General features: G+C 58.4%; 50 protein-coding genes and 13 pseudogenes (2 of these 63 only partly in view). 30 read left to right on the top strand and 33 right to left on the bottom strand.

Features of this window, described 5'->3' with window-relative positions; all coding sequences use genetic code 11:
- On the top strand, positions 1 to 563 hold the 3' portion of the coding sequence (locus tag G5S42_RS38770; RefSeq protein ID WP_176112071.1) for an electron transfer flavoprotein subunit alpha/FixB family protein. Its footprint begins 367 nt before the window's first position; 563 of the gene's 930 nt are visible here — the last part of the coding sequence; its start codon lies off the left edge, out of view; the stop codon is at positions 561 to 563.
- 640 nt (positions 564 to 1203) lie between these two features.
- Here the strand turns inward: G5S42_RS38770 and G5S42_RS38775 are convergent.
- From G5S42_RS38775 to G5S42_RS38805, 7 genes are read right to left on the bottom strand one after another with little or no spacing between them, the layout of a single operon-like run.
- Entirely contained in the window at positions 1204 to 2049 is an 846-nt protein-coding gene (locus G5S42_RS38775; protein WP_176112072.1) for an ABC transporter permease, read from the bottom strand.
- A 2-nt stretch (positions 2050 to 2051) separates the two neighbouring features.
- Positions 2052 to 3320 carry an ABC transporter permease gene (locus G5S42_RS38780; protein WP_176112073.1) on the bottom strand — a complete coding sequence of 423 codons (1269 nt, stop codon included), beginning with the start codon at positions 3318 to 3320 and terminating at the stop codon, positions 2052 to 2054.
- Positions 3317 to 4468: an ABC transporter ATP-binding protein gene (locus G5S42_RS38785; protein ID WP_176112074.1), complete on the bottom strand. Its 1152-nt coding sequence runs from the start codon at positions 4466 to 4468 to the stop codon at positions 3317 to 3319. The genes G5S42_RS38780 and G5S42_RS38785 overlap by 4 nt, the downstream gene beginning before the upstream one ends.
- 17 nt (positions 4469 to 4485) lie before the next feature.
- On the bottom strand, positions 4486 to 5568 hold the full coding sequence (locus G5S42_RS38790; RefSeq protein WP_176112075.1) for an ABC transporter substrate-binding protein: 1083 nt from the start codon (positions 5566 to 5568) through the stop codon (positions 4486 to 4488).
- A 53-nt stretch (positions 5569 to 5621) separates the two neighbouring features.
- Positions 5622 to 6932, bottom strand: coding sequence for an amidase (locus tag G5S42_RS38795; protein ID WP_246392568.1), 1311 nt, complete (start codon positions 6930 to 6932; stop codon positions 5622 to 5624).
- 29 nt (positions 6933 to 6961) lie between these two features.
- Positions 6962 to 7171 (bottom strand): hypothetical protein, encoded by a 210-nt coding sequence (locus G5S42_RS38800; RefSeq protein WP_176112077.1) that lies wholly within the window; start codon positions 7169 to 7171, stop codon positions 6962 to 6964.
- Between the two features lie 5 nt (positions 7172 to 7176).
- The gene (locus tag G5S42_RS38805) at positions 7177 to 8319 is read right to left on the bottom strand and encodes a M24 family metallopeptidase (RefSeq protein ID WP_176112078.1); all 1143 of its coding nucleotides are present in this window, start codon (positions 8317 to 8319) and stop codon (positions 7177 to 7179) included.
- Positions 8320 to 8690: 371 nt separating this feature from the next.
- Between G5S42_RS38805 and G5S42_RS38810 the strand changes: the two genes are divergently transcribed.
- The 5 genes and pseudogenes from G5S42_RS38810 to G5S42_RS44690 form a co-directional block, all read left to right on the top strand.
- Positions 8691 to 9395, top strand: a complete 705-nt coding sequence (locus G5S42_RS38810) for a GntR family transcriptional regulator (RefSeq protein WP_176112079.1) — start codon at positions 8691 to 8693, stop codon at positions 9393 to 9395.
- 72 nt (positions 9396 to 9467) lie between these two features.
- Positions 9468 to 10220 carry a maleate cis-trans isomerase family protein gene (locus G5S42_RS38815; protein WP_176112080.1) on the top strand — a complete coding sequence of 251 codons (753 nt, stop codon included), beginning with the start codon at positions 9468 to 9470 and terminating at the stop codon, positions 10218 to 10220.
- Between the two features lie 136 nt (positions 10221 to 10356).
- Positions 10357 to 11367 (top strand): LysR family transcriptional regulator, encoded by a 1011-nt coding sequence (locus tag G5S42_RS38820; protein ID WP_176112081.1) that lies wholly within the window; start codon positions 10357 to 10359, stop codon positions 11365 to 11367.
- A complete protein-coding gene (gene hutG, locus G5S42_RS38825) occupies positions 11351 to 12145 on the top strand; it encodes an N-formylglutamate deformylase (RefSeq protein WP_176112082.1) in 795 nt (264 codons plus the stop codon). The genes G5S42_RS38820 and hutG overlap by 17 nt, the downstream gene beginning before the upstream one ends.
- 64 nt (positions 12146 to 12209) lie before the next feature.
- Positions 12210 to 12354, top strand: a pseudogene (locus G5S42_RS44690) (IS6 family transposase); the annotation flags it as partial.
- Positions 12355 to 12405: 51 nt separating this feature from the next.
- On the opposite strand, the pseudogene G5S42_RS38830 reads toward G5S42_RS44690, so the two are convergent.
- Together G5S42_RS38830 and G5S42_RS38835 are read right to left on the bottom strand one after the other, a co-directional pair.
- A pseudogene (locus G5S42_RS38830) lies at positions 12406 to 13297 on the bottom strand (Tn3 family transposase); the annotation flags it as partial.
- Positions 13298 to 13304: 7 nt separating this feature from the next.
- Positions 13305 to 14705, bottom strand: a pseudogene (locus G5S42_RS38835) (site-specific integrase); the annotation flags it as partial.
- Between the two features lie 108 nt (positions 14706 to 14813).
- Between G5S42_RS38835 and G5S42_RS38840 the strand changes: the two are divergent.
- Positions 14814 to 15434, top strand: a pseudogene (locus G5S42_RS38840) (IS6 family transposase); the annotation flags it as partial.
- A 279-nt stretch (positions 15435 to 15713) separates the two neighbouring features.
- Here G5S42_RS38840 and G5S42_RS38845 read toward each other — a convergent pair.
- Positions 15714 to 16811, bottom strand: a complete 1098-nt coding sequence (locus G5S42_RS38845) for an IS5 family transposase (protein ID WP_176112083.1) — start codon at positions 16809 to 16811, stop codon at positions 15714 to 15716.
- A 287-nt stretch (positions 16812 to 17098) separates the two neighbouring features.
- Here G5S42_RS38845 and G5S42_RS38850 point away from each other — a divergent pair, with 287 nt between their 5' ends.
- On the top strand, positions 17099 to 18088 hold the full coding sequence (locus tag G5S42_RS38850) for a ribosome-inactivating family protein (RefSeq protein WP_246392453.1): 990 nt from the start codon (positions 17099 to 17101) through the stop codon (positions 18086 to 18088).
- A 546-nt stretch (positions 18089 to 18634) separates the two neighbouring features.
- On the opposite strand, the gene G5S42_RS38855 is transcribed toward G5S42_RS38850, so the two are convergent.
- From G5S42_RS38855 to istA, 7 genes and pseudogenes are all read right to left on the bottom strand, one after another.
- Positions 18635 to 19411 carry an IS630 family transposase gene (locus G5S42_RS38855; RefSeq protein WP_281375184.1) on the bottom strand — a complete coding sequence of 259 codons (777 nt, stop codon included), beginning with the start codon at positions 19409 to 19411 and terminating at the stop codon, positions 18635 to 18637.
- Positions 19371 to 19640, bottom strand: a complete 270-nt coding sequence (locus G5S42_RS45320; protein ID WP_281375185.1) for a helix-turn-helix domain-containing protein — start codon at positions 19638 to 19640, stop codon at positions 19371 to 19373. Before G5S42_RS45320 ends, G5S42_RS38855 begins: the two co-directional genes overlap by 41 nt.
- A gap of 200 nt (positions 19641 to 19840) precedes the next feature.
- Entirely contained in the window at positions 19841 to 20836 is a 996-nt protein-coding gene (locus G5S42_RS38860; RefSeq protein ID WP_176112084.1) for an aldo/keto reductase, read from the bottom strand.
- A 52-nt stretch (positions 20837 to 20888) separates the two neighbouring features.
- A complete protein-coding gene (locus G5S42_RS38865; protein WP_176112085.1) occupies positions 20889 to 22061 on the bottom strand; it encodes a pyridoxal phosphate-dependent aminotransferase in 1173 nt (390 codons plus the stop codon).
- Between the two features lie 304 nt (positions 22062 to 22365).
- Complete coding sequence (locus G5S42_RS38870) at positions 22366 to 23622, bottom strand: ATP-grasp domain-containing protein (RefSeq protein ID WP_176112086.1); 1257 nt, start codon at positions 23620 to 23622, stop codon at positions 22366 to 22368.
- Positions 23612 to 24760, bottom strand: coding sequence for a saccharopine dehydrogenase (locus G5S42_RS38875; RefSeq protein WP_312883707.1), 1149 nt, complete (start codon positions 24758 to 24760; stop codon positions 23612 to 23614). The genes G5S42_RS38870 and G5S42_RS38875 overlap by 11 nt, the downstream gene beginning before the upstream one ends.
- Positions 24761 to 25514: 754 nt before the next feature.
- Positions 25515 to 26119: pseudogene (gene istA / locus G5S42_RS38880) on the bottom strand (IS21 family transposase); the annotation flags it as partial.
- A 2-nt stretch (positions 26120 to 26121) separates the two neighbouring features.
- Between istA and G5S42_RS38885 the strand changes: the two are divergent.
- The 6 genes and pseudogenes from G5S42_RS38885 to G5S42_RS38910 all read left to right on the top strand — a co-directional run.
- Positions 26122 to 27029, top strand: a pseudogene (locus G5S42_RS38885) (IS110 family RNA-guided transposase); the annotation flags it as partial.
- A 540-nt stretch (positions 27030 to 27569) separates the two neighbouring features.
- A complete protein-coding gene (locus tag G5S42_RS38890; RefSeq protein WP_176112039.1) occupies positions 27570 to 28595 on the top strand; it encodes an IS110 family RNA-guided transposase in 1026 nt (341 codons plus the stop codon).
- Positions 28596 to 28965: 370 nt separating this feature from the next.
- The gene (locus G5S42_RS38895) at positions 28966 to 29772 is read left to right on the top strand and encodes an IS5 family transposase (RefSeq protein ID WP_176112088.1); all 807 of its coding nucleotides are present in this window, start codon (positions 28966 to 28968) and stop codon (positions 29770 to 29772) included.
- Positions 29773 to 29877: 105 nt separating this feature from the next.
- Positions 29878 to 30099, top strand: a complete 222-nt coding sequence (locus tag G5S42_RS45325) for a tyrosine-type recombinase/integrase (protein ID WP_312883708.1) — start codon at positions 29878 to 29880, stop codon at positions 30097 to 30099.
- Positions 30096 to 31040, top strand: coding sequence for a tyrosine-type recombinase/integrase (locus G5S42_RS38905; RefSeq protein WP_176112090.1), 945 nt, complete (start codon positions 30096 to 30098; stop codon positions 31038 to 31040). The genes G5S42_RS45325 and G5S42_RS38905 overlap by 4 nt, the downstream gene beginning before the upstream one ends.
- Positions 31037 to 32035: pseudogene (locus G5S42_RS38910) on the top strand (site-specific integrase). Before G5S42_RS38905 ends, G5S42_RS38910 begins: the two are co-directional and overlap by 4 nt.
- A gap of 472 nt (positions 32036 to 32507) precedes the next feature.
- On the opposite strand, the pseudogene G5S42_RS38915 reads toward G5S42_RS38910, so the two are convergent.
- Positions 32508 to 33715, bottom strand: a pseudogene (locus G5S42_RS38915) (IS91 family transposase).
- Positions 33716 to 33875: 160 nt separating this feature from the next.
- Positions 33876 to 34601 (bottom strand): annotated as a pseudogene (locus G5S42_RS38920) (tyrosine-type recombinase/integrase); the annotation flags it as partial.
- A gap of 662 nt (positions 34602 to 35263) precedes the next feature.
- Here G5S42_RS38920 and G5S42_RS38925 point away from each other — a divergent pair.
- The 8 genes from G5S42_RS38925 (at position 35264) to G5S42_RS38960 (ending at position 40723) form a co-directional block, all read left to right on the top strand.
- Positions 35264 to 35491 carry a hypothetical protein gene (locus tag G5S42_RS38925; RefSeq protein ID WP_176112091.1) on the top strand — a complete coding sequence of 76 codons (228 nt, stop codon included), beginning with the start codon at positions 35264 to 35266 and terminating at the stop codon, positions 35489 to 35491.
- Positions 35492 to 35536: 45 nt separating this feature from the next.
- Positions 35537 to 36193, top strand: a complete 657-nt coding sequence (locus G5S42_RS38930) for a hypothetical protein (RefSeq protein WP_217710315.1) — start codon at positions 35537 to 35539, stop codon at positions 36191 to 36193.
- A 392-nt stretch (positions 36194 to 36585) separates the two neighbouring features.
- Positions 36586 to 36972, top strand: coding sequence for a hypothetical protein (locus G5S42_RS38935; protein ID WP_176112092.1), 387 nt, complete (start codon positions 36586 to 36588; stop codon positions 36970 to 36972).
- A 28-nt stretch (positions 36973 to 37000) separates the two neighbouring features.
- Positions 37001 to 38302: a S8 family serine peptidase gene (locus tag G5S42_RS38940; protein WP_176112093.1), complete on the top strand. Its 1302-nt coding sequence runs from the start codon at positions 37001 to 37003 to the stop codon at positions 38300 to 38302.
- 89 nt (positions 38303 to 38391) lie between these two features.
- Complete coding sequence (locus G5S42_RS38945) at positions 38392 to 38625, top strand: transposase (RefSeq protein WP_176112094.1); 234 nt, start codon at positions 38392 to 38394, stop codon at positions 38623 to 38625.
- A 92-nt stretch (positions 38626 to 38717) separates the two neighbouring features.
- Positions 38718 to 39650, top strand: coding sequence for an IS5 family transposase (locus G5S42_RS38950; RefSeq protein ID WP_217710316.1), 933 nt, complete (start codon positions 38718 to 38720; stop codon positions 39648 to 39650).
- 43 nt (positions 39651 to 39693) lie between these two features.
- A complete protein-coding gene (locus G5S42_RS45530) occupies positions 39694 to 40113 on the top strand; it encodes a VF_A0006 family four-cysteine protein (protein WP_246392458.1) in 420 nt (139 codons plus the stop codon).
- 352 nt (positions 40114 to 40465) lie between these two features.
- Positions 40466 to 40723 (top strand): hypothetical protein, encoded by a 258-nt coding sequence (locus G5S42_RS38960; RefSeq protein WP_176112095.1) that lies wholly within the window; start codon positions 40466 to 40468, stop codon positions 40721 to 40723.
- 159 nt (positions 40724 to 40882) lie between these two features.
- On the opposite strand, the pseudogene G5S42_RS45905 reads toward G5S42_RS38960, so the two are convergent.
- The 3 genes and pseudogenes from G5S42_RS45905 to G5S42_RS38975 form a co-directional block, all read right to left on the bottom strand.
- Positions 40883 to 41400: pseudogene (locus G5S42_RS45905) on the bottom strand (DUF6398 domain-containing protein).
- Positions 41401 to 41421: 21 nt separating this feature from the next.
- Complete coding sequence (locus G5S42_RS38970) at positions 41422 to 41775, bottom strand: hypothetical protein (RefSeq protein WP_176112096.1); 354 nt, start codon at positions 41773 to 41775, stop codon at positions 41422 to 41424.
- Between the two features lie 28 nt (positions 41776 to 41803).
- Positions 41804 to 42151, bottom strand: coding sequence for an SEC-C metal-binding domain-containing protein (locus G5S42_RS38975; RefSeq protein WP_376777238.1), 348 nt, complete (start codon positions 42149 to 42151; stop codon positions 41804 to 41806).
- A 138-nt stretch (positions 42152 to 42289) separates the two neighbouring features.
- Here G5S42_RS38975 and G5S42_RS38980 point away from each other — a divergent pair, with 138 nt between their 5' ends.
- The 7 genes and pseudogenes from G5S42_RS38980 to G5S42_RS44705 all read left to right on the top strand — a co-directional run bounded on the left by G5S42_RS38980 (position 42290) and on the right by G5S42_RS44705 (position 46644).
- The gene (locus G5S42_RS38980) at positions 42290 to 43141 is read left to right on the top strand and encodes an IS5 family transposase (RefSeq protein WP_217710318.1); all 852 of its coding nucleotides are present in this window, start codon (positions 42290 to 42292) and stop codon (positions 43139 to 43141) included.
- Positions 43142 to 43293: 152 nt separating this feature from the next.
- A pseudogene (locus G5S42_RS44700) lies at positions 43294 to 43582 on the top strand (transposase); the annotation flags it as partial.
- Positions 43583 to 43681: 99 nt separating this feature from the next.
- Positions 43682 to 43834, top strand: a pseudogene (locus G5S42_RS45910) (IS5/IS1182 family transposase); the annotation flags it as partial.
- Between the two features lie 143 nt (positions 43835 to 43977).
- Complete coding sequence (locus G5S42_RS38990; protein WP_176112098.1) at positions 43978 to 44319, top strand: hypothetical protein; 342 nt, start codon at positions 43978 to 43980, stop codon at positions 44317 to 44319.
- Between the two features lie 462 nt (positions 44320 to 44781).
- A complete protein-coding gene (locus G5S42_RS38995; RefSeq protein WP_176112099.1) occupies positions 44782 to 45876 on the top strand; it encodes an IS630 family transposase in 1095 nt (364 codons plus the stop codon).
- A pseudogene (locus G5S42_RS39000) lies at positions 45873 to 46093 on the top strand (DUF6429 family protein); the annotation flags it as partial. The gene G5S42_RS38995 and the pseudogene G5S42_RS39000, both read left to right, overlap by 4 nt.
- A 20-nt stretch (positions 46094 to 46113) precedes the next feature.
- Complete coding sequence (locus G5S42_RS44705; protein ID WP_246392610.1) at positions 46114 to 46644, top strand: site-specific integrase; 531 nt, start codon at positions 46114 to 46116, stop codon at positions 46642 to 46644.
- 368 nt (positions 46645 to 47012) lie between these two features.
- Here the strand turns inward: G5S42_RS44705 and G5S42_RS39010 are convergent, their stop codons facing one another.
- On the bottom strand, positions 47013 to 48335 hold the full coding sequence (locus tag G5S42_RS39010; protein ID WP_176112100.1) for an IS5 family transposase: 1323 nt from the start codon (positions 48333 to 48335) through the stop codon (positions 47013 to 47015).
- 255 nt (positions 48336 to 48590) lie between these two features.
- Between G5S42_RS39010 and G5S42_RS39015 the strand changes: the two genes are divergently transcribed.
- Positions 48591 to 49055 carry a hypothetical protein gene (locus tag G5S42_RS39015; RefSeq protein ID WP_176112101.1) on the top strand — a complete coding sequence of 155 codons (465 nt, stop codon included), beginning with the start codon at positions 48591 to 48593 and terminating at the stop codon, positions 49053 to 49055.
- 147 nt (positions 49056 to 49202) lie between these two features.
- Here G5S42_RS39015 and G5S42_RS46070 read toward each other — a convergent pair whose 3' ends face one another.
- From G5S42_RS46070 to G5S42_RS39060, 10 genes are all read right to left on the bottom strand, one after another.
- Complete coding sequence (locus tag G5S42_RS46070; protein ID WP_446686558.1) at positions 49203 to 49616, bottom strand: deazapurine DNA modification protein DpdA family protein; 414 nt, start codon at positions 49614 to 49616, stop codon at positions 49203 to 49205.
- Positions 49617 to 49704: 88 nt separating this feature from the next.
- Positions 49705 to 50181, bottom strand: coding sequence for a hypothetical protein (locus tag G5S42_RS44710; protein WP_246392460.1), 477 nt, complete (start codon positions 50179 to 50181; stop codon positions 49705 to 49707).
- Positions 50182 to 50255: 74 nt separating this feature from the next.
- A complete protein-coding gene (locus tag G5S42_RS39025) occupies positions 50256 to 52037 on the bottom strand; it encodes an adenine nucleotide alpha hydrolase family protein (RefSeq protein ID WP_176112102.1) in 1782 nt (593 codons plus the stop codon).
- A gap of 73 nt (positions 52038 to 52110) precedes the next feature.
- Positions 52111 to 52599: a hypothetical protein gene (locus tag G5S42_RS39030; protein ID WP_176112103.1), complete on the bottom strand. Its 489-nt coding sequence runs from the start codon at positions 52597 to 52599 to the stop codon at positions 52111 to 52113.
- Positions 52600 to 52881: 282 nt separating this feature from the next.
- Positions 52882 to 53901: a hypothetical protein gene (locus tag G5S42_RS39035; protein WP_176112104.1), complete on the bottom strand. Its 1020-nt coding sequence runs from the start codon at positions 53899 to 53901 to the stop codon at positions 52882 to 52884.
- Positions 53902 to 54021: 120 nt separating this feature from the next.
- Entirely contained in the window at positions 54022 to 54180 is a 159-nt protein-coding gene (locus G5S42_RS39040) for a hypothetical protein (RefSeq protein WP_157646285.1), read from the bottom strand.
- Between the two features lie 61 nt (positions 54181 to 54241).
- The gene (locus tag G5S42_RS39045; RefSeq protein ID WP_176112105.1) at positions 54242 to 54448 is read right to left on the bottom strand and encodes a hypothetical protein; all 207 of its coding nucleotides are present in this window, start codon (positions 54446 to 54448) and stop codon (positions 54242 to 54244) included.
- An 86-nt stretch (positions 54449 to 54534) separates the two neighbouring features.
- Positions 54535 to 56856 (bottom strand): AAA family ATPase, encoded by a 2322-nt coding sequence (locus G5S42_RS39050; protein ID WP_176112106.1) that lies wholly within the window; start codon positions 56854 to 56856, stop codon positions 54535 to 54537.
- Positions 56844 to 57434 (bottom strand): hypothetical protein, encoded by a 591-nt coding sequence (locus G5S42_RS39055; RefSeq protein ID WP_176112107.1) that lies wholly within the window; start codon positions 57432 to 57434, stop codon positions 56844 to 56846. The genes G5S42_RS39050 and G5S42_RS39055 overlap by 13 nt, the downstream gene beginning before the upstream one ends.
- A gap of 219 nt (positions 57435 to 57653) precedes the next feature.
- A protein-coding gene (locus G5S42_RS39060) for a metallophosphoesterase family protein (RefSeq protein ID WP_176112108.1) crosses the window boundary here: on the bottom strand, positions 57654 to 57671 show its 3' end. Its footprint extends 1401 nt past the window's final position; only the last 18 of its 1419 coding nucleotides appear in the window; its start codon lies beyond the right edge, outside the window; the stop codon is at positions 57654 to 57656.

Here is a 57671-nt window from a genome sequence, read left to right on the forward strand (position 1 = left end):
TCGACCGTCCGATCTATGCAGACAACGCCATCGCAACCGTGCAGTGCGACGATGCGATCAAGGTAGCGACGATCCGCACTACCGCTTTCGACGCCGCGCCCGCGACTGGCGGCAGCGCATCAATTGTCACGATCGAAGCTGCCGAAGGTACACGGCGGGTACGTTTCGTGCGTCGCGAAGTGGCTGAAAACGAGCGGCCGGAACTAACGTCAGCACGAATCGTCATCTCGGGTGGGCGCGGTATGGGTAGTGCGGAGAACTTTGCGTTACTCGATCCGCTGGCACAGAAGCTCGGTGCGGCGGTAGGTGCGTCACGAGCCGCGGTGGACTCGGGTTTCGCTCCGAACGACTGGCAGGTAGGACAGACCGGCAAGATCGTCGCTCCGCAGTTGTATATCGCCGTGGGCATTTCCGGTGCGATTCAGCATCTGGCCGGCATGAAGGACTCAAAAGTCATCGTCGCTGTGAATAAGGATCCAGAAGCGCCGATCTTTGGAATTGCAGATTATGGGCTGGTCGGCGATCTCTTTTCTGTATTACCGGAGCTAACGAGCCAGATCTGACGCTCGCGATGAGTCCTTCATCATGGGCCGCCGTTCGCTACCGGTGGCACAATCCGTTTTTTTCGTCATTCCCCGCGATAGCTATCCGATCGCAAGCCAGCTAGCGCTACATGGCGGAATCTCCTGCCGCGTCAAGCTTTCGCTTCGCACGCCAACCAAGGCCGGCGGAAGCAGCACGGTCCCCATATTGCCGAATAAGACGCACTTGAGTATGCGCCGAACCTTTGGATAGCATGCGAGCACAGTTGCGGACAGCGAGCCGCGATCTGGCAGCAGCACTATCGGCAGTTTCGTGCTGCCGGACACAATCAAAAAACTACCACTAGGCAGTCTATACACCGGGCGGTTCGATATCGGATCAAGACTTAGCATGGACATCAGGCGGCCCTTTGCGCGGTCGCGCTGCCGGCGGGCTACCTGTATCTGCCGACATATCGGCGATCAATTACGGATGTGAAGGCTTGAACGATCGCGGCGAATTTGAGGATATGCCCCCCCGCACCTTGACTTGCTCAACGCGACGCATGTCAGGCGCGCGCCAACGAATTGAATTCCTGAAGCAGATAGCAGCAACGGCTGCGGCTCAATGCACGTGGGTGCTCTCGTGCGGTAGTCCACCCGCACGCCCTCTTCTGGCGCCTCAGCGAACATGCGCCGCTCTTTTTCTCAGCACGCCCATCAACCACATCAAAACAAGCGAAAGCACAATCCAAAGCGTTGCCGCTGCAAGAATAGCCGGGCTGATCTGCTCCCGAAGTCCAGACCACATCTGTCTTGGCAGCGTGAAATACTGCGGACTTGGAAGAATGAAAAGCGCGAAAACTACCTCGTCAAACGATGTGATAAACGCGAGTACCGCGCCGGCCGTCACGCCTGGCATGATGAGCGGAAGCGTTACCTTTCGAAACACCATCCAGGGCGGCGCCCCCATGATGGCGCCCGCCCGTTCAAAGGACCGATCGAGGCCGCTCACAGAGGCAAGCACCGTAACTACAACGAAGGGGATGCCAAGCGCGGTGTGCGCTGCAATGAGACCCCACAAGTTATCAACGAGCCCTACCTTTGCGAATACGAAGTAAGTTCCCGCTCCGGTGACAATCGTTGGTACAACCATCGGTGCGAGAATGAAGCTCATGAGGAGCGACCTGCTGGGCAGCAAACGCTGCCTCAGGCCCAGCGCTGCTGCTGTGCCAATGGACGCAGAAAGAGCCGTTGTGGCAACGCCCACAATGAGGCTGTTCTTGACCGAAAGCAGCCACCTTGGGTTGTCGAAAAACGATTCATACCACCGAAGCGACCACGCATCAGCTTGCAAATGCAACATCGCTCGAGAGAACGTGAAATAGGGTTCCGCGTTGAACGAAAGAGGGATGATGACAAGAACCGGCGCGACGAGGAAAAGAAAGATTGTCGTGCACATTACGGCAAAAAGTATGCTCCATCCCTTTTCGACGGGAGAACGAAACGGCTGGCTATGGACGTTCATGGTTACCCCATCTTGAGATTTTCAGCGCCAACCATTCGGTTGTACACGAAGTAGAGCGCGAGCACCGCAACAAGTAGTACGATGCTAAGCGCTGCCGCCAGCCCCCAGTTCAACGAAGTCTGTACGTTGAAAGCGATCATGTTCGAAATCATCTGGCCAGACTGTCCGCCGACAAGTGCAGGCGTGATGTAATAACCCAAAGCAAGGATCAGTACCAGCAAACCACCGGCGCCTACTCCTGGCAAAGTAATCGGAAAATAAACTTTCCAGAACGAAATGAACCGCCCTGCTCCAAGAGATTGTGCAGCTCGCATGTAGCTAGGTGGAACCGCAACCATTACGCTGTATAGCGGCAGAATGAAGAACGGCAACAGGATATGTGTCATGGAGATCAGTGTGCCCGTCAGGTTATAGATCAACATGACACGGTTGTGGTCATTGACCACTCCGGCCAGAACGAGAAGATCGTTGAACACTCCTTGAGATTGCAACATCACCATCCATGCAGTGACGCGAACAAGCATTGACGTCCAGAAAGGCACCAGCACCAGAATCATCAATTTGTTCGCAGTGGACTTTGATCGTGTCGCCATGAGGTAAGCAATCGGATACCCCAACACAGCGCACAACGCGGTAACGGCGACGGAAACCAGGAACGTTTTCAGGTAGAGCGAGCGATAGATTCTGCTGTCTTCCGGTTGTGACTCGATACTGCCTTGCTCATCGCGTCGGAAGTCTAGCGCCGCAAGGTAATTATCTAGCGTGAATGGTCGCGTTGCGCGTGCAAGCATCGGTATCACGCCGGGATCAGTCCATACCGGATCCACGTTCGCGAACCACTGAGCAGTCGGTACTTCGTCAGCAGTAGCAGCGCGCCGCGCCGTACGTTCAACGACAGATCGAAGCCCCGAGCGTTCGGTATTCAGTCGCCTCGCGACCAGACCGAGCTTGCCATTTTCTCTTGCAGTAACGAGGTCACGGGCCAGAGCTGTCCACATCTGACCTGCCGCGTCCCTGGAACCGGCGTCGAGGGCTCGAGCGGTCGCCGGAAGAAGGTCGCGCAGCGTTGCATCGTAGACGCTGACCTCAAACATCTTCGCGATCGGCACAACAAAGGTCAGCAGCAGGAACACGATCACCGGCAGGACAAGCAGAAAAGATTTTCGCGTCTCGCGGCGCCTCGCCTTCTGAACCCGGCTCTTTAACGTAGCGCCACATTGTTCGTCATGGGAATCGTCAGGGCCGCTCTCAGCTATTGTCACCGGATTCATGTCGGGCCTCCCGCAGCCAACAGCGCGCGGCTGTCAACTGAGCGCCAGCCGATGGGTAGCGTCTGTCCTGAGCGAAGAGATCCGAGGCTGGACGTGTTCGCGATTTTCACTGAAATTTCGTTGCCGCTCGGAATCTTGCATGTCAGTCTGACGTGATCGCCATAGTAGGTCGACTCAATGATCTCCGAGTTCACACGGTTCTCGAACGCCGTTTCGTGCGAGGCAATCACTACGCGCTCGGGACGCAACACCAGAGACACGCGCGACCCCGACGGCAGCGGCTTTGCAGTGCGTGCCTCAAACTGGCACTCTCCGTGAGTGACTTTTGCGCGGAAGTCGCCGTCCGCCGACGCGTAACATTCGCGTACGACACTGTCCAGCAGATTGTTGTCGCCAACGAACCGCGACACAAACTCGGTGTTTGGGGATTCATAAATCTCGGTCGGCGGACCGATCTGTTCTATGATTCCATTGTTGAAGATTGCGACCCGGTCAGACATGGCCAGCGCTTCATCCTGATCGTGGGTGACATAGACCACCGTCACGCCAAGCATCTTGTGCAGATGCTTGATTTCCGTTTGCATGTGCTCGCGAAGCTGTTTATCCAGAGCACCAAGAGGCTCGTCCATCAGCACCAAGGTGGGCTCGAAGACCAAGGCACGGGCCAGCGCGATCCGCTGCTGCTGGCCGCCAGAGAGCTGAGCCGGCCGACGGGAAGCGAATGCATGCATCTTCACCATTTCCAACGCCGTTGCTACTTTTTTCGCGATCTGGTCTTTGGGAACCTTTCTCGCTGCAAGTGGAAAGGCCACGTTGTCTGCGATCGACATATGAGGAAACAGCGCATAGTTCTGGAAGACCATGCCAATGCCCCGTCTATGCGGCGGCGTCGTTGTCAGATTCACACCGTCGATGCTAATCGTCCCAGCAGTCGGCGCCTCAAAACCCGCCAGCATCATCAAGGTTGTTGTTTTGCCGGATCCCGACGGGCCAAGCAGGGTCAGAAACTCACCCCGCCTGACCGCAAGGGAGAGCGATTTCACCACTTGGGTGCTCCCGTCGTAGCTCTTTTCTACCTGCGAGAATACGACGTGGTTCCCGTCGGCCACTCTCGAACTTCCATTTCGTTGCTGGGAAACGTTTCGCATTTGCGTTACCTTGATCCTTAGCGGGCCATCCAGGCGGCCCAGCGCCGGTTAATTTCGTCCTGCTCATCGTTCCAGAATGCAGTGTCGTTCGCGAGGCCGACCTTCAGATTGGCGGGCGACGTCGGCAGGTTGTCCCGCAAGGACGCGTCAACAAGCTGAAGTGCCGAGCGGCGCGCCGGCGCGTAGCTGATATATTTCGTCTGACTTGCAAGCTGCGGCGACGATGTCGCATACCGGATGAAATCGAGTGCGGCCGCCTTGTTTTTGCTCGCCTTGGAGATCGCAAAGACATCTCCGTTGATGATCTGTCCTTGCCAGACGATGCCGAACGGTTTCTTTTCTTTGGTAATAGCGTCGGTGAATCGTCCATTACCGCCTTCGGTCATCGCGACTTCACCGTCGGCAAGAAGTTGAACCGACTGCGCCTGCGCTCCCCAGAACACCGCACTTGGCTTGATCGTGTCCAGTTTCTTGAAGGCGCGCTCAAGTCCTGCCGGCGTTCGCAGCGTCGCGTAGACCTTGTCGCGAGGCACGCCATCCGCCATCAGGGCCCATTCCAGATTTCCGTTCGGTTTATTGCTAAGTCCCCGTTTCCCCGGGAATTTTTTCAGATCAAAGAAGTCTGCGATCGTCGTCGGTTGGGCTCCGGAGAACTTTCTCTTGTCAAATGCGATTACGTTGGACCAGAGAATGGTTCCGGCACCACAGTCCAGCAATGATCCGTTGACGAAGTCGGCCGATGCAGGCTTGCCATCCGGTGAAGGAGCAAGGGAACTCGCCTTGATGGGGTCGATCAACCCCTCGTCGCAGGCTCGCGCGGCATCCTGAAACTCAAGGTCAATGACGTCCCAAGCCCCAGATCCGGCCTGTACCTGGGAGCGCAGCTCCGCGAGACCGCCGTTGTAATCGGCCGGCAAGATCTTGGTGCCGGTCTTCGCGGTGTAAGGCTCAAAGAAGGCCTTGGACTGGCTGGCGGTATATGCCCCACCGAAAGATGCGATGACCAGCTGTTGAGCCTGAGCCGATGTAGCTGGCAGAACTGCTGCCAGGACGGTGAACAGGCACGCCCGTGCTTGCTTCGATGTGTTTCCGATTTTCATACATACCTCTCTCGACGATACGTTAAGGGTCATTGTCACGAGCTAGCAGGCGTTTAGACCTGCGCCAAGTCCTTCTCCAAACGCCGGGCCAACTGGAGAACCCACTTGTCGGCACCTGCGGCGCCAACAAGTTGCACACTTACTGGGAGCCCTCTGTCATCCTGTCCTGATGGCAGTGCAACTGCGGGCGCTCCGACGAGGTTGAAAAACGAGGTGTAAAGTGTCAGCGCATTCCCGACGGGACACAGTTGCTCGCCGATCGGCACCCTGGTGCTCCCGATCTCAGGGGCGACGATTGGACAGGTAGGTGTGAGAACTACGTCGACATTGTCGAACTGGCGCGAGAAGGAGCGTCGATATTCGGTCAGAAGCCTTTGACATTGCACGTAACTCTCAGCGGACAACTGCTGACCTAATATAAAACCACTCCTGATATCGGCACCATACTTTTCCCCGCACGTCTCGATCAACGGCGAGTGATAGGCGAGCGCCTCGGCGAGCTGGATCGTGAGCGACACTGTTCGAGATTCGGCGGCATCGGGCAACTCGATCTCGTGAAAACGGGCTCCCAGCCCGCGCAGCGCAGCCAGAGCCGACTCATAACCGGCTCTGACCGAGGGTTGAAGAACGAGAGCTGCGTCGGGCAGTACGCCCACCCGGAGCGACCTTGCGCACTTGACGGGACTGAATGTGTCCAGGTCGGTCAGCCATGCCGTAACAATCGACACGTCGTCCGCGCTTGCAGCAATGATCCCCACGTGGTCCAACGTCCAGCAAAACGGGATTACTCCCGTCGAGTCGAGCAGTCCAAAAGACGGCTTGAATCCGGTGACGCCGCACAGCGCGGCAGGAACGCGCACTGAGCCGCCGGTATCGGTGCCCAACGCAAATGGCACGATGCCGGCTGCCACAGCTGCGGCGGATCCCCCGCTGGACCCGCCAGCCAATCGACTCCGGTCCCACGGGTTGACTGTTGTGCCAGTGAACAGGTTTTCGCCGGTCGCGCCATAGGCAAACTCGTGCATATTCGCTTTGCCAATCAGGACAGCGCCAGCATCCGCAAGCTTTCGAACGACTACGGAATCTTCCGTTGGATAGTGCTCCGCATATACCCGGCTCCCGGCCGTTGTCCGGATGCCCGCTGTGTTGAAAGCATCCTTTGCGACGTAGGGAACGCCGTCCAGCAATCCTAGCGAAGCCCCGCGGCGACGCCGATCATCCGCCGCCGCTGCTTGCTCCCGACCGCGTTCACTGGTCACGGTTATCAGGCATTTCAGCCATGAATTGGTCGCCTCCGCAAGCGCCAGACTATGCGCGATAAACTCAGACGACGTAGCGTCGCCATTGGCTAGCACTCGCGACATATCTCTGAGGTTTGTGCCCCGTACCGGTGTCATGATTGCGTACCCTCGGCCCACGGCGGCGCCACGTCGCCGAGATCTTTTGCCCGAATCTCCGCAAGGCGCCCGACGAGACTGGACAGGTCCGATACCACGCCGAAACGCGGGTCCACCAGCTCAGTGAGGTCCTTTTCGGTCCAGCGACTGCCGAAGAACTCCCGGTTGACCGCGATGAGGGTCTTCAGTGCGATTCCATCAGCCATAATCTTCACGCCACCGCCAGCTCGCGAGGATAGTTGGTCAGGTATTCGAAGCCATCCGTCGTAACAACTATCGAATCGCCGACTCGCCCGCCAAACTCGCCTTCGATGGTAATGCCGCCATCGACGGCGAACGTCATGCCTGCCTCAAGCGTGCGCTGTTCGCCGCGCTTGAGCTCTGGCGTTTCGAGGAACGAATATCCGATCGAACGTCCGGTGCGATATCCCGGCGCAAAGCCCGCGTCCTTGTACACCTGCTCAGCAGCCGCATTCACATCTTCGCACCGTACTCCGGGCCTGATCTGCGCCAGTGCCGCCTGTTGCGCCGCTACCGCCGCTTCGTAGACGCGAGCCTGCTCGTCGGTCACCGACCCAACGAAGAACTCGCGGTCGAATCCAAGCTTGTAGTTCTTGAAGTTGGCGATTCCGCAGAAACACAAATACACCGGGTCGCCTCGCTTTAACGTGCGAACCGAGGATCTGCGGTGCACGAGGCAGACGTCGCGCCCCGACTGGAGGATCTGCAGGTTGTAAATGGTCGGGGACACAAATCTGTCCTTGTGCTCATCCAGGAATGACGCTGCTTTACGCGTTCCGGCGGCGACGACAGCCAACGCGATTTCATATTCGGGTACGCCTTCCCGGATCACCTGTTTCGCTGCTTCGACCATTGCCACTGCAACGTGACCTGCCTGCTTCATCGTGGCGATTTCGCTCGAGGTCTTGATCGTCCGAAGATCGAGGATGATCTGACCAACATCGACAATGTGGTCCGCATCGACAAGCAGCGCCGCTGCCACGAGCGGCGGCATCTTTGCGCGCTCGACACCGAGGCGTTTAACCTTTGACGCCGCGAGCACTTCCCGCAGCGGCTTGCGCCACTCGTCGTCAATGCCGTCACACCAGGGACGGATGTCCTTGATCCATGTCATCAGCGAGCACATCTCCGATTCCATCAGAGGAGTAATCAGCACCGGGTCGCGATCTTGCGGAACGACCAGCAAAGTTGGCCTGCCGAAATCCATTCCAAGGTAGTTCCAGAAGCCGCCGAAATAGGCCACTGCATCGGGGTCGCTGATCAGAGCAACGTCAATATTCGCGACGCGGAGTGCATCGCGCAGTTTGCTTACCCGGCCTTTGTATTCGCTCACAGTTCCTCCGTCTCGTTAGCTGTATGCAGCAAGTACACAGCTCCACTCTAGGAACAACAATTTTCACTGTCAAGTACGGGATTCGTCTAGGATAAGCACTGTATTCAACCGACGGAATCGGTTTGATAAACGCAGAAATCTTGTTTTGGTTCCGTCACTTAATGCAGAATCACGTCAAGCGCCCCCTGTAACCCACGGCGCGCGGACCTATAAGTGAAAATTATTTCCCACTATCGCAGATCTCGACTAGTCTGTTGCTGTGTACAGGTTGCGTATAGCTGTGGCTTGTAGTTATCATTGGGCACACGCCGCGCTGGTGCGGCACTGACCGGACGCTCCATCACCGCAACAGCGTCCAGCGAGGAACATCAATGGCACGCGTGGTTAAATTGAAGGGCCAAACGCCGCGACCGGCAGCCAAAGCCACGGCTCCTCGTGGCCAGGCGTCTGACATCTACCTGACAGTTCGCGATCGCATCTGTAGTCTCCACTATCCGCCGGGCACCTTCCTCGGAGAAAACGTGCTGGCTGAAGAATTTCAGGTGAGCCGTACGCCCATTCGTCAGGTGTTGCAGCGACTTGAATATGAAGGCCTAGTCGAAACGAAAAACGGCGTCGGGACGATTGTTAGTGGGGTCGATTTCCGCGAGTACAGGGACACGTACAATTTCCGCCTGCGATTGAGCGAGATGCTGGGAGATTTTTGCTCGCCGCTCGACGCCCCACAGGCGCTTGAGCGCATTGAAAGCCTCATCCCCCGAGCCAACGCGTTACTAAACGGTCCCAGGAATTTCGATGAGTTCTGGTCGGTCTTGCATGAGTTACATTTCGCGATCAATGAGCTGATCAGAAATAAGGAGCTGAGGCAGACGCACGACAGGTGCTATTTTCAGGCATCACGCGTTTGGTACAACTTTGTCAGAGACCTCTGGGAAGAGGAGGTTGAATACCTTAACCGAGAACTCGAAGAGTGCTGCCGCGCGCTGCGCGCCGCCGATATGCGTGCTCTAGGCCTGGTTCAGCGGAACTACATTTCATTTGGACTCGCGCGAATCGCCCGCTTCATTACGGGTTAGGCCACCCCTCCATCGCTGCAGGCGTCAAGAACATCTCCCTCATTTGCAATCCTATATAAAGGAGTACGTATTGTGAGCAACCTTGTTGAATTCAAGGCTGAGTTTGACCAGGGCCGACACAATCGCGCCAAGGCAGGCTTTGTGCTGCTCGCGACCGAGCAAACGATCGAAGATGACATGTTCACCCTTCTCCCGAAAGGCGTCGGAATCCATTTCACGCGAGTCCCCAATCCTGACAGCATCACGCGGCAATCCCTCGACAACATTGCTAGCAGTCTCGCCGAGTCTGCGGCGCGGATTCTTCCGGACGGCAGTCTAGATGTTATTTGCTACGGCTGCACGTCTGGAAGTCTGGTTGTCGGCGAAAAGAAGGTCTTTGCAGAATTGTCGCGAGGCGCCCCGAATGCAAAGACGACAAGCATGGTAACAGCCGTCATTCGCGGTCTGCGGGCGGTCGGCGCGAGGCGTATCGTCATCGGCACGCCGTATCTGGACGAAATCAACGAGATGGAGAAAATCTACCTCGAAAACGAGGGCTTCGAAGTTCTGGCAATCCATGGCCTCCAGCTCGAAAAAGACAGCGACATGGTGCGCGTGACTCCGAATAGCATTGCGCAAATGGCGCTGTATCTCGACCGTCCGGACGCTGATGCAATCTTCATTAGTTGTGGGGCACTCAGATCGATCGAAGTCATCGAAGAGATCGAGCAAATAACCGACAAGCCCGTCATTACAAGTAATCAGGCTGTTGCGTGGGATGTTATGCGACTCGCTGGCATCCAGGACCGCATCAGGGGCTTCGGACGGCTGCTGTCCGAGCACTAGGCAACACTCGAGCGGTAGCCGGAGGTCTGTTTCGCATGGTGGGATTGATGCCGGTGTGACGACGAAATTGCTATCTTTTTCCGACTTTCATCGGCATCACAAACCCATCGCATGATTTTTGACCAGGCAAAATCCGATGACACGACCTCGACCAACCATCGACTTGCGGGCTCTGGAAGCATTCGTCGCCGTCTGCGAAACGGGGTCGATGACCGCAGCCGCCAAGCGGCTGCAGGTCAGTCAAAGTGCCATCAGCCAATCAATCGCATCCCTCGAACGCGAGCAGAGCACGGAGCTTTTGGACCGGGAGAGCCGGCCGCCCCGGCCCAATCTCGCCGGCCGCGCTCTGCTCAAGCTCGCCGAGCCCCTGTTGAAGCAGGCACAAGATGTCAGCAGCAAGCTTAGGGACACGTCGCGAGGCGAGACGCTGCCGGTTCGACTTGGATGCGTTGACTCGTTCGCTGCCACCGTCGGTCCGGAGCTGATTCGCGCCGTGTCCGGATCAACCCGTCAAATTGAAATGTGGTCTGGGCTTACGCCAGCCCTTTCAGCGCAAATTCATCAGCGCGAGGTTGACGTCGTGGTTTGCACTCAGACCACAATTACCGACACACGACTGGTCGAAGTTCCGCTTTTATCAGAGGCTTTTCTCGCGGTCGCTTCTCGCCGCTGGTTCGAGAGGCATAAGGGAGCAAATCCCGAATGGGGAAGCCTGGCTGCCGAACTGCCGCTGATTCGATACACGGCGCGTTCAGTAATTGGGCAGCAGATTGAGCGGTTAGCTCGACATCTGAATATCGGCAGCGCTCGTCATTACGAATTCGATGCGACGGACCCGCTGCTGAGCCTTGTCAGCGCAAACCTCGGTTTTGCCATTTCCACACCGCTCTGCCTTTGGCAAGCGCGCCACTATCTTGACACTTTAGTCGTATTTCCTCTTCCCAGGAGCCATCTCAGTCGGCGGGATTTTTTCATTTTGCACAGGCGTGGCGAGTGGGACGAACTCGTGGACCAGATCTCGGCTCTTACCGGAAACGTCCTCGACGAGCTGATCCGTCCAGCGCTCAAAAAACTGTTACCGCAGATGCCTGCGACCGCGCTACAACAGTCAAACATAATAAAGGCTCATCGTGACAAAAGTATATGATTTGACGCGAGGGAACGCCCCGCTACTTATTTCGATTCCCCATCTCGGGACAAGCATCCCAGACGACCTACGAGAGAAATACACCGACTCCGCGCTAAGGCTTTCCGACACTGACTGGCATCTCGACAAACTCTACGAGTTCGCGCATAAGCTCGGGGCGACGGTCACGAGTGCGCACTTGTCCCGCTATGTCATCGATTTGAACAGACCATCTTCTGACGAGAATCTTTATCCCGGGCAACAGACCACCGGCTTATGTCCGGAACAGACGTTCCGTGGCGAGACTGTCTATCGCGATAGGCAGACTCCGACGGCAGATGAAAAGAATTTGCGAGTAAAGTCATACTGGCAACCGTACCATGATCGCCTTGCAGAAGAACTGCGTCGACTTCGCGAGGAACATCCGCATGTACTTCTGTGGGAAGCGCATTCGATTGCGAGCGTTCTACCGCGGCTGTTCCAGGGCAAACTCCCAGATCTGAACATCGGAACGCAGGACGGCCGCACTGCGGCCGATTCGGTACTTCAAGCTGCAATCAATGCAACAGCGGAAAGCGGGTATTCCTGGATTAGCAACGGCCGATTCAAGGGCGGGTTTATCACCCGTCATTACGGAGTGCCGTCATCCGGTATCCATGCCATCCAGCTTGAGATGTGTCAGAGTACTTACATGGACGAAGATCTTCCGTTTCACCTAATCCCGGATCGCGCGCGGCTGGTTATACCAACATTGGAAACAATGGTCGGTAGGTCACTGGATGCAGTCAGTGCATTGTGAGATCGTCCCGTTGCGATATTCAAAAAAGCGTCCGGCCACTGCAATGTCAAATCGATGTGGGCAAGCAGCGAAGGCCCAATTACCGGAACTCGCTGTCCTAAAGCACCTGTTCGCAAAGACGTCGGCTCAGGTGAACAATCGCGCTGAAAATAGTCACCCGCCCACGCGCCACAATGCGGGGTTTCCGCGAGCGACGTCGCAGGCAGGCAGCGTGCCATGGAACAGAGGCCTAGCCGGGATTCGTAAAAATCCGCCACGGCCTAAGCGGCTGATTTGAATGCGAAATCGATAGTCGAATCGAGCGGTGGGACGGAGCGCAAGAGATCCAGCAGATAGTCCCCGAACCGGTTGATGTGCTCGCGCCGGTACGGCGACAGCACCTTGAGGACCTCGGCATCGACCGGATGCCCCTTTTCCTGCAGTTCCTTCAGCTTGCGCGACATCCACTGCACGTTGTACAGGATCACCATGTTCGCGACGAGGTGGTTGTACTTGATCACTTTGCGCTGCTCGTGTCGGACGTTTTCGGCGATCACGCCTTCACCACCGAACATCAGCCACTGAGCGAAGTCGTTGAACTGCTTGCTCTTGTTGGTCGCCGCGTGAATCGTGCGACGCAGGTCCGGCTCATTGAGATATTTCAGCAGGAACAGCGTCCGGATCACGCGCCCCAGCTCCCGGAATGCGAAGTAGAGCTTGTTTTTTGTGCTCTCCGATCCGAGGCGGCGCAGGATCGTCGACGGCGTCATCCTGCCTGCTTTGATCGACACTGCAACGCATCATGTCGGCATAGTGACGTTCGATTAGTGCCCAGTCAATCGCCTGACGGCACAAGCTGTCGATGTGCTTGTATTTGCGCCGTCGGTCCGCCTTGTACAGCACGAGATCCTTGATGTTGCGCATGCGCGGCATCAGGTTGATGCCCACTACGTACGACAGACCGAAGACCGGACCGCTTTGTGCCTGCGTATCGCCGTGGATCGTATCGGGCTTGACGTCGGCGCCGTTCAGGATCAGCCCATCGAGGATGTAGACGGCTTCGTGGACGCCGCACGGGATGAAGTGACTGAACAGGGCGATGTACATGTCGGATACGTGATAGTAGCCGATCCCGCCGTATCCCCCATAGCGAACGTGATACTCGGACAGCAACCTCCCTCAGACACGGCGTGGTAATGCCGCCGGGTTCGTCGAGATGGCCGATCAGCGGCGTATCCGGTGCCCAGCGTGCGGGGCTCACGGGCAGGCCGCGCTGCATCAGGTACTGGTCCAACGCAAATCGTGCGAGTGGCGGCAGCACCACCTTGCCAGCCTTCGCCCCCTTACCGGTGAGGTGAAGCCACCGCTCACCGCGCGTGCCGGTCATGATACTGCCGAGTGTAACGCTGACCAGTTCGCCCCGGTCGCCCAACCGAAATCGAGCAGAAAGCGCAGACGCTGTGCGGCGGGAACCGCCCAGCCATGCGACCTTTCCAGGCCATCGGCAATCGTGCGGATCAGTTCCCACTCTCCCGCCGTAAAGGCGCGCGAAATGTCCAGCTACCCATTGCGCTGCGCGCCGCGCACCCTGAGGCCGGCAAACGGATTCGCGAGCACGTAGCGCTGCTCGATCAGCCAGCGAAACATTGCACTCGAAACTGACAGCGCATAGGCGATGGAGTCTGGCGACAGCGCGCCCGTGAACGGCCGCCATTCGGACGACGATCGCGGGCGCGCCGGCGCGACCCACCGGGCGCGGGGTGTGGGATGGCGCAGGAAGGCAGGATAAGCGGTCGCATCCTCGCTCATGAGCGAAGACAGCGCCTTGCCGCGCTCAGCAATCGCCCACAGCAGCAGGCGCTCGGCTTCCCGGCGATAGGCACGCTGAGTTTCGGCGGCTTCGTGCCGGTCGAGCCAGGCGCTGATCGCCTGATAGTCATTATCGGCCTTGAGCGAACACATCGGCTTCGGTGCGCGGAAGACACCACACGAGCCGTCGACGTCATGTGGCACGTGGATGTTTTCCCACGGCACCACAGGCTCCGGCGTCGCCACCACGATCAGCGCGCGGGCGCGTTCGGTGAGCGCCGGGTGGGCGGCAAAGAAGGTTTCAATGTGCCGTGCGCTGCGCATGCCGAGTCCGTAAATCGTGCGCCACCCAGCGCCGGCGACGAGGGATGCGTACAGTCAGATCAGCCAGCGTCCGGATGCCATGCTGATGCAGCACGGGGACAACACGGGCTGGCAGCCAGACATCGATCACATCGCTCACCTGTGGTTGTGGGATCTCAAGCGTTGGCAAGATATCCAGCGCCCGGGTCGCGGCCTTACGGTGATGGGACCGTTCGCCCACCGCGCACTGGAACAGCTGGGCCAGATCGGCGCGATGCCGGCTGAGGGCGAAACCGACGAGCTGCCGACGAATCCGTCCGATCACGCCGCGCGCAGACTGGCCGCCTTCGAGCGCCTGCGAGCAATAACGTTCGACCGCCTCGCGAGCGCTGACGCCTGCGTACCACGCGCGCAGCGCGGACAGGGACGCAGGCTCAGGCAAGGACGGGTGCAACGGAACGTTCGGCATCCAGAGATTATAGGCAACGAGATGGCAGGGGAGCGGCGCGTCAGAGGGGTGGCACGTTTCCCGAAACGGGAGTTTCATCGAAAAATGAAATCCTATCGATAACAAGGGTTCGAGCGCGGTGTCGTTGTCAGTTACGAGACGATCCGCCGCTGGTGCGACAAATTCGGCGCGGGCTTCGCACATCGCGTCAAAGCTGCTCGCCGCAAGCCTGGGAGCACATGGCATCTGGATGAAGTCTTCGTTATGTTGCGCGGTGAGCCTTATCTGCTCTGGCGGGCAGTCGACCAGCACGGCGCCGAACTCGACATCCTGCTGCAGAAACATCGCGATAAGGCCGCAGCAAAGCGCTTCTTCAACCGCGTGCTGGCCGCCTGTGCCGACGCGCCACGAAGGATTGTCACCGATCAGCTTCGCAGCTACCCGGCAGCCAAGGCCGACATCCCCGAACTGGCAAACATCAAACATGTGTTCGTCAAGGCTGCGGCCCGGGTGAACAACCGGGCAGAGAACAGTCATCAGCCTACGCGTGAACGTGAGCGGCGCATGCGCGGATTTCGTGACCCGAAGCGCACGCAGGCTTTTCTCTCCAGCTTCGGCCTGATCCGGCAGCACTTCGCGCTCAAGCGACACCTGCTACGGGCTTCACGCTATCGCAAACAACTCGCATCCCGATTCGCTGCGTGGCGCGAATTCACCGGCATCGCTCAAAATCCGTCGACTGTCTCCTGAGCGATTGACTCTTCGCAGTAGTCCGTGCCACTGCCGACAAGTTGACAATGCCGGTTTCGCGGCAAAGATGTGGGTAATTGCAAGGCTCAAGCACGCTTACGTTGCTGTCGGTGCATGGGCACTAACAGGATGCGGAAATACCCCCGCCCGGAATCGGCCTTCCACGATTTGAGCGCCCACCGTCGCTAAATCTTTCGCATTGTGCAATTTCAACGCGCATCAACCTTTTTAAAGCACTGTGAGGCCGGCTTCTGGCCTCATTGCCGCCTTTTCCAGCCACTATGGGCGGATTTGTGCCAGGGATCGCATGCGCACGAGGTTATAGGCCGTCATGTTCAACACGAACATCTGGTCCACCTTCTTCAAGCCGCGCACCATCACCTGGCGCATGCGCCCTACGGTCTTGGCCCAGCCGAAACCTTGTTCGATCAACTTCCGCTTTTGCTGCGAAATGGCGTAGCCCGCGCTCGAGGCAATCGTATCGGGCACTGCCGAACGTCGCCCCGAGGTGTTTTGCGCAACGTGCGGTGTGACCTTCATCTGTTGGCACGCCTCGATGAATTCCTGAGCGTCGTAACCCTTGTCTGCACCCAACGTAATTTCTACGTTCGGATCCTCTGCCGCTTGCCGCACGTCGTGGATCATGATCTTGGCGGCTCCACGCTCTGCATGCCCGTCGGCGCGTGTCACGCCCGCATTGACCACCAGGCCGTGCCGGTTATCGGTCAGCGTATGGCCCCTGTACCGCAATTCGCTGGCCGTTTTGCCTTTGCGATAGAGCTGCGCATCTGGATCGGTCCTCGACTGATGTGTCTCGTTGCTGCGTTTCTCGCCCTTGAAGTCGCCCGCGCCGCTACCATCGTTGTCCTGATCGTCACCGTTCTTGCGTACGAAGCTCTTGTGTCCGGCCCACGCCTGGATCAACGTGCCGTCCACGCTGAAATGCTCCCCCGAGAGCAGGCACTTCTTCTCGGCGATGGCCACTACGGCGTTGAAGAATTCGATCACGGCATCGTGCTTGATCAGACGCTCCCGGTTCTTCGTGAAGACCGTGGGCACCCACACCTCGTCATCCATGGCCAGGCCGATGAACCAGCGAAACAGCAGGTTGTACTGCACCTGCTCCATGAGTTGGCGCTCCGAGCGAATGCTGTAAAGGATCTGGATCAGCATGGCTCGCAGCAACTTCTCTGGCGCGATGCTCGGCCGTCCACCCTTTATGTCAGCTTCGTACATCCCCGCGAACAGTCGATCCATCTTCGCCAGCGCTTCGTTCGCCATCACGCGGATCGAACGCAACGGATGCGACTTGGGCACGAAGTCGTCCAGCTTGCGTACGGAAAACAAACTCTCGGTGAACGTGTCGGCGCCGCGCATGATCTCCAGTGGGCAAGTGGTGGTTCATCTATCAACGCTTCACGAACTCTGCGCGATGACGTGTTTCAGCGGTACTTCAGCAACCTGCTAAGGGCTTTACAGATTCCAGTTGGTATTTGGCATTGGCTTGCCGGCATGGATTTCGCTTATATGGTCCAGGCTAATCTCATGGGAGTGTCGATATGGGTAAATTGCGGAAATTCAGCCTTGTCTGCACAAAAATGGATAGTCGATGCATCTGTGCCTAAAAGGCGATATGGTGTGCGGCGACTCAATGCCACAAATCGATGATCCACATTTATGACATCTCTTGGTTAAAAAACGGGGCGTTTTATATGGATTCGACCAACTTCGCGCTTATGAGTGGGCGCATCAATACTCGCGAATTCCGTCTTTTAATGACGCGATATAGCATTGGACATTTGATGGGAAGATTACCAAAAGCAATTTTAATTTCGTGGTGCTTTTCGACCTGTTCATTTTTGTATGCCGCCGAATTGAGGGTCGATTTTGGCGACCAACGACAATATGTAAACTCCTTGAATGCGGTCAGAGTCGCATTGGGCGATCCTGTGTCGCTCCCGAATATTCCCGTCGGGAGAATATTGTATCAATTGAGGCCAGATGCGTCAAATATCGTCGAGGGAGATGTAGTTGAAATAATTGGAGTTGATCGCGAAGACCAAAATCCGGATCTTCGATTGGTGATGAAGCCATCTGACTTGTACTTAACAGGATTCATCGTTGGGCGCGTGTTTTACCGATTCTCTGATTTTGCAGGCTCGGCCGGCGGAAGAGCGCAGGTGAATGCGCCACGGCGGCTGGTAAATTCTACGGTAAATCTGGCAGTAGAGTCTGGCTACCTCTCGTTGACAAGGATTGCTGGGATAAGGGAGGATAGGACGGATTTGTCAATCGATAGAAATTCACTAAAGGATGGGTACAAGAAACTAATGAAACATGGTTCTTCGACTAAGACGATAAACAAAGCGGAGGCAAAGGCCTTGCTTTCATACGCAACAGTGCTATCAGAGGCGATAAGGTTTCGCAGTATTCAAGGGAAATTTGCTGGGGCTGCATTGGGCCGTTATGCTTACGTTCCCTATCGATTAAGTGCCGAAGATTCACAGAGAACTGTACGGTGGGGGCGACTAAGTGACGAGATACGTAGCGTTAAGGGAGGCGCAACAGAAATCGGTGCGTCTTACGGGGACCCGATTCCAGTAAAAGACGTCAGAGACATTTTTGGAATGATTTCATCCACGATGAGCAAATAATATCGCATCAACAGCTCTATCCCTTCTATTAACGATCGCGTTCAGTAGTTTTTGCAGGGGTCGTTATGTAGGTCACGATCGTTTCAATTCGGCAACTGCGGCACCTACCGGGCCTTCAGTCCGGCATTTCTTAAGTTTCTAGCGGACGTGCGAATTGTGGGTCAAAAAATAAGTTCTTTCCATTTCGATGGCTGGCGTGGTGTTGGCCTCCGGTCTCGCGTTTGGCGGGAAATATGCGCGATTCACAGAATTTTCCGGTAGCAAGGTCAAGTTGACGCTTGCAAGCTATCCGAGCACCGCGCTCGTCACGTTGGACTTGCTGCATACCATATTTGAGACGCCAACGGTGCCGAAGGCGCGCGTGGCGGCCGTGATGGTGGCGAAGTAGCGGAGGCGTCGCAGTGTTACAGACAAACAGGCATCCGCAACGTAGCACGCAGCCGGTCCGACCGAGCGACACATATGCTAAAACCACTTAGTGTTCCGTCCCAGAAATAACTTTACATAGCCGAGCCACTTTCTGAAGGATGGGATAGGCGGTTGCGGTCAAGATGGACGGTTGTGGTGGTTGTAGCGTTCGACATAGCGCTCGATGCTGGTGATCAGTTGGCGCACATTTCTGAAGGATCCGCGTCTGATAGCCTGCTGCGTGATCATGCCAAACCAGCGCTCAACCTGATTGAGCCAGCTCGAATAAGTCGGCGTGAAGTGCATGTAATAACGCTCGTGTTTCGCCAGCCATCCCTTGACCTTCGGGTGTTTATGCGTAGCGTAGTTATCGACGATCAGATGCACGTCAAGATCCTCGGGAACTGCGTGATCAATGTGCTTCAGAAGGGCCAGAAACTCCTGATGCCGGTGACGCGACTTGCATTGTGCGATGACCTCGCCGGTCGCCGCATTGAGCGCAGCAAACAACGTTGTGGTGCCATGCCGGATGTAGTCGTGCGTCACACCTTCGAGATAGCCCAGACCCATCGGCAACACTGGCTGCGTGCGCTCAAGTGCCTGGCATTGGCTCTTCTCGTCGACACACAGCACCAGCGCGTTGGTGGGCGGACTCAGATACAGGCCGACAATGTCGCGCACCTTCTCGACGAAGTACGGATCGGTAGAAAGCTTAAAGCTCTTCGAGCGATGAGGCTGCACACCGAACAGCGACAGATACCGGGCCACCGAGCTCTTCGAAATGCCCGTTTGCGCAGCAGCTGAACGCGCGCTCCAGTGCGTTGCGCCACCCGGTTTCTCGTGCAGCACCTTTGCCAGTAGCTCGGCCACCGTTTCATCGTCGTGCGCGCGCGGCCGCCCCGGACGCTTCGTCATGCAGACCGGCGAGCCCCTGCGCGACGAAGCGCTTCTTCCAATGCGTGATCGCAGGAGAAGTGACTTCACATCGCACCGCGATCTCCCGGCTCGTATGGCCGTTCGCTGCCATCAGGACGATCTTTGCTCGGCGCACCAGAGAATGAGGCAGCGAACACGAACGGCTCATTGACAACAATTGTTCTCGCTCCAGATGGGAAACGACAACCTCGATTCCCTTACGTCCCATGATCGTCTCCCACACACCATGAGTCGATCATAGAACACGCTGGATTTACGTAAAGTTATTTCTGGGACGGAACACTAGCCTGATCCGATCATGATGGTTTGCAATATGTGTCGCTCGATTACGCCGATCCGGGAATGGCTCGAATATGCCGGTCAGTGATAACATTCAGTATGCTTGATTGTGGAGCCCCCCCCCCCAAGTCAAAGTCCTATCACCTTTAAGATTGCTTCGGGCAATCGGTCGCCTCTCACCTCGATCCTCGAGATTCTCTCACTGATCTGGCTCACGTCTTCCTCAGTCAAATCGACGTCGAGGGCGCCAAGATTCTCCTCTAGGCGGTGCAGCTTCGTTGTGCCTGGAATTGGTACGATCCAACTTTTGCGTGCCAGCAGCCACGCCAGCGCGATCTGTGCCAGCGTGGCGTTCTTGTCTACAGCGAAAGTCTCCAGCACCTCGATCAGTGCCTTATTCGCCTTGCGCGCTTGCGGCGAGAACCGTGGGACGGAATTGCGAAAGTCTGTCGGATGGAGTCTGGTATTTTCGTCGATCCTGCCGGTCAGAAAACCGGCGCCTAGAGGACTGAACGCCACGAAACCAATCCCGAATTCTTCCAGAGTCGACAATAGCCCTCCTTCCGGCCCGCGCCAAAATAGCGAATACTCGCTCTGGACGGCTGTCACAGTTTGCACGGCATGGGCGCGGCGGATCGTCTGCACGCCTGCCTCCGACAGCCCAAAGTGCCTGACCTTGCCCTGAGCAATAAGGTCTTTGATCGCACCGGCAACATCCTCAATTGGAACAGTAGGGTCGACGCGATGCTGATAAAAGAGGTCAATACGGTCGGTGCGCAGGCGCTTCAGGCAGGCATCCGCCACGGCCTTGATATGTGTGGGCCGACTGTTCGTACCGCCCCTGCGCTCACCCGTCGCCATGTCGATGTCGAAGCCGAATTTCGTGGCGATAACCACCTGATCGCGGATTGGCTGCAATGCCTCTCCGACAAGCTCTTCATTGATAAACGGCCCATACGATTCGGCTGTGTCAAACAGCGTAACGCCGCGCTCATAAGCTGCTCGGATGAGGCTGATCATTTCCTGTTTGTCGCCCGGCGGCCCGTATAGGGCGCTCATGCTCATACAACCAAGGCCGAGGGCAGAGACTTTCAAGTTGCTCCGTCCAAGTTTGCGTATCTGCATAGATCTTCCGCCCGTTGACCGGATGGCAATTTTCAATAAGTCTAGCCAAATATCAATACTGCTCACGAACGAATTGTTCGATTCGATAGCACGCCTCATTCAGTCTCTGCTCATCCACCACCAGTCCTAGCCTCACGAAGCCATTCGCAGTAGGACCGAAGAGACTGGCATCCAGCAGAGAAACGCCCTTCTCTCGAAAGAGTTTCCAAGTGAAGTCATATGTGCTCAGTCCCGTTTCGCGGATGTCGATCATCATGAACATGCCCGCCTCGGGAAGCAGACATTTCACATTTGGGACGGCATGCAGGCATTGAAAAACCGCATCACGCCGACGGCGATATAGTTCTCGCATCTGGGCAATGACGGATTGACGTTGTTCAAGCGCCGCCACGCCGGCTTGCTGAATAAAACCCGGTAGTCCATACGACATACAAAGTGCCAGTCGACCCAGATGACCGATCGCTGGTTCCGGTGCGATAACCCACCCTAGGCGCCAACCGGTCATTGCATACGACTTCGAAAAGCTTCCCAACGTCATCGTTCGGCTCGCCATGCCTTCCAGAGAGGCGATGCTAGTGTGGTCGCGCTCAAAAGTGAGGTCTGCATACACCTCGTCAGCGACGACCCATAAATCCCGCTCGCGCGCCAGCGCAGCGATGAGTTCAAGTTGCTCACGCGACATCACCGCGCCAGTCGGATTGCAGGGCGTCGCGAAGAAGATTGCGCGTGTGCGCGCACTGAGTGCGAACTTAAGCGCCTTGCAGTCCAGATGGAAGCCATTCGCAGCGTCCACCGCTACGGGCACGAGCGTGGCGCCCGAAGCACGGATTGCCGCTTCGTACGTCAGATACATCGGCTCAGGCACAATCGCTTCGTCGCCCGGCCCGCAAACGCAGAGCGACGACGCGAACAACCCATTCTGAACGCCGGCACAGACAAACACATTCGACTTGGTCACCTGACGGCCCGTGTCGGCCTGATGTTCTGCCGCGATCGCCTCACGCAGATTGTCTCGACCAACGCCGCCGGTGTAATGTGTATCGCCGTCGCGCAGAGCGGAAATGGCACGGTCAACGATGGGAGCGGGAGTTGGCAAGTCGGGATCGCCGACGCTGAGCACGATCACGTCTTCGCCCCGAGCGGCTGCGCGCCGGGCCGCCTTGTGAATGTCCCACGCCGACGTTCGCGCGCCCTGCAAACGGTCGACGAGATTCGCGAATTTCAAGTTAACCTCCTCTAAAAAATCGAGGCGAGTTCCACTCGCTTTTTTTGATCGTGCGTGTGTCTATACCTCTTGGGATGGGTCGATAATGTACGGAGGAAACCGAAGTATCAACCTCGACCGGCCGATGATTTCAAACGTTGGCTCGCAATGCGATAGCCGGATACACAACCTCGCTAACGAATTGGACAATAGTTCCATACCGCTTCGCGGGCCGCTAGGGCAACGACTTGCCGCACACATACGACAACGCAGTTTTCCTAAAAATGGCCATTTCAGCGAGAAGCTGCGTCCAGCAGTCGGTCGACTATGCATCCAATAACCGCTGAAACATCTTTGATTCGAGTTCTCGAAAGCGGACATAATCTCTCTCCAGAGCCTGATTGTCGTTGGATAAGAGAAAGGCATAGCCCGGTCGGCCGGCGCTGTCGTGTGTCTTTGGCAGATAGTCGCCGATCTCTGGAAATACAACCATCCGCTCCAGTGTCGCTAATTCGGCGAAAGGACTAAGATCGGGATTATTCATGACATGTCCAGCCCTATTGGAACACATGTAGACAAACCTCAGGCCTTCTTGTCTTGACGCACGCAATGCGTTCGCTCGCCAACGGAACTGTCCCGGGTTTAATACTGTTTCAACCGTCACAGAAAGTTGACTGTACCCTTGCGCTTCCTCGACGGCCGCGAACAGTTGAGCGCCGCTCAGGCGCGCGCCGCACTCAATGAGTCGCGGTCCATCGACTGTCAACATTACCTCACAGTGTGCCGCGCCGTTCCGAATTCCGAGCGCGTCAAGTGTATCAAGAACATATCTCTCGACCTTTTCGAAAATTTCGGTCCGCCGCATTACGAGTTCGGCATAGTCATCTGTCGAGATTCTGTCTTCCAAGCCACCGACACCGATCCACATATCAGTGACAAAGTGATCGCCCTCGCAGCTGACGCTATTTACCATCAACTCGTCACCTTGAAGACGTTCTTGAATCACGAACTCGGTATTTACTACTCCTGTCACGTTGGTTTTACCATGATTTGCCGCGAACGCGGCTTTTATGTCGTTGTTACTCGAACATAGCACGACACCATCCGACCTGGCTCCCATTGTTGGTTTGAATATGACCGTGCCCAACTCCGACTCACTGTACCAAGTGAGAAGCTCGCTGAGCGACTGTGAAGCAAACTGCCTCATGCTGGGTACACCAGTCTTTCTGAGTGCTTCGATCATATGAAATTTGTTTCTGCGAGCGGACGTTGTTGCAGCGTCATTTCTCGGAACAGTGAAATTATCAGCTAATAAATCCGCGACCACGACACCCGACTCGCAACCGGGCATGATTGCTTTGACTGAATACGCGCGGAGCTTCGCGAGTAGCTCCGACAGGGTATTCCGTTCAAGACTGAAGTTCGCGATATAGTCGAGTGGGTTGTAGCCAAAACGCGACGTTCTTTCGGTGGAGCTAACGTGTATGCACTCATATCCATGACCGACGAAAGCAGGTGCCAAGTATCGTCCAGAATACCATCCGTTAACAATCACTATCACGTTCCTACTTCTAGTTTGCATTTAGCGTCCTCGCAATACTAGACACAAAATTGAGATGTGCAGTGCACCACGCTGGCGAGACCAAATAGTTATTGCATATGACCAGCTCACATAGGAAAGGAAACAACTCGTTGCTTATTGTCGAACTGGAGTCCACAGGTAACAGCGACGCTACATTGTCTATGGCAACGACATCAACGGCGATTTCTCCTGAACCGCATCTTCGTATCGGTCTTGAGAAATCGGTTGGCTCCCGATATATACGTATAGGATTATATGGACTCGCCGCGTCGCAACTTACGTCGCCAACCATCGAAAGTCGATGTGGTTCCACGAGCATTTCTTGATTAAGCAGTACGGGTGTTGTCTCGTCTGACCGTATGCAGTTGAAAAGGATGTCAAAATCTAAAATTTCTCTACGCAAGCCCGAACCAGTCTCCGCTCGCCCCCACCATTCATGGCATAGACCAAGGACATTCATCAGGTGACGTACTCCCGATCCGGTCATTCCTTTTGCACCAGCTATGACAATCCTCGCGCTTCTTACCTTTTCAATCTTCCGCTCCAAAAACTCCACGAGATCTTCAAAGCTGCCATGGAACGGTTTCTCGAGGGATACTTCTGCCATATTATTCATCTTTCTTTCCATAAGTTCCAGGGTCACAGCAGCACCACACACGCCCGCCCAGAAACTTACCCCCCGGCTTACGAGTTCTGCGCCCCTAAAGTCTCGAAGATACTCAAGATCGAGCAGTGTTCCACCGCCTCGAATGAACCTGTCAAGCAGATCACCCGCGCGCATCTGTTGTTTGAAGACATGGCCGAAATAGATGTGGGTGTGCCGGATCTCCTTGACATCTTCACTGAGCTCTTTCAATCCTAAGATGTACGCATCTGGAGGCGCGTATTGCCAAGTCTGCGGCTTTACGATCTCACAACCGACCATTTCATATTGTACGTCAGAGAAGCACCGCATCGGAGATTGCTCTACAGTGACTCTAATCCCTTTCTTGACTAGCATCGCTGCATGAATCGGTATAAGCGGCGTGCGGCGCTCAAAATGTTTGGTTTCGCATCGAAGCCAGAAGTGCATGAAGTCCTCTTGAGCCAGTGGAAAATTACGCCTATCGTGAAGCTCGACTACAGCTATGACAGACACCCAGACACCCTCCGATAACTCCGCCTTGGCGCAAGATTTACGTTCTTCTCGCGAAGCGACACAGTTAATGTGTAATCTTGCCTCGTGTTTGTAAATGAACTCATTGAGCCGCGCCAGTAGTATTGGCATACCGACGTACACTCACCAGACAGAGTAGTTTTCCGGAAGGGCGAACCATAGAAAGTGGAGACACTGCGTACTCCCTTTAAATTGAACGTGAAAGTAGATTGCCAATTTTGCTGGCCAAGCACCGCGCTGCAAAAACGGGCAACATGTGCTCAGCTGTCGGTGTGGTCTGTCTTCTTCTGTCGCGTTATGCCTCGACGGAATTGTGTCCACGCGGACCACTCTTGTGCACATTTTGTGCCAAATTCGCACGAGTCGGCGAATCGCTAGTCGATTCGGCCTTCCGGCGAGTTTTGCGTTCCTGCGGACTGTAGAATTCTGGGTGTCGCCGTTACGACAAACATGCTTAGTTTTGTCGCAGACGCGACGTTTGAGAACGTTGTGAGCGCGGCAATGGCAGAGATCATCAATCCCCGAAGCACCATCGTTGATATGCTCGCCCGCCTCCAAGCTCTGGTGCGCTGGAAATTGTTTTTGTATCCTTCACGTGGCTTCTGCGTGCGCTAACCTTGTTTGCGAAGAACGGAATCAAATAACCTCCGTCGTCGCTGCAGATGGTTGCATCTCTGCGTATATCTCAGAACGCCTTTTCTGATCGAGCATTGACTTCGCCGTCAGAAGAAGCGACTGAAAGACATCGCCCGATATGCGCATGCGCTGCCTCGACATCATCCAAGGTAAGGCCCGATTGCTTCAGGGTCGCCGCCAGCGGCACTACGAAACTCTCCTTCAGATGCCGCTCAAAACGTTCGACTTTGCCCTTGGTCTTGGCCCCCCGTAGGGGCGGCATACTTTCGGTGTGAAGCCGTACGTTGCCGCCAGTGCAAGCAACTGAGCATTCCATCGATGCTGGCTTTCGCCGAAGGGATCGCATTCGACAATTACTGACTTCGCGTTATCAAACAGCACTTGCTCGGGCGTTCCACCAAAGTGGAAAAACGCTTCGTGCAGGCACTCGCACAGGGTCGTCGCATCCTCGCCGGCGGTGAAGCGCACGAAGCTCGGACGGCTGTAGCCACGCGTCGCCACCAACGCCGGCAGTGGCACTGCGGCCCTGCGAATGACCGCAAAGTCGGCGTGCATCTGCTTGCTCGGCGCCGTCTCGAAGCGAACCACCGGCTCCGCTTCGGCGTGCTTATGCGGCGCTAGAAATGCCTTCAGTTGGCTGATGCCGCCTTCATAACCGGCATCGCGCAGTTCTCCAAGCAGCACCGTCGCCGGAATCCAGTGCGGCGAGCCGCAAACAGTTGCACGAATTCTTCGCGACACTTCACGCGTGCATAGTGGTCATGGAATCCTGTGCCGGCGCGCACTACGTCGCTCGCAAGCGGGCTGATATTAGCCATCAGGTTAAGCTGATCTCGCCGCAGTTGTGAAGCCTTTCGTCAACAGTAACAAAAACGACTTTGCGGATGCCGAGCCGATCTGTGAGGCAGCTTCGCGTTCGTCGATGCGCCTCGTGACGCCGAAGACGGAATCCCAACAGACGCTGTCGGTACTGCATCGGGTGCGAGAATCTCTTGTACGCGACCGTACCAAGACCGTGAACGAGATGCATGGCTTTCTGCTCGAGTTCGGCATCGGGCTACCGACTGGCCTGGCAGTTATTTGGCGCGTGCGGGCCATGCTTGCCGAACATATGTTGCCGCCCTATGTGGTCAGCACGCTGCAAGGTCTACACGCCTACTTCAAATACCTCGGCGGGCAGGTCGACGAGATTGAGAAGGAGATCCGGCTGCAACTAGCCGACGGTGATCTCGGCCAGCGTCTGCTGAGCATACCGGGCGTGGGCCCAATTACCACAAGTGTACTTGCAGCGGAGACGGGCGATGGCCAGCAATAAGGATGCAGTCGCGATTTTTCCGCGGCCGTTGGCCTCGTACCGCGGCAGTACAGCACAGGCGGTCGATCCAATCTACTAGACAGCAGCAAGCGCGGGGACAAAAATCTCAGGCGCTTGTTGGTGCAGTGTGCCCGAGCCTACATGCAGCGCCTGGACCGACAGACCGGACGGCTGGCCGCCTGGGTGCGCTCGATGCTCATGCGTCGACATTCCAACGTGGTGGCCTGTGCGCTGGCCAACAAGCTGGCGCGCACCGCCTGGGCACTAGCGATGCACCAAACGACGTTCAATGCAGGATGAGGCGAAATGCGCCCCCGAACGTTTACGCCTGATACGTCAAGAATCAGCGTTGCAAAAAGGGAGGGGACGATAGATTTACATCGGCGCTCACACCAATCGCCACGCGCACCGGTTCATCGTCTCATCGGTTCCGGGAAAGCGTGAGAAACCCAATGCCACTCGCAACGCGACGACAAGCCATATTGATCAGTCGTCACGCTGCAAGGGCGGACAGGATAACCTCTGCTGGGCCTGCCGACCAAGTTGATGCTCGCCAAAAATCGCGCAGCTTAACGCGCACCGAAACCGGACGTCTCACATGGTAGATACCACACTGACGCGTGGTGCACCGGAGGCGCGTCGTCGCTGACGATGCGCGGCCACGCCTATCTGTTTTGCGAATGGCTAACCGTTATTGGCTACATTGTTTCAATTTTATCCACGGCCTAGAGAATGAAAGGGACTTCCCCGTCCCGAGGCTGCGGCGGAAGCCGCGAGTCGGCATCAATGTGCCAGGATGAAGTTGCGAACGTTCATCGACACCAGCGAGAGGGGAAGTCCATGGCTATTATCACTGTCGGAATCGATCTTGCCAAGAATGTATTTGCCGTTCACGGTGTGGACGAGACCGGTAAGGCGATGCTGATCAAGCCGCGTGTTCCGCGCGATCAGCTGGCGACGTTGATCGCACAGTTGCCTGCGTGCCTCATTGGCATGGAAGCGTGCTCCGGCGCGCATCACTGGGCCCGCATGTTCCAGCGGCACGGCCATACGGTCAAGCTCATGGCGCCCAATCTTGTCGCGCCTTATCGCATGTCGGGCAAGCGCGGCAAGAACGACGCGGCGGATGCTGCTGCAATCTGCGAAGCGGTGACGCGCCCGAGCATGCGTTTTGTGCCGCTGAAGGACGAACATCAGCAGGCAACGCTTTGCCTGCATCGGACACGACAAGGTTTCGTCGAAGAGAGGACAGCGACCTACAACCGGTTGCGAGGCCTGCTCTGGGAATTCGGCGTGGTGCTGCCACAGAGCCCGGACAAATTGCGCAGGTACATCACGGAACATCTGGACACATTGCCTGGCTGGGCAAAGCGCAGTATCAGCGATCTGCTTGAGCATGCCGGCCATATCGAGGATCGCCTGCTCGAATACGACCGTGCGATCGCTGAGATCGCGCGTGAGGACGCGCGTAGCAAGAGGCTGATGCAGTTGCGCGGCATCGGCCCAACCACGGCAAGTGCGCTGCTCGCCAGTATTGGTGCCGGGCACGACTTCAGAAACGGCCGACAGGTGGCAGCCTGGATCGGACTTACGCCCGGTCAATATAGCAGCGGCGGTAAGGCGCGGCTGGGCAGCATTACGAAAGCAGGTGACGCCTATCTGCGCGGCCTGCTGGTCAACGGTGCCCGCGCTGTCATTGCTAACCTCGGCGAGAAACAGGATCGCTTCAGCCGATGGGCCCGAACCCTAGTCGAGCGCCGGGGCTACTGGCGGGCAGCCATCGCGATAGCCGCAAAGAACGCGAGATTGGCGTGGGCTGTGCTGAAATATGGTGATGACTTCAAGCTCGAACCAGTGGCAGACTGACTCCGATTCGAGGCTGTCGGCCAACCTGCAACGGGAAACGGGCGCAGACATCATGAGCACATAGAAACGATCACTTTGCACTGCCAGCGGTGATGTGAAGCGGGTTGGACCCGCGCGGAGCGTACCTGAATAACACGGCGGGGATATCCATTCCCGGCTAGAGAATGAGGCCTCTGCGCGCGTCTTTCATCAGGGTCCGGACCATTGGTCCAACATGACCGGTTGTAGAACCGCAGTCCTTCACCTTCTCACACGCACCAGCGCGGCATTGCAGCATGTATCAACAGCGAACCTCGATTGAGCTTGTGCTCAACGGGGAAGCCCTTGTAGGGTGTTATGAACTTTCAGTTGGACCTGGTATCGTGGTGTGATGACACCACGCAAGCCATACCCGACTGATTTGACGGACGAAGAATGGAGCTTCGCCGCTCCTTACTTGACCTTGATGAACGAAGAGGCACCGCAACGCCGATACGAAATTCGCGAAATGTTCAACGCGCTGCGCTGGATGGCGCGAGCCGGTGCCTCGTGGCGTATGCTGCTGACCAACTTCCCGCCGTGGGAACTGGTCTATCAGCAAACACAACGGTGGCTGAACGCGGGTTGTTTCGAGGCGATGGTTAGCGATTTGCGTTCGGTGCTGCGTATCGCCCAGGAGCGCCGGGGGCAACCCAGCGCGGTTATCCTGGATGGACGCACGTTGCAGTCCACGTGCGAAAGCGGCCCGCGTGCGGGCTACGATGGCTATAAGCGCAAGCGTGGCAGCAAGGTACACATGGCGGTCGATACGCTGGGCAATCTGCTGGCTGTGCACATTACGCCGGCCAACGAGCAGGAGCGAGCGCAGGTTGCCGAGCTTGCCCGCCAGGTTCAGCAGGTAACGGGTCAGACAGTGAAGGTGGCATTCGCTGACCAAGGCTATACAGGGGAGGATGCGGCGCAGGCCGCGCGTGATGAAGGCATTGAACTGCAGGTTATCAAGCTGCCGGAGGCGAAAAAAGGCTTTGTCCTCCTGCCGCGTCGCTGGGTGGTCGAGCGCAGCTTTGGCTGGTTGAACCGCTTTCGGCGGCTCACACGAGATTACGAGCGACTTCCGCAGACGCTTGCAGGGCTTCATTTCGTCGTCTTCGCAATGTTGATGCTCGTTCATGCTGCGGCGATTATCCAAGGTTGCTAACACCCTCTAAGTCGTGATCGACCGTCCGGCCCATGTCGGCGGGTATTCTTGCGCTCAAGAGCTCCGTTCACCGGGTTTCGGAGCGCTTGTGCGGTCGGCTCCGTTGTGCGTCATTCGCTCCAGCGCGCCGGCATTGATGCGCCGACTATGGGAGCACACCAGTTTCGCCACGGATTGGCCACCGAGATGCTGTGCCACGGTGCGTCGCTCGGCGAGATCGGCGAACTCCTTGGACACCGGCATCCACAGACCACGAGGATTTACACGAAGGTCGATATCAAGGCGCTGCGTACGCTGGCCGTGCCATGGCCAGGAGGTGTGCGATGAACACGCTTCGGCAAGCAGTCGAGGAGTACGTCACCGTGAGACGTGCCCTGGGATTCAAGCTGAATGAGGCAGACAAGGGATTGCGCGACTTTGTCGGTTTCATCGAACAACGCCGTGCCTCGTACATCACGCAATCGCTCGCTCTCGAATGGGCTCAACAACCATCACACCAGCGACCCGCAAGCTGGGCACAGAGGCTGGGCTTTGTCCGTTTGTTCGCGCGCTATCGCAGTGCAACCGATCCACGCACCCAGATCCCAGCGCAGGGCCTACTTCCGTTTCGGCCGACGCGGGCACGACCATATCTATATTCGGACGGCGAGATCCGGGCGCTGCTGGACGCAGCACTTCATATGCCATGCAGGTTCCAACGGGATGAACTGCAGCCATGGACGTATCATTGCCTGTTCGGGCTCCTCAGCGTAACGGGTATGCGTCTGGGTGAAGTCAGAAACCTTGAGCTTGAAGACGTCGATCGGACGACAGGAATATTGACGATTCGCGGCACCAAGTTCGGCAAGTCGAGACTCGCGCCTTTACATGCTTCGACCTGCAAGGTATTGGCCACCTACATTGCACGCCGGCAATGTCTTTGGACCGGGCGAACCGTGTCATCCTACATGTTCGTTTCCAACAGCGGAAACCGGCTGGACAACAGCGAGATTCATCGCGCCTTTTATCGACTCTCCCGCCAGATTGGGCTGCGCGGCGAATTCGACAGTCACGGGCCACGGCTGCATGACATGAGGCACGTCTTTGCGACGAGAACGCTTTTACATTGGTACCGGTCCGGACAGGACCCCGAGCGTCGTCTGCCCATCCTGTCGGCCTACCTCGGTCATGTCCATGTGGCCGATACGCAGTGGTACCTCAACGCTTTGCCGGAACTCATGCGCGAGTCGATGCGCCGACTCGAGCGGCATTGGGAGAACCGCTCATGAACACGTCTGCCAGCTTTGCTCCCCTTCTGGAACGCTTCTTTATACAGCGCCTGATGCAGCAGCGGCAGGCCAGTCCTCACACCATCATCTCGTATCGAGACACCTTCCGCCAGTTTCTGAGGTTCGCCGAGCAACGCCTGCACAAGCCGCCGTCAGGTATGGACTTCAGGGACATTGACGCCCCGTTGGTCGCGGCGTTTCTGGACGACCTGGAGAAGCACCATGACGTAAGCGTCCGCAGCCGCAATCTCCGCCTCACGGCAATTCACTCGTTCTTCCGGTACGCAACACTCGAAGCCCCGGAGCATTCCGCACAGATTCAGCGCGTGCTTGCCATTCCCAGCAAGCGCTTCACCCGCACGCTCGTCAACTTCCTGACCCGTCCGGAGGTCGACGCACTCCTTGCCGCGCCAGATCAACGTACCTGGTCCGGCCGACGCGATCATGCCTTCCTGCTGGTGGCTGCGCAGACCGGCCTGCGTTTATCCGAGATGACCGGACTCAAACGTGACGACCTCGTTCTGGGTGCCGGCGCTCATGTGCGCGTAGTCGGCAAGGGCCGTAAGGAACGCTGCACGCCGGTCACGAGGTCCACGCGAGCCGTATTGAAATCCTGATTGCATGAGCCGCAGCGCGGTGATGGTGATGTGCTGTTTCCGAACGCCAGGGGAGGACGTCTCAGTGTTCACGGCGTGCAGTATCTGCTAAACAAACATCGAGAAGCGGCCTCAAGAGTGTGTCCCTCCTTGAACAAGAAGCGGATCACAGTCCACTGCTTGAGGCATACGGTGGCTATGGACCTTCTTCAATCGGGCGTTCCTCGCTCAGTGATTGCGTTGTGGCTCGGGCACGAATCGGTAGAAACAACGCAGATCTATCTCGAGGCGACGCTTGCAATGAAGGAGCAGGCCCTTGCGAAGATGTCGCCGCTACGCGGCAAGGCGGGGCGCTTCCGCCCGACAGACCAACTGCTCGCCTTTCTGAATAGCCTGTAGGTTCACGAAACTATGTTGGGCGATCGGGGCGATGCTTCTGTTCTGAGGCGCGCAATCCTTGGGCCAATATGAACTCTCATCGATATCGCCCGACATAGTCCGGCAGGGAAGATAGAGCAGAGATTTTTTTGGTTGGCGATCGCGGCTACTGGCGCGTGAAGAGGCCGGTCGGGGCCAGTCCGCGATCGGTAATCAAAAAAATGTTTGTGCTAAACCGCTCCGCAGGCGCTGGCGCTTATGGGCATTGAATGATCGTCGCGGTGATTTGTGATGCGCGATGCACGGTTGACGCACGCCGGAACCCCGCGGTGGTCCGGGCCTGTTGTGCGAACGCAGCGGGAATGCAGACATCAAAGGGCAAGGAATGCGGAGTTTCGCGACACGGTGATGGTGCGAAGACGGCAAGGCACGAGTCGGTTCGCGTTGGCCACATGGGAAAGACCAACGTGCTGGGGGCCTGTGCTGATGCAGCTCAGTTTCCATCACCGGAATCAGGCGGAGCCCGGGGAAGGATGCCAGGCACACCGCCTTCGATACGGAGCATGTGGCCCTTGCCACACACGGGGCAATCGCGGAGTGACCTGCCGGTGAGCCGCTGGTAGCGGTCACGGTAGTCTTCCGCGATGGCGGGTGACGCAGCGGCGGCCGGCTCGACGCCGAGCAGCCGTCGGCAGGTGGCGAGGCGGGCTGTCCGATGGCGGTTGGCGAGCCACCCGTAGCTGCGGATGCGCTTGAAGCCGGTGGGGAGCACGTGCAGCAGGAAGCGGCGGATGAACTCGTCGGCCGTGAGCGTCATGGTCCTGTGGCGGGCTTCGTGACGGTAGTCCTTCCACCGGAAGAGCACCGAATCACCATCAAGGCGTAGCAACCGGTTATTCGAAATGGCAACGCGATGCGTGTAGCGGCCCAGGTAGTCGAGCACCTGGGCGGCGCCACCAAACGGTGGTTTCGCGTAGACGACCCACTCCGCGTGAGCCGCGGGCGCGAGCCAGGCGGCGAACCCTCGCGGGTCACGCAACGACTCGAGCTGGCCATGAAAATGCAGCGTGCCGGCGTAGAACGCGCGGCGCAGCTGCTCGAGAAAGAGGCGCCGGAAGAGCCGCGAGAGGACCCGCACGGGCAGGAAGAAGCCGGGTCGGCAGGCGATCCAGCGCTCGCCGTCCGGCGCAATGCCGCCGCCAGGTATCACGCAGTGCAAGTGCGGATGGTGAAGCAGATTCTGCCCCACGTGTGCAGGACCGAGATGAAGCCGATCTCCGCACCCAGGTGCTTCGGGTCGGCGGCGATCGTGCGTAGCGTTTCGGCGCTGGTGCGAAACAGCAGATCGTAGAGGGTCGTCTTGTTCTGGTACGCGAGCGCTGCGACGGGCTCGGGGAGTGTGAAGACGACGTGGAAGTACTCGACCGCGGGAAGCAGCTCGGCGCGCCGGCGTTCGAGCCATTGTGCGCGGGCAAGCGACTGGCACTTCGGACAGCAGCGATGGCGACACGAGTCGTAGGCAACGCGCTGATGGCCGCAGGTATCGCACCGCTCGACATGACCGCCGAGCGCCGTGGTGCGGCACAGCTCGATGGCGCTCATCGCTCGGTGCTGGGCACGACTGAGGGCGTCGGCAGGGGTCTGCCGGTACTGAGGGCCGCAGCGGCGGAAGATATCCGCCACCTCGAGCGCCTGTCGCATCGCCGGCTTCAGAAGTACTCGGGCGCAGGTGGCTGGGTGCAATGGGTGCGGGATGTGGCAGCAGGTCGAAGGGACTGGTGGTGGCGCACACGGTGCTCGTCGCCAGCTTGAGGTACCGTGCCGTGGTCGCCAGGCTACGATGTCCCATGAGCAGCTGGATCCTGCGGACATCAGCACCGGTTTCCAGCAGATGCGTGGCGAAGGCGTGACGAAGCGAATGCGGGGTGATGGGTTTCGTGATGCCGCTGCGCTCACGTGCAAGCTGGCATGCGTCGCCAACGGCATGGCGGCTGATGGGCCGCCCCGGAATGGTCCCAGGAAATAGCCATTCCCTCGGGTGGGCATCCTGCCAGTACAGTCGCAGCACCTCGAGCAGACGCGGCGAGAGCATTACGTAGCGATCTTTACGGCCTTTGCCCTGTCGCACGCGGATCATCATCCGCTGGCTGTCGATATCGGTGACCTTCAGGTGTACGACTTCGGAGACACGCAGGCCGGCCGCGTAGGCCGTCATCAGGATGGCGCGCTGTTTCAGGCTGGGAATCGACTCGAAGAAACGCGTGACTTCCTCAAAGCTCAGGATGACGGGCAGCTTCACGGGCCGTCTGGGCAAGGGAAAGTCCTCGTCGCTCCAGTCGCGTCTGAGCGAGACTCGATACAGGAAGCGCAGCGAGCCTACGGCGAGCTGGACACTGGCTGGCGCGAGCTTGCGTTCGTTGGTGAGGTGGATAATCCAGGCACGGATCTCTTCAGGACCAAGCTCCTCAGGTGACCGCCGGAAGTGTCGGGCGAAACTGGAAACCTGCAGGACATAGGTCTTCTGTGTGTTGATGGCAAGGTTGCGGATCTGCATGTCGTGCAACATGCGTTGGCGCAGTGGCGTCATGGCGAGCCTCCTGGAAGCAGTGGGTGGAATGCCCAACCGGGCGTTCACATGCTGCTCCTGCCGACACCGCTCACCATCTCGCCGGGGCCCAGCGCCGGACGACCCTCTTCATGAAACCTCAGCCATAGACGTGTGCCCACCTCCCACTACCGCGTCAGCGGTTTAGTACAGTGGCGCCTATCTCTTCAAAGAGATAGGAGGCACAGTCACGCAAGTCATGTGCTCGCCAGCGGGGCCAAACTGACCAGTGCGCGACAACCTGCGCCATGCGTCAATCGCGACGACGTCGATGTACCTGCACGGCGACGAAATGCAGCGTGCGAGGGATATGGATCAGGCCTTCTCCGCCCCAAAATAGCTCGCTACCTTGTTGATCGAAGAATTTCGAAAATATGCGGTTCCGGCTTACAACCCCAAAATCGGTGAATCATAGTGGCCTACTCAGCGGGAGGTTCCATCATTGGACTACGCTTGATTCGCATCAATGAGTCTGTCACTGGTCGGGACTATGCTACCTTCATAGTGAAGAAATGGGTTTTTCCCATTCCTACCCAGTTCGTCGGAGAAAGCGCAGTCTGCGCAGTGGAACGGAAGCGAAGGAATGCAACCGGCCATTCCACCGCGCGTGCCCAGTCAATTTAATGATTTTCCGCGAGATCATCATGTCCGGAACAGGAGTTCATGTAGATACCGAAAGCGAAATGTTTCGCGACACAACCGACCGCGAACAAGTACGCATCGGTAACTGTCTTTCCGAGCGCGAATTTGAAACTGCGTGCGTGACGGCATATGACGCTCGTCTGGACGCTGTGCCCAACGGCGGCAAGACGAGCGCCGGTGCCGCGCCCTTGGCTTTGATCGAAGGCCGACGCTCAAGCCGACCCGACTGACGGAGCTTGGAAACTGAAACACACTTACTTTAACGGGAGGGCGTTATGCTGCAAACCGCTGCCGATGTTTTCTCCGGCCGTCCTAATCCAACTTGGATCGTCTCAGATGATCAGGAAATCCGCGCCGCGCTCCGCGATGCAGCGAAAGTCAGCGCAGCGTCGATCTCCGCCGCTAGCGAGTCGGGAGGCCGAGGCGAGCTGCGCGGCTTCTATCTCAACGCTGCCAACGATGAGCTGGCCGCGGATCACGGCATATCATCGTCGTTGTACGTTCCGCTCGGTTCCGGCGGCGGCTCGGGCACGTCGCGTGAGCTCGCTGAACGCCTAATTAATCTTGCCTCCGATCAAGGTGTCGCGGCCGGCGCACTTGCCGATGGCGTCGAGGAATCCAATGTCATCAACCATGAAATGCTGCGCGGTCTTCTCACGCAAAAGCTGGGCAAGGAAACAGGTGTGAGTTCCCCCGATTCGAACCCGGCAGCGGAATCTGAGGCTGCCGCCGAGCTTGAGCGTGCGGCGCCTGCGGTGACTTGCTGGGTCGAGTATGCTGCCTATTATCCCGGCTTCTGGAACAACGATCCCAACATCCGGGCGCCCAACAACTGCTACAACTACGCGAGTAATAAACGCACCGACACGTTCGCCCGACCGGGCCGCAGCAGTGGACCCATCAACACGGCCATCACTTGCACCGCAGTGTGATAGGGGGCGCTGAGCGACGGCTTGCACCGGCGATACGTCTGCTTCCCAGATAGCGAAAAGCCGCGTTATCTGGTCGCGCTCGTTATCGCTCCCAGCCCGGGCTTCGTGGATTTTCGCTGGTATCGCAAGAACAAGGAAGGTTTCTGGTGTCACAAGCCCGGCGGAACTGCCGTCAGGAGCGTGGACAATAGCAATCGGATCATTACCGATCCTTCGACGTGCGACCGCGGACCCTACACGCAGTTTTGTGGTTACTTTTATACCTGTCGTTCGCAACGCATTCGCTGATCGCAGCACGGCCGGCCACGCATCAAGGCGCGGCAACGTCGTCTGCCTGCGAGTCGCCGGTCGGGTCGCGGTTGCATGCAGGCTACTACGGAGCGCACAGCGCAATGAGATTTCAGATCGACCTTTTCAGCGGACAGCCCAATCCGTCGTGGGTATTGACGGAGTGCGAAGTCCTCGAACTCCAACGCCGCCTAGGCGGCCTACATGCAAGCGCGAAGAATGTCCTGCCCGATCAGCTCGGCTATCGCGGTTTGCTTGGCACGGTCGAGCCAGCGTCGGCTGATGCGCGACCGCCCGCATCAGCCGACGAGGTCGTTGCCATCGAACTTGGATGCGGCGTGGTTAGGGTGACGCGCAGGAATGGCGCGGTCGAGTTTCTGGCGGACACCGGCCGCTCGGTCGAGCTGTGGCTCTTGACCACTGCTCAGGGAAACGTCGACGAGGCCATCCGGAAGGTAGCGGTCGCGGACGCCGGCCGGGTGTGCTCGTAGGCCGTCCCGCCATCAGGAGGAACCGAAGATGAATTCCGAAGTAAACCAAAACGTCACGCCCGAAACCACGGGCCGATTTATCGTGACCTTTCGTGAGGGCGCGCACAAGGATGCATTGTCGGTACTTGCCGACAGCACCGGTGTGGCCGAGTCAAAAATGTTGAAGAGCGATGATTTCGGCGCGTCCGGTTTGGATGTGGAGCGGGTTCCGGCAGACGGTGGCGCGGTGCTGGATACCCTCGGGATCGCGGTGGTCAACATCGACCCAAGTGCCGCCGGCTCGCTGGCGATGACGGCGGGCGAGGATTCCGCTATCTTGGCGGTCGAACCCGAGGGCGTGATGTATGCGCTGGGGGAACCGAGTCCGATGTCACTCGACTATTTGCGCGGTTTCCGGGATGCTGCTCAAAGCCTGTATGCGTCGGCCAGCGAAGGGCCGGCGGGGGAAGATCTGCTCGATGTCGAAGCAGCGTTTGTCGACACGGCAACGCTGACCTGGGGACTGCAAGCCACCAAGGTGGCGACGTCGCGGTATTCAGGCCAGGGAATCAATGTGGCGGTGCTGGACACGGGGTTCTTCTTGACGCATCCAGATTTCGTCGGCCGCCAGATCGAACCGACATCGTTCATCGCCGGAGTGGGCAGCGCCAACGACGGCCACGGCCACGGCACGCACTGCATCGGCACCGCTTGCGGCCCGCTGCATCCCGCTTTGGGGCCGCGCTACGGCATTGCTCACAAGGCCACGATCTTCGTCGGCAAGGTGTTGACAGATCAGGGACGTGGCGTTGACGGCGACGTCCTCGCTGGCATCGACTGGGCAGTGAGGAACAAGTGTCATGTGATTTCGATGTCGCTGGGCGCAAACGTCGCCACGACCTCGGTGGCATACGAAACTGCTGGCCAACGCGCCTTGGATGCCGGATGCATGATCGTGGCCGCCGCAGGCAACAACGCGCAGCGCTCCGCTGGCCAGTTTAGCTTCGTTTCGCGACCAGCTAACAGCCGATCGTTCATGGCGGTCGGTGCGCTAGACTCGGGCTTGCGCATTGCCGACTTTTCGGCTCGGGACACGGTTCGCCAGCCCGGCACGGCGGTAGACATCGCAGGCCCGGGCGTCGCCGTGTACTCGTCGTGGTCGATGCCCACTCGTTACCGCACCATCTCGGGAACCAGCATGGCGACGCCGCATGTGGCGGGGATCGCGGCACTCTGGGCGCAAGCTAGCGGCGCACGCGGCGCGGCACTGTGGCAGCGTCTCATCGCCAATACGCGCGGACTGTCGTTGCCGACGTCCGATGTCGGCTGGGGTTTGACGCAAGCTCCCTGAACTTTAGTGACGAATAAAAGACGCCCTTCCATCGCGGGGCGGAAGGTCAGAAGCTAGGTGTCCACGTGGACGCCTGCACACTGACACTGATGACAGAGAACAAAGACCTCAAGAGCCGTCTGGTGATTGGCGAGAAGCGCGACGGCCGACGCGAGTATGACGAAGCCGCACGTGACGAACTGGTCAGGATGTGCCTGAAGCCCGGTGTGTCAATCGCGCGCACGGCCATGGAGCACGACGTAACTCCGAATCAGCTTCGCAAGTGGATTACTCGCTACGGCTTTGTCCGGATGGGGGTATTGCAAAGATGCTGGGGGGTGTAATAGCGCAACATCATGAAGCCAGCTTGAATAATGCCATATAAAGCCAGACTAAAGACGGTGAACGGCGCAAGCGCAAGAAGCCGGGGTACCGGGTGACGAACGCGCGGGCGTATAACCAGAGCCTGAGAAAGCGCGGCATGATCAGCCTGTATGTGCCGGGCGGCGATCTGAAGGCGCAGCTTATCAACGCAAAGATCCGTACGCCGGGCGTGTCGGGGCGTGAGCCGACCTACACCACGGCGTACATCGAGCTGATCTTTACCTTCTACCGGCTGTTGGGTTGGGGGATGCGGCAGATCACCGGCTATATGGAGGACTACTGGGAGACTCGCGGGCTGGACATCCCGGTGCCCAGCGCCAGTCAGCTGGGCGAACGGTTCGCTTCACTGGAGGTGAGCGTCACGCAGCGTTGCGAACAGTTGGCCCGGCGTCTCGCGCGCGGCGGGACGATCAGTCTCATGGTCGACAGCACGGGATTGAGCTTTGGGCGGGCGAGCCAGTGGTACGAGGAAAAGTACGCTCAGAAGGCCGCGCGCACGCCGTGGCGCAAGATGCATCAGTCGATCGACGCTGACATGAACGTACACGCGATCCGCATCACCACTACAGAAGTATTGGACAGCGAAGGAATGGACGCCGTGTTGCCCGCTGATGTGCCGATGGATCGGGTGATTGCCGATGGCGCGTACTACAGCATCGAGCGTACCGAAGCGCTTTCAGGCGCGGGCGTGACGCCCGTCATCCCACCGCCAGCTCACGCGGTCGTACACGGCGAGGAGCGAACCCGCCGGCATGACCAGATCGTCAGATACATCGAGGTCAAAGGCATCTATGCATTTCACAAGAAATACGGCTACGGTGTGCGCTCGCTGGTCGAGGCGCAGATCTCGCGCATCAAGCGCTGCATCGGCGAGCGCCTGCTGACGCAGGAGCTTGCGTCGCAGGAAGGCGAAGGCGTAATCATCGCCAACCTGCTGAACCGGTGGAACGCCTTCGGCAAACCGGTTTGCGTCAAAAATGCATAGTCGCGTCCATGGCACGGGAACTCGTACCCATCCGGACAAAGCCGTGGAGCATGACGTAAATCCGGATCAGCGCCATTTGATAAACTGCCACCAGGGCGGGGCCGGTGTCCACGCCGAGCAAACTCACACAGTAGAGAAGAAGCCCATGCTCAAGAGTGTCACACGGACATGTACCCTGCGGACGGTATTTGGCCTGCTGGGCCTACTAATTATGCATCCAGCGTTCGCTGATGGGCCGTCATCCTATGACGACTGCATGCTCGTCGGTTTGCGCGACGCCCGCAGTCAGGGTGCATCAAACTATATCCAGCGCTCATGCTACGCACTGTATCGGAACAGCGAAATGTTGCTGCCGCGCGAGAAGGCGTACTACGAGTGCATACTGCAAAATATGCCTGGTGCCAAGGAGCGGTTCGCGATCATGCGGATCAATGCGATCTGCGAACGGCGCGGGCAGTTGTAAGTCCACAGTGACGTGGATGATCACAACCGATTCACCTGATCGACACGCTGGATCTCCGTCACAACTTGAACAGTTCGTCGGGAGCGGCTTCGTGTGTCGGTCGTCGCGTTTCTCGCCAATCACCAGCGGTCTCTTGAGGTCCTTGTTCTCTGTCATCATTGTCAGTGCGCAGGTGTCCACGTGGACACCTAGCTTCTGACCTTCTGCATTTCGACCGAAGGACGTCTTTTATTGACCGTTTACGATGAATCGCGGGGCAGCTGACTTGCCTTGCACACTGTCCAATGCGCCATCGGTGATGTCTGCGTGAGCAGAGCGCGTCCGCCGGTGGCCCTCGCCCCAAGGAGCGACCATGAGCGGCCCCGCCGATCAACCGGGTGTAGAAGTCGTCGTAACCGTTGCAGAGGATCATCTGCAACGCTTCAGGCAACTAGCATCGGAGTTGGAGGGCAAAGGCCTAAAGATCAACAACATGATGGAAGGGCTCGGAATCATTTCGGGAGCCGCCTCCTTAGCCGACGTGCAGCAGCTCAAAGGCATGAAGGGCGTAAAGTCCGTTGAAGAGGCAGGGAACGTTCAGTTGCCGCCGCCTGAATCCGATATTCAGTGACGAGGGGGACGCTTCAGGAAACGGAAAATAAAGCACGTTTAGCCCGAGTTAGCGGGCGGACGTGCCTGCCAGGATAGGAGGCGGCGAACCCGATGAAGGGCAAGGGAAAATTGCTACGCCACAGGCGGCGTACAAACCGGGCCCGGGAATTCCCGCGAACTAGCGATCTTCGTCTGGGACGAATGGGATGACGCCTAGGCGAAAGGCTTCTTCCTGCAAATTGCGTGGGATGCGGCGCGCGTCGACGATCATGCCATTGATTTCGATAAGCCAGACGAGTGGATTTCTGTCGAGCTGACTGGGAAGTGACCAGCGAGGATCGAGCTGACCGATCTTCAGAAGGTTCAGAATTGATCCTGAGCGGGCCGAACCGGTCTGGGCGCTTAGCCCGAAGTGCTGGCACAGTGCATCGGCGCGCATGGGGGCTTTTGGGACTTGTCGAAGAGGAAGTTGACCCTCCCGATCGCGTAGGCCACGCCGCAGGCCCAGGAGCGCGCAGGACCGGTCACCGGTGGCGATGGCCGCTTGCGGCACAGGGTGGCAACGAGACGTCGGCAGAGGTCGCGGTATTCATCGGTCAGGTGTTGCGCACAAAAGGCGTCGGTAAGCGCAATGATCTCGTCATACCGGTCTTGCATGGCGGCTGGCACCCGCTCGCCGCGAAAGGTTGGCTTCATGGAATTCGCGATCCGTATGCGTCAGTTGCCCAGTTCGGCGAGCCCATGAACATCGCCCTCCCGCGCGACCTGGCACAGCCACGTGTCCAGCTTCTCGCTGCTGCCGTCAAGCAACCGGTCAACCAGGGTCCGGTCGTTCGCCTTGCCAAGCATGTTGTGTAGTCCCAGGTATGCCACGAGAAGGTGGTACATGGCGCAGCGCAAATCATCACGTTCGTCCTGACAGCGCCGGGCGTGGCGATGCAGATCCGCAATGGCGAGCCCGAGTTTTTCACCGACATACGAAAGCGGTATGCCGTCACGATCCTGTCGCGACGTGTAAGCGGGGCCATTGGCGCTCAGGGGAAGATCGGCATCATCCGGGATCTGGGGCATTGCGTGTCTCCGTAGCGGTGCTGCATGATCAGTGAAACGTCGGCGAGCTGGCCATGCAGCAATGCTTGCACTTGCGGCCACTACCGCACGGGCACGGCTCGTTGCGCCCGATCTTCGGCTCTTCACGACGCATGGGAACGCTTCGCGGGATGCTCGCCAGCGCGCGCCGGTGGGGCTCGAAGTAACGGTAGATGTGGGTCGGCCCGGCGATCATCGTCTCCAGCAGTCCCTTGCGCTTTTCCGCAGGGATCGATGGTGGCCGCATCTGCGGGTCGGGATTGTGTTCATGATGGCTTTGTCCGGATGGGGGTATTGCAAAGATGCTGCGGGTTGTGTAAAAGCGCAACATCATGAAGCCAGCATTGAATAATGCCATATAAAACCAGACTAAAGACGGGTGAACCGCGCAAGCGCAAGAAGCCGGGGTACCGGGTGACGAACGCGCGGGCGTATAACCAGAGCCTGAGAAAGTGCGGCATGATACAGCCTGTATGTGCCGGGCGGCGATCTGAAGATGCAGCTTATCAACGCAAAGATCCGTACGCCGGGCGTGTCGGGGCGTGAGCCGACCTACACCACGGCGTCCATCGAGCTGATCTTTACCTTCTACCGGCTGTTCGGCTGGGGGATGCGGCAGATCACCGGCTATATGGAGGACTACTGGGAGACTCGCGGGCTGGACATCCCGGAGCCCAGCGCCAGTCAGCTGGGCGAACGGTTCGCTTCACTGGAGGTGAGCGTCACGCAGCGTTGCGAACAGCTGGCCCGACGTCTCGCGCGCGGCGGGACGATCAGTCTCATCGTCGACAGCACGGGATTGAGCTTTGGGCGGGCGAGCCAGTGGTACGAGGAAAAGTACGCTCAGAAGGCCGCGCGCACGCCGTGGCGCAAGATGCATCTGTCGATCGACGCTGACATGAACGTACACGCGATCCGCATCACCACTACAGAAGTATCGGACAGCGAAGGAATGGACGCCTTGCTGCCCGCTGATGTGCCGATGGATCGGGTGATTGCCGATGGCGCGTACTACAGCATCGAGCGTACCGAAGCGCTTTCAGGCGCGGGCGTGACGCCCGTCATCCCACCGCCAGCTCACGCGGTCGTACACGGCGAGGAGCGAACCCGCCGGCATGACCAGATCGTCAGATACATCGAGGTCAAAGGCATCTATGCATTTCACAAGAAATACGGCTACGGTGTGCGCTCGCTGGTCGAGGCGCAGATCTCGCGCATCAAGCGCTGCATCGGCGAGCGCCTGCTGACGCAGGAGCTTGCGTCGCAGGAAGGCGAAGGCGTAATCATCGCCAACCTGCTGAACCGGTGGAACGCCTTCGGCAAACCGGTTTGCGTCAAAAATGCATAGTCGCGTCCATGGCACGGGAACTCGTACCCATCCGGACAAAGCCCATCAGCTCACGCGGTAACGCAAGAGCAGAACCAAACGCCGAGATCAGGCGTTTGCCGAACGACAGCACGATTTTCTATTTCGGTCGTTCCTCGAAGCACATGGAATGTGCTGCGCAAATGCTCGCACCCGTCAATGAGATTCTGGTGGAGACACGGTTGATGCTCGAGAGTGGTCGGTGGTCGATGCCACGCTGATTCCAGCGCCGAGCTCGACGAAAAACAACGAGGCGATGCGGGATTCGGAAATGCGCAGACGCAGAAAGGCGGTGAATGGCACTCGGGATGAAAGCACACATCGGCGTGGACGCGACGTCCGGTCACGTACACACCGTTATAGCCGAGGCAGCCAACGTTCACGATATCACCGAGGCCACGGCGTTGTTGCATGGCCATGAAATGGTCATGTATGCTTGCCTAGCCTCATCGCGACATTGCCAGCGTATCGCGTCAGTCTAGCAACGCTTTTCCATGCACTGACATCTGGCGTCGGCTCCCTGCCAAGGTCGAACACCCATTCTACGTCCTCAAGCGGCAGTTTGCCTAAACGAAGACCAGATACCGCTGTTTAATGAAGAACACTGCCCAGATCACGACGTTCTTTGCGCTGGACAACCTGTGGATGGTGTGCGGAGCTTTGCGGCAAGCTTGAAACATATGGAGCCAAGGCTGCGGGCCTCGACAAGCGGTGCCCCGAGCATAGTACAAGTGCAGATGTAGTGCGGAAAACTGTCGGGTCTGCAATTGGAAGAAGCGCCATACCGTCGGTCTTGAGTCAGAAGTTCGGAGAAGCACATGAGGATTACTTTCGAAGATGCATTTGCGAAGGCGCAGCAAACAAAACTGAATCGTCGCCTGCTCGTAGCGCTGATCGATCATACCGAGACCCGTTGGTGGGGTGGCCATGTCGATAAATGGAGGCCGAACGAAGCGTTGTTTTCCTCTGGCGCGTCCCTGAGGCGTTACAGAGGACTCGTGAGCCGGTTTAAGAGAGGTAAAACGGCCAAGGCACATATGTTAATGTTTCACAGTGATGGCACGTTCGGTACCGCCATCTTTGGCGTCGAGTCAGCAGAGGAAGCGCAAGAACTTCTACATGACACATTGATTGAAACCCGCATCAGAACTTGCAATTGACACGCAGCGGCACCGATGCTGGACATGCTGCGAATACGGCAGCCGACGGGCGGTAGCTAAGCCAGCACTTCAACCACGGGAACCGCCCCCGCCACGGGACTCGCGGCTCGAGCGGACAGAAATGCACCGGTGCAACGACTCGACTTGCACCGGTGCAACATTTCAATTTCTGGTCATTTCGTTGGCGCGTACCCGCGCACCGAAACGCGGCATGCAGCGAACTGCTCTGAACCTGTCGCCCAGTAGAAGCCGCAATCACGCATAGAAACAACCGTCTTTCGGTTACAAACGCTCGCATTAACGATATAGAGTTGATTCTCGTGCGGCGTCAAAAACCGAAAATGCGAGGTACGGCGTTGCGAGACCGCCCCTGCCCTCTAGTGTCTTGAGTTACAAATTCATTGAATGATGCCGATCACGTACTAAAGTGTTCTATGTGGCACTTGATGCGAGGGGGCAAGGATGAGCGGACGACCCAAAGGGGAACTGGTGCTGAGCGAATCGGAGCGCGAAGAACTGCAAGCGCTGACAATGCGACGCAAGACCGCACAAGCCCTCGCATTGCGGGCGCGCATCGTGTTGGCCTGTGCCGATGGCTTGGACAACAAGAGCGTTGCGGCGAAACAGAGGGTCACTCAGCAAACGGTCTCGAAGTGGCGGGCGCGGTTCGTAATGCATCGTCTGGACGGACTGCTTGATGCGCCTCGGCCCGGCGCGCCCAGGACGATTGATGACGCTCGCGTCGATGCGGTCATCGCAAAGACGCTTGAGTCCGTACCTCTCGGCGCGACTCACTGGAGCACGCGCACGATGGCTCGTGAGATGAAATTGTCGCAAACGGCGGTCACACGGATCTGGCGTGCTTTTGGTCTGCAGCCGCATCGGCAGGATACGTTCAAACTCTCCAGTGATCCGATGTCCGTCGACAAGGTGCGAGATATCGTCGGGCTTTACCTGGATCCGCCGCTTAAGGCCATGATGTTGTGCGTGGACGAGAAGAGCCAGATTCAGGCGCTCGATCGCACGCAACCCATGCTGCCGTTGGCACCCGGCATCCCGCAGCGACGCACGCACGATTACATGCGCCACGGCACGACTACGCTGTTCGCGGCGCTGGACATCGCTACTGGCGAGGTGATCGGCGAGGTACATCGGCGCCATCGCAGCAGCGAATTCGTGCGCTTTCTGCGCACCGTCGAAGCCAGCTTGCCATCGCACCTGGATGTGCATCTGGTGATGGACAACTATGGCACGCACAAAACGCCCTCGATCAAAGCCTGGTTCGCTCGACATCCTCGCTTCCATGTTCACTTCACGCCCACCTCGGCGTCGTGGCTTAATCAGGTCGAACGTTGGTTCGCCTCGCTCACTGAAAAATACCTTCGACGCGGTACGCATCGCTCGACACGTCAACTCGAAGACGCGATCCATCAATACCTGGATATCTACAACGCCAATCCACAACCGTTTTCCTGGAGCAAGTCGGCTGATGAAATTCTGGCCAGTCTCGAACGGTTTTGTATGCGGGTCCGGACGGCCGCGGGCGAAGCATCATGAACATCAACACCGACGCAATTGATGAAGTCGCCCTGGCACTTCTCTACCTGACCTGCATGACCGATACCGCGCATGGAAGGGTTTCGACTGGGATGTGCTGAACCGACTCTACGAACGGGGTTTGATCCAAGACCCGGTCAACAAGACGAAGTCCGTGATCTTTACCGAAGAAGGACTGCGCGAGTCCGAGCGGCTCTTTAATCAACATTTCGTCATTCCTGAGTATATAAGGTCAAAATGGACACGAACTTTCTCTGGTTGTCGGAACCTTCGGAGACCTATCGACTCTGGCAGAAGACCGACGCAGTCGGGGCCGACCGCAAACCGTTCTCTGCCCGCTCGCGGGTGCAACACGCCGCGATGTTTGACCGCTTTCTTCGGCACATCAAGGGGCAAAGTGCGTCGATTGCCACCTTCGACGCCGCGCACATTGAGTCATTTTTCAACGAGATGGATAGGCGTATCGCGCCCGGCACATCGACGCGGCTGCGGTACGCCAAGATGCTCAATCACTTGTGCCGTCACCTCGTTGAGATCGGGTTGCGGTCCAGTAATCCCGTTGCCGAATTGATCGCTTACGACCGTTGCCCGAGAACGAGCCGCGACCAGTCTTCCTTGATCCGGCCGCTGACCTACGACTCCAGGCGTGGACCACACCGTCAGCGTCGGATGATCCGAGAATGCAGCGAAACCGCGCGATCGTTGCACTGTTGGTGGGGACTGGTATATCGGCGGGCGAGCTGCGTCAAACTCAGCTGCGCCATCTAGTCATCGATGACGTGAGGCCAAACGTCTACGTTCCAAAGCGTGGCCCCCGACAGGAACGGCGCGTGACGATACCCGCCTTTGCGTTGGCAGCTCTTCAGCGATGGACGAACTCTCATAGGTCTGACGGCGACGCTCTGCTATTCCCCGCACCCGGCGGTGATAACGCGATCAACGATGTACTTCTCGGTGTGATCGTGAACGACGCGCTTGAAAAGATCGGATTTGCGGCGCTCGACATGAGCCCTCGCATTCTGCGAAACGCTTTCGCACGTAGACGGCTGCTGTCTAGTCGGAGCAACGAGGACACAAGCCGGATGCTTGGGCTCATGAGTCGGGTCTGAATAATTCGTTTTCGGCGACGACGCCGTTCATGGTGTCGAAGCGGAAGCCGCGGAGCGGTTGAGCAATGCGACAAGTACAAGGACGTAAAAACGCCGCAGCTTTCTGAGGATCATGCGCAGGTTGTGGCCGGCACCACATAGCACTGCGTTGATCGCATCCCCGAGCGCGCCCTTGAGCCAGTTCCGGTCGAGTTTGCCGTCGGCCTTCATATGACCGATCGCTGGTTCAATCGCGCTGCGCCGCCGGATCATGGCGCGCAACGTGCGCGTGATGCCGCGTCGCAGGCCGGGATGGTAGACCTTCACCCCGTCTGGCTCAGCGCCCCGGTAACCACGGTCGACGATCGCGATTTCAGGTTTGACATCGCTGAGAATCGCTGCCTGCTCCAGCGCTTCTTCCAGCGTATGTCCATCGTACGGATTGCCCGGCATCGAGCGGGCACCCACCACCAGCCCTTCCCGGTGTGTCGTCGTGATCGACACCTTGACGCCAAACTCGTATGGCGTGCGCGCCTTACCCTTGGCCAGGCACTCGACTTCCGGCGCGTGCAGCGCATACAGCTTATTTTTGTCCTTCGTCTTCTGCGTCAGGATTCGCTTCGTGCGGGCAATCAGTTCCTGCAGCTCAGCTCGCCTGTTATCAACCACCGTGTCGAGTTGCCGTTCGACATCGCGCATGACGCGGCCGACACGCGAGCGCAGGGTGCGCACTGCCTTTCTCATCCGCCGGTACTGCTTCGCGTGCGCGTAGCGGCTGATCTGGGTGGCCAGGCGTGGTGCTTCGCGGTTGTAGTTCTGACGCAGTTTCAGGCCGTGCCGCGCAGCGGCCTTCACGAGGTGTTCACGACAGCGCTCCAGCAGTCGCGAGTCAGTCGGATGTGCGATCGCCTTGGGCATCACGGTCGTATCAACGATTACGCGTTTCGCGCTCGACGCCTTGATCACTCCGGCACGCTTCGCCGCGTCGATCGTCTCGGCGAGCAACTCCTCGACACCGGCTTCTCCCAACCGTTTGCGCCATCGCGTGAGGCTGGACGGATCGATCGGCGGTTCGGCCTGCAAGTACGTCTCGCCCGTAAAAACCTGCCAGTACGGGTTCTCAACCCATTGCCACACAACATCCTCGTCCGAGAGGTCGAAGGCGTGCTGCAGATACAGCAGACCAGCGATCAGTCGAGGCGAACTCGCAGGTCTGCCTTTACCCGAAACGAAACTCGCGCTCATCGATGCACTGAGCCGCTCCCAATTGATCAGCTCGGCCAGCCGTACCAGTGGATGCTTGAGATTGATCTGTTCGCGCAGTGGATGCCGGAACAAATCCTTCTCCGTTACAGGCGCCTTCGGACCCATCTAAACCTCGTCAGAATTTGCAGGCTATACCCAGCAATATGCCAGATCTCTGCAATTCCAACAACACGATTTCCGCCGGAAACCCCCAACGCTTAAGGCTCTACGGTTTGTTCAGCTGGACTCATGAGCCACCGAACTGTCACGCGCCTGCGTGCCACGATTAGTGAGCCGGGTGCGGCTTGACTTTGCATACAGCTCCGTAGGGTGGATTACGCCGGTTTATCAGACCGGCGTAACCCTTCGAACGGAGTCCGCATGCCATATCAAACGCAATTTGCTGACATCGCGTATCCAGATGAATCCGGACAGCCATGCGCGCTGATGTTTCGCGTTGCCATCACGGCTTCATCGGAGCGTCTGGCGATTGTTCACTTGCTTCACTTTAATCCGGCATTTCAAAGCGCGATGACCTCGTACATCGTTCGTGACCACGTCCTCAACCCCATTCTCGACAGCCACTTGCGCGGCGTGGCGCTCAAATGCGTCAGGCTGAAGGTTCAGGACAACAAGCAGGTCATGTTCCCTATCGAGGTCGATTTCCACGACTACATCGAGCGCAGAAACCCGCATGAATCAACCCCTGTGACGACCGGCCGCGGACTCTACACGCAGCGCGTGAAGATCCGATCTGAATTCGTGCTTGCGGGCCGTACGCGCGTGCATACAAGCCATAGCACTCCGGTCGCGGTACCAAAGGATATCGCGCGCGCCTTGCGATGACCGAGCCAGTTCGCACTGAGCAGAACTGATTCGCGCGTGATCTGCGGTCGTGCATCGTTAATCGCGAAGTGCTGAGACCCCCGCAAAAAAAACAAGCCTGCGGTTTGTGAGAACTCGCGGGCTGGGTCGATAAAACGGATGCGGCATTCAGTGGTTGAAGCCAAGACGGAACTGGTCGCTAGTTGCAGGTGCAGCACGCCGTGAGGCGGCCGCCATCCAGCGATTCATTTCCGCTGCGCGGTGCGCAATCGTGCTAGAGATCCCAGCCTGTCGGGCCTTCACCCGCGCCGAATAGTCGGCGGCCATCGAGTCTACACTCGCCACCCAAGGATACATCTTGACCCTCGATAAGGCCTGCCCCTTGACGCCGAAGCAATGGACGCGCGCCCGAGCTGGAAGATACCCCTCCAGCCCCTCCAGTATGGCGAATAGCCCATGTTTGGGATCGGTCAGGTGCCGTCGACAGACGGACCCAAGGCCGATCAGGACTGGGGGCGCGATCCATGGCATCCATCGCTCCCACTCCTGCATCATGAGATCGATGCTGCGTCTGTAACGCATCGACCGTCCAGCCTTGAACCACACCTACGGGGATGCGAACGGCATTCTGGACCGCGGCCGCGCTCATCGTCTTCGACAGTTCATCCTGTCACGGATAGACGACACGCAACATTCCCTCGAGAAGCGTCGCCGTCGCGTTGATGCGATAGTCGATCGCAGCCTGATCCGCGGCAATCTCCGGCTCACAGCATAAATCGGGCTGAGAGACCCACGTCGCCCCGGAAAACGCGGCGAGTTCTACGAATTGCTCCATCGTCCACGGATAGACGCCAGCGATGCCGCGCTGCCGGCCTTTCAGTTGAAAGAGCCGCATGGCGGTGAATCCCGCACTGTCCAGAGCGAAATCCATCTCTGTCAGGTCTGTCGCTTCAGGGATGCGGAAGCGCCCGGTTTTCGGATTCCAGAAGGCAGAAGCGGAGACCATGCCCGCGTAGCCTTCATTGAACGCGTGGTATGCGAGTCGGCCGCCGCTGTGCGGGATGCCGACACGGACGAGCAGGCCTGCGTCCACATGAGCGTTGCGCTGGCGAACCGGCATGCCGGGTTTAGCTGCTTCAAGGTACATAAGCTACTCCAGATGGATGCGCGGAGCAGCCCCTTGCGGGGGCAAGCCCCGCAAGGGTGAATGATTTGAGCCGCTCACGCGGCCATCGAGAAGAGATCGAGCTGCTGCACTTCCTTGACCGCATGGCTGATCAGGTACTGATCCATTTCCGCCGGCGTCAGGTTCAGGCGCTCGGCGAGGCGCGCGAAATACTGCCCGCGCACTGCCATCTCCTGATATCGCTGGGACTTCCCGGTAGGCAGTGTCAGGATCGTTTCGTTGAGCCAGAAACGCGCCGATTCGATCCCTGCGTGGGCCTGTACGCGCGCATACCACTCGTAATCAAACGAGCAGGTTACGAACTCACAGGCTCTTTCGCCATCGACGTCGAGGTGGTCGCTTTGTTCGAAATACACAACGCGTTCGCCAGCAGTCGTTTGCGCATAGGTGGACACGCGACCCGGATGCCGGTACCGATTCCACTGCTCGGCGCCAAAATCCCGAAGACCTTCGGCGGGCGCCTCCGCGTCGAACTGTCCGACGCGGAACCATCCGTGATTCGTGATGGGTACCTTCGGAAACGTGTCGACTTTGGGGATGCGGTATCGGCGCCCCAGTCTGTGGACTTCGTACCAGGCTGATACCGCTGGAAACGCATGCGGTGCGTAGTGGTGCATGGACAACATGAAGTCGATCGCGACCAGTTGTGACGGCGTGATCATTTCGAACTGCACGTCGCAGAGGTCGCGGTTCTCGGGCGTATCAGGAATGAGACCAGCCGCGAGATCCGCGTCGTGCTGTTCGGCGCGTTCAATTTCGAGCGCGTCGAGCGTGAGCAGGTAGCGCAACAGGTTCATGCGCTCCCAGAACGACAGCACATCGGGCTGCACTCGCACATATCCGGCAGAACTCAGCGACCGACCCACCAGCTCGCGGCGCTTCAGATCCCACTGTGTCGCGAGCAGGTAATTGCGGAAATCGTTGAGGCCCGCCATGTACGCATGCTCCGGCTCCCGGATCATGGATTCCAGCGACTTGTCCCGATCGCCAACGACGCAGCAGAACACGCATCCGAATCGCGAACCGCACGCCGTACGCTGCCCACTTTCGCCGAGAACCACTCCGCACATGCCATCGTTACCGGCGCGGTACAGGTCCGACAGACCTTCGATGGATCGCACCGAAAACGCACAAGGAAACGGACGCTTCTCGTCGTCGGCAAACATCGTCAGCATCAGCCAGACATCATCGACCGACCAGTCGCGCAACGGTGAGATAGACAGTGCATCGTTGGCGTCACGCGTAGGCGCAATCGCGCTTTCCGCTCGGGCCAGCATGGCAACGCCGCGCGAGGCGCTTTCAGCGATGCGATTGCCGAGAACGGTACAGATCTCGCGGTCGCCCCGGGCCGTCGCATCGCGCTCGAGCGCCGCGCGCAACCGCCCCTGTGGGATGAGCTTCCAGTCCGTCGCGCACGCTCTCGTGCGTTTGCCGGCACGCACGCCGTTTTCGACCGTGCGCACCAGGGTGCCGCGGCCGATGGTGGAAACGACAAACTGCATCGCCAGCGACGGCGTGGCGATGTGCGTCGTCACGCCGAGCCCATATGCGGCCGCGTGATTGTCGACCTCCTCCAGCATCGTTTCGATATGTCGCGCAAGACTGCTGTTTTCAATCGTGGTGTTGGCCGATGAAATGTAGTGCGCGGGTTGGGCGAGGCCTTCATCCGCGACGCGGCGCACGGCTTCGAGCATGAGAATCGTCGCGCAAGTCGAGTCCTTGCCGCTGGCCGTGCCGCACAACGGATGGCCGGCACGGATCAGGCCCATGAGGACGGCGATTGCCGCCTCCATCTTTTGAAGAATCTCGTCAAACATGATTGCTCCGGGTTAATGGAGCCCGCCCCCTACGGGAGCGGCTCCCACAGGGGTTAATGAGTTGAAAGGACGGTCAGTGAGGCAGTGCAGACATCTCGTCGATCATCTGGCGGTACGTGATGAGACCTTCCTGATGCTTCTGCATGAGCGCTGCGCGGCGTACACCCCGTGCCCATCGGACAGTCGCTCCGATGCGATCGAGCGCTCCGGGATCGGTCACGCAGTAGCCCATGCGGAGCATTTCTTCGATCGCCTCGTTGAGGGAGTCGAAGCAGAGATGACCGATGAACCCGTCCAGGTCGAACTGCTGAATGCGCCACGCCTTTGAGCCTGACGCATCCGGAAGTGCGAAAGCCCACGACTCGCGATCCTCGATACGGCACTCGATTCCGGCCGGATGACCGTCATACGAGGACATGAGACATTGGTAGGCGATCTGCAGCGGGCGGGCGACGTCACGCAGGTGACGCCCAAAATCCGCGGGAACCCGGGTGGATGCTGTGCAGACCCGCTCCCAGGAAGCAGAACGGTAACGATTGGCGCTGCGTTGAGTGCTTTTCATGAAGGCTCCAGTAGGACGGGAGCCTTCCCCGGTGGGAGAAGCTCCCAAGGGGAAAAAGAAGCCCGCGAGGCGGGCCGGTCGATGCGCCTGTGGCGCAGAAGATTCACAAAGGGTAATTCCAGTGCGCGGGCGTGGCCACGGGAAAAGATGCGGAAATAGTGGTCTCTTTCGACCGAAGACGAGCCGCAAATCCGGCGCCGACTGTGCGAGCACCAAAAAAAATGCCCGTCGGGCGGACCCCAGGACGGGGACGCTCGACGGGCGGTTTCATGGTAGTACCGGTTAGCTGGTCCGGTATCCGAACCTCTCCAGATCGGGAAGACCGCCAATGGAATGGATAAACGCTTCAGCATCCACACCATTTTTCGCAGCCACGCCCCGAAATTCGTCAATCCTTTCCATTGCGTGCCTGATCGCCTCTTCCCGATCCTTCAGTTCCAGTGCCAGGAAATGGCCGTTCCCGCGTGCCAGCTGAACTCCCTGAAGCGCGGCTTCATGTTCACGCAACCGGCTCAGCGCCCATTTCACCCGGTCCCGGACATGATCGGGAACTGCATTGTTCATGTCCGCCAAGTGAGGACCGCATGGATTGCGCAACACCCCGGCAAACTTCTGCAACATGGCTTCCTGCATCGGCACCGTGAACCTGCCATTCATCTGCACGGCGGCAATCCAGTCGTCGCCGTCCAGAAGATGATAGAAATTCGCGTCGCCGTCCGCTCTGACCCGGATGGTCGGAACAGGCTGCACACTGACCGGGGTCGACTGGCGATTCGCGATCCATTCGATCAGCGAAAGCTGATCGCGTTTCCAGTCAATCTCATCGTGAGGGTACCCGAAGCGCTCGCAAAGCAGCCGGTGGAAGTTTTTGAACTCATGGTCCGGCGATCGACAATCTCCGCTTTCCAGCACTCTGCGGCTCTCCAGCAGAGCGGTAGCCCCAAAGCGAGTGTCGAGCTCATGCCCTTCCTTCCGGATATGCTTCATCCATTCGGCGGCCGACGGCAGTTGAGATACGAGCTCGACGATGCGACCGTCGATGCCTGCGTGCGCATCGACAGAAGTATCGTTGAGAATCGCCGCCTGCAGATCGAACAGGAAGACCAGCGCGTCGACACCGTGGGCCTCAGCGACCGCTCCTAACGTTTCCACTGCGTTCAGCAGCTCGCGCATGAAGCGTGCGAACAGGCCTGCACGATGCATCGCCACGATTGCCGCGGTCGCAACATCTGCGGCTTTGCCGGGGTCATCGGCAGGAATTTCGGCCTCAGTGATCGCCTGTGAGTGGACGAGACTGCGCATTACATCATCTAGAAAATCACTGCATGAGAAGGTCAATTTCGGCTCCTTGGGGGATGCCGGGCAGACCTCCCCAACCGGGAGGTCTGCCCGGTCGGGGTAAAGAAAATTTGATTGCGGCAGTCAGGCGCGACGAAGTTGCCGGTCGAATGGCGACAGACTATTGGCTGGTACGCGCGTCGGATGTCTGTGAAGCGCAGCAAACGACTGCTGTTCCCAGAGCAGGCATACAAGTGCGAGCATTGCCCCGATCACGGTTGCGGCTGCGATCTGCTTCTTCATGGGCACCTCCATGTTTGCGTACGAAGCCCCGACGCTCTTTCGAGGCTGGGGCTTCGCGCGATCAGGAACAGGTTTGCGGATGCGCGGCCGGGAAGACCAGGACGCGACCATCCTTGCAGAGAACAAAGTCGCCCGGCTCGCCTCGCGGCTTGCGGACAACGATCGTCGGTGCTGGCCTGGCCGGCTCAACGTGTGCCACAGGTTGAGCCGTGCACGCGCACAGCGACGAACTGCCTGCTGCGATGAGCAGCAACAACACGTTTTGCATGGGATTCCTCGTTGTAAAAAAGACGAGGGAACGCCCCTATGGGGACGTTCCCCACAGGGTGAAGAAATGACAGGAAATGACAGCGCTCAGGCAGCGAGCGCCTCGACGTCAATGACTGCATCCGCTTCCGCAACCAGATCGGGGGTCTGCGAGATGAAAAACTCCCGCTCGTACCCGCCCTGCCGCAGCACTTCCCGCTTCATCCGCATGAACTGCAGCTTGCGCTGCGGATCGAGCGGACCATCGGACTCGTCGCTGAACAGGGTCTGGTAGGGCTGGCCAGCATTGCTTGCCAGATACAGGGCGATGCCGCGTGTCAGGCACTCGTTGATCCAGACCTTCTGGCCACCGGACATCACCGTGACTGCCTTGGTGCTGTCGTGATCGGCGTCATGCACGAGGATTTCGAACCCCTCGCGCAGTTCACCGCTCGCCAGCGCCCGCTGCGTCTGGATCTCGACCGTGAAGCGCATGCCATAGCATGCGAGCAACAGGTCGTTCACCATCTTCGTGAGGGCGGGGCCCGCATCGTCGATCGTCAATGCAATCACGCCTTCGTTGCCGAGGCCTCTCGCGAGCAGCTTCCACTGGGCAATCTCATCGGAGATGCGGTTCGCACGCGACTGTGTCGCGTCGAATCCCGCAAGCTCCTTTGCGATCGACTGTCGCTCGACCTCACGCGTCGTCTGCGAGCGGATCAGTGATTCGATCCGGGCATCGGCCGCGGTGATGGCTTCGCGGCACTGCGTTAGCTGCTGGTCGATATCGGCGATGGCACCGGTCACGTCGTCGACGCCGAGGCGTGCGACTTCCGCGTCCAGTTCCTTCGCTTCCTCCGACAGACGGGCCTGCTGCGCCTCGCGGCGTGCACGCAGCGTGGCTTCCTCGGTCTCGAGCGCGGCCAGTTCTTCACTGGCTTTGCCCAGACCCTCGGTTGCGGCATCGAGCAGCGGCTTGCGTGCGGCTAGATCGACAGCTTTCTGAAGGTCACGGCGCGCGGCCGCGATCGCATCATTGACCGCCTTCAGCTCCGCCCGCCTCCCCGCAAGATGCTGCACCTGAGGCGTCAGCAGCGCGACCTCATCGCGTTTGGCGCGAAACGTCGCACGCAGATTCGTGAGCGAAATGCGGTGCTCCTGAACCTGTACGTCCGCCTGACGGGCCTGCGCAAGCAAAGGACAGGTGTTATGCATCTCATGACCGGCACAGGGCACGGTACTGATCACACTCGCCTGCTGTTCCAGCGACTTCAGGAGCGTCATCTTCGACGTGCCTTCCGACTCCAGACCGTTCAGACGGGAAGTTGCCGCCGTCAGCGCAAGCTGCTTCTCTTCGAGGGCAGAAATCTCCCTCTGGATAGGCTCGACACGCGCCTCCTCGCCCGCGATACGTGCCTGAGCGGTATCACGTGCCGTGGCGGCGCCCAGAATCGCTTCACGTTGCGCAATCACTGCGTTGTGTTCCGCGATGGACGTGCGGAACGAAGCGCGCCGCTGGTTCAGGCGTTGTTCATCGGCGCGTGCGTCGGTTACAAGGACCTGCATGGCCGCCGCAATCTGGCTTCGCCGCGTGCCCAGTTCCCTCAGTCGGGCCTGCGCACCGGCATTGGCAGTCTGCCTTGCAGCGAGAACGGCGCGCTGGTCGGTCAGGGTGGCTACCTTTGCGTTCAGCGTCTCCCGGCTCTCGCGAGTCGAGGCGACGGACTGTGCATCGGAAGCGATGGCCTGATCGATCTGCGCGACGCGATCGCGTTTGGATCCAAGCGCAACGAGTTGCTGTTGCGTGGAGTCAAGCGCACGACCGAGCACCTTCGCAACGTCGGCGGCTTTCGCCGACAGCGTGCGCAGGTCATCGATATGCAGCAGTTCCGCGAGCAGTGCCTTGATCTCGGTCGCACCATACGATGCGAGCGGACGCCGGTTCTGCGCAGAAAAGACGCTGGTAAAGAACGACTCCAGCGAGCCACACACCGACTCGACACACAGGTCATAGGTCTCCGCCTTGCCATCAGAGACAGTACCGTCACCTGTCTGCATGGGCTGCCAGTTTCCGTCCGCGTCGCGCCAGGCCAGGTAGTACTCAGCCTTGCCCGTCTTGCCGGGCTTGCGGAATGCGAATGACGAGCGGTACCGCACACCGCCATGCTCCCATTCGAACTCCTTGAGCGCGTGCGCGCCGTAGACGTGGTCCCAGTAAGAGAACGCATCCACCGACACTTTCGCGGCGCGCGACGGCATGATCCGGTACGGATGCAGATTGTCCATAATCGTGGACTTTCCCGCACCGTTCGGACCGGTCAACGCGATGAGGCCTCCCGGAAGCGATTCGAGATCGAGCGTGACGGTGTCGCGCTTCATGCCGTCACGAACACCAATAAAGCCCGTCAGCGTCAGTTTCAGTGGGCGCATGTCGGCACCTCCTGAAGCGGCGCATCGTACAGATAGTCCGATGGCAGCCACGGCGCATCATCGTCGTTGGACAACATCCTTCCAACGATCGGATCAGGCACGTGGGCAGGCGGTTTAGCAGCGTTTGTAGCCGCCTGAACGGCCACTCGAGCGAGCTCTTCCGCCGCCTTCTTTTCCAGCGACCCGTCGACGACTTCGCTAACGGTCCTGCAGACGGCGGCATAGGCCGCGCTGGTACGCCGGATAAGCGCGTCCCAGTTGTCGACGTCCGTGAGCGCGAGCAGCTCACGTGAGCCCCACTGGTTTGCATAGCCCGTGTTGAACGACCACAGCAGGTTTTGCAACTGCACGTCGGGCACAACGGCCAGATCCGCCGTTGCCGCATTGACGGCAGCAGTAAGGATCAGGAAGCGGTCCGACTGGGCAATGACAGCGCCGCGATGTTCTCCAAAGGGAAGATGAAAGATGCTCGCGCGATAACCCGCGTGGTCGGTGAGGACCTTCTGGATCTCGCGCGGCGGGCGGTTGGCAGTGAAATGCCGGACCCATTGGGCGCCGGCGGGATAAAGACCAAACATGATGACACTCCACAGAAGATCGGCGGAGTGTATCCCGGAGGGGATGAATCCCCGCCAGGGTTAATCGAAAAAGATGGATGCAGCAGACTGCGATCGATGCGTCAGGGACGCGGGTGAACCTTGTTCCGGAAGCCCGCGGTCCTCTGGTAGAGGGCGGGCTTCCGGAACACGGCTGTGTTCCGCGTGAGAGTGCCGTACAGGCCACTCTCACCATGGCGGCTAGGCCGCAAACAGATC

The sequence above is a fragment of the Paraburkholderia youngii genome (assembly GCF_013366925.1).
Classification (GTDB): domain Bacteria; phylum Pseudomonadota; class Gammaproteobacteria; order Burkholderiales; family Burkholderiaceae; genus Paraburkholderia; species Paraburkholderia youngii.

Coding starts and splice junctions, on each gene's coding strand:
- G5S42_RS38775 (WP_176112072.1), bottom strand. CDS start 2,049: ATGAACGTCCATAGCCAGCCGTTTCGTTCTCCCGTCGAAAAGGGATGG.
- G5S42_RS38780 (WP_176112073.1), bottom strand. CDS start 3,320: ATGAATCCGGTGACAATAGCTGAGAGCGGCCCTGACGATTCCCATGAC.
- G5S42_RS38785 (WP_176112074.1), bottom strand. CDS start 4,468: ATGCGAAACGTTTCCCAGCAACGAAATGGAAGTTCGAGAGTGGCCGAC.
- G5S42_RS38790 (WP_176112075.1), bottom strand. CDS start 5,568: ATGAAAATCGGAAACACATCGAAGCAAGCACGGGCGTGCCTGTTCACC.
- G5S42_RS38795 (WP_246392568.1), bottom strand. CDS start 6,932: ATGTCGCGAGTGCTAGCCAATGGCGACGCTACGTCGTCTGAGTTTATC.
- G5S42_RS38800 (WP_176112077.1), bottom strand. CDS start 7,171: ATGGCTGATGGAATCGCACTGAAGACCCTCATCGCGGTCAACCGGGAG.
- G5S42_RS38810 (WP_176112079.1), top strand. CDS start 8,691: ATGGCACGCGTGGTTAAATTGAAGGGCCAAACGCCGCGACCGGCAGCC.
- G5S42_RS38820 (WP_176112081.1), top strand. CDS start 10,357: ATGACACGACCTCGACCAACCATCGACTTGCGGGCTCTGGAAGCATTC.
- G5S42_RS38845 (WP_176112083.1), bottom strand. CDS start 16,811: ATGCGCGGCGCCGACACGTTCACCGAGAGTTTGTTTTCCGTACGCAAG.
- G5S42_RS38850 (WP_246392453.1), top strand. CDS start 17,099: ATGATCCACATTTATGACATCTCTTGGTTAAAAAACGGGGCGTTTTAT.
- G5S42_RS38855 (WP_281375184.1), bottom strand. CDS start 19,411: ATGACGAAGCGTCCGGGGCGGCCGCGCGCGCACGACGATGAAACGGTG.
- G5S42_RS45320 (WP_281375185.1), bottom strand. CDS start 19,640: ATGGGACGTAAGGGAATCGAGGTTGTCGTTTCCCATCTGGAGCGAGAA.
- G5S42_RS38860 (WP_176112084.1), bottom strand. CDS start 20,836: ATGCAGATACGCAAACTTGGACGGAGCAACTTGAAAGTCTCTGCCCTC.
- G5S42_RS38870 (WP_176112086.1), bottom strand. CDS start 23,622: ATGCAAACTAGAAGTAGGAACGTGATAGTGATTGTTAACGGATGGTAT.
- G5S42_RS38890 (WP_176112039.1), top strand. CDS start 27,570: ATGGCTATTATCACTGTCGGAATCGATCTTGCCAAGAATGTATTTGCC.
- G5S42_RS38895 (WP_176112088.1), top strand. CDS start 28,966: ATGACACCACGCAAGCCATACCCGACTGATTTGACGGACGAAGAATGG.
- G5S42_RS38905 (WP_176112090.1), top strand. CDS start 30,096: ATGAACACGCTTCGGCAAGCAGTCGAGGAGTACGTCACCGTGAGACGT.
- G5S42_RS38925 (WP_176112091.1), top strand. CDS start 35,264: ATGTCCGGAACAGGAGTTCATGTAGATACCGAAAGCGAAATGTTTCGC.
- G5S42_RS38930 (WP_217710315.1), top strand. CDS start 35,537: ATGCTGCAAACCGCTGCCGATGTTTTCTCCGGCCGTCCTAATCCAACT.
- G5S42_RS38935 (WP_176112092.1), top strand. CDS start 36,586: ATGAGATTTCAGATCGACCTTTTCAGCGGACAGCCCAATCCGTCGTGG.
- G5S42_RS38940 (WP_176112093.1), top strand. CDS start 37,001: ATGAATTCCGAAGTAAACCAAAACGTCACGCCCGAAACCACGGGCCGA.
- G5S42_RS38945 (WP_176112094.1), top strand. CDS start 38,392: ATGACAGAGAACAAAGACCTCAAGAGCCGTCTGGTGATTGGCGAGAAG.
- G5S42_RS38960 (WP_176112095.1), top strand. CDS start 40,466: ATGAGCGGCCCCGCCGATCAACCGGGTGTAGAAGTCGTCGTAACCGTT.
- G5S42_RS38970 (WP_176112096.1), bottom strand. CDS start 41,775: ATGCCCCAGATCCCGGATGATGCCGATCTTCCCCTGAGCGCCAATGGC.
- G5S42_RS38975 (WP_376777238.1), bottom strand. CDS start 42,151: ATGGCATTATTCAATGCTGGCTTCATGATGTTGCGCTTTTACACAACC.
- G5S42_RS38980 (WP_217710318.1), top strand. CDS start 42,290: ATGCAGCTTATCAACGCAAAGATCCGTACGCCGGGCGTGTCGGGGCGT.
- G5S42_RS38990 (WP_176112098.1), top strand. CDS start 43,978: ATGAGGATTACTTTCGAAGATGCATTTGCGAAGGCGCAGCAAACAAAA.
- G5S42_RS38995 (WP_176112099.1), top strand. CDS start 44,782: ATGAGCGGACGACCCAAAGGGGAACTGGTGCTGAGCGAATCGGAGCGC.
- G5S42_RS44705 (WP_246392610.1), top strand. CDS start 46,114: ATGGACACGAACTTTCTCTGGTTGTCGGAACCTTCGGAGACCTATCGA.
- G5S42_RS39010 (WP_176112100.1), bottom strand. CDS start 48,335: ATGGGTCCGAAGGCGCCTGTAACGGAGAAGGATTTGTTCCGGCATCCA.
- G5S42_RS39015 (WP_176112101.1), top strand. CDS start 48,591: ATGCCATATCAAACGCAATTTGCTGACATCGCGTATCCAGATGAATCC.
- G5S42_RS46070 (WP_446686558.1), bottom strand. CDS start 49,616: ATGCGTTACAGACGCAGCATCGATCTCATGATGCAGGAGTGGGAGCGA.
- G5S42_RS44710 (WP_246392460.1), bottom strand. CDS start 50,181: ATGTACCTTGAAGCAGCTAAACCCGGCATGCCGGTTCGCCAGCGCAAC.
- G5S42_RS39025 (WP_176112102.1), bottom strand. CDS start 52,037: ATGTTTGACGAGATTCTTCAAAAGATGGAGGCGGCAATCGCCGTCCTC.
- G5S42_RS39030 (WP_176112103.1), bottom strand. CDS start 52,599: ATGAAAAGCACTCAACGCAGCGCCAATCGTTACCGTTCTGCTTCCTGG.
- G5S42_RS39035 (WP_176112104.1), bottom strand. CDS start 53,901: ATGCGCAGTCTCGTCCACTCACAGGCGATCACTGAGGCCGAAATTCCT.
- G5S42_RS39040 (WP_157646285.1), bottom strand. CDS start 54,180: ATGAAGAAGCAGATCGCAGCCGCAACCGTGATCGGGGCAATGCTCGCA.
- G5S42_RS39045 (WP_176112105.1), bottom strand. CDS start 54,448: ATGCAAAACGTGTTGTTGCTGCTCATCGCAGCAGGCAGTTCGTCGCTG.
- G5S42_RS39050 (WP_176112106.1), bottom strand. CDS start 56,856: ATGCGCCCACTGAAACTGACGCTGACGGGCTTTATTGGTGTTCGTGAC.
- G5S42_RS39055 (WP_176112107.1), bottom strand. CDS start 57,434: ATGTTTGGTCTTTATCCCGCCGGCGCCCAATGGGTCCGGCATTTCACT.